This window comes from Cohnella mopanensis (assembly GCF_022352055.1).
Lineage (GTDB): Bacteria > Bacillota > Bacilli > Paenibacillales > Paenibacillaceae > Cohnella > Cohnella mopanensis.
In genome coordinates, this window is sequence record NZ_JAKRWM010000001.1 from 173014 (window position 1) to 230684 (window position 57671).

General features: G+C 48.5%; 43 protein-coding genes (2 of these 43 only partly in view). 34 read left to right on the top strand and 9 right to left on the bottom strand.

The window, feature by feature from the left end:
- The 12 genes from L3D05_RS00710 to L3D05_RS00760 all read left to right on the top strand — a co-directional run.
- Position 1: a 1-nt sliver of a GNAT family N-acetyltransferase gene (locus L3D05_RS00710; RefSeq protein ID WP_239613698.1), read on the top strand. 566 nt of this gene lie to the left of the window's left edge; only 1 of the gene's 567 nt is visible here; its start codon lies off the left edge, out of view; only part of the stop codon is in view: it crosses the left edge, with 1 base visible at position 1.
- 336 nt (positions 2-337) lie between these two features.
- Positions 338-937, top strand: coding sequence for a TetR/AcrR family transcriptional regulator (locus tag L3D05_RS00715; RefSeq protein ID WP_239613700.1), 600 nt, complete (start codon positions 338-340; stop codon positions 935-937).
- Between the two features lie 85 nt (positions 938-1022).
- Positions 1023-2246, top strand: a complete 1224-nt coding sequence (locus tag L3D05_RS00720) for an MFS transporter (protein ID WP_239613701.1) — start codon at positions 1023-1025, stop codon at positions 2244-2246.
- A gap of 97 nt (positions 2247-2343) precedes the next feature.
- Positions 2344-2424, top strand: coding sequence for an S-layer homology domain-containing protein (locus L3D05_RS26630; protein WP_369417936.1), 81 nt, complete (start codon positions 2344-2346; stop codon positions 2422-2424).
- Positions 2425-2682: 258 nt separating this feature from the next.
- Positions 2683-3138 (top strand): DUF2269 family protein, encoded by a 456-nt coding sequence (locus L3D05_RS00725; RefSeq protein ID WP_239613703.1) that lies wholly within the window; start codon positions 2683-2685, stop codon positions 3136-3138.
- Between the two features lie 24 nt (positions 3139-3162).
- Positions 3163-4449 (top strand): plastocyanin/azurin family copper-binding protein, encoded by a 1287-nt coding sequence (locus tag L3D05_RS00730; RefSeq protein WP_239613705.1) that lies wholly within the window; start codon positions 3163-3165, stop codon positions 4447-4449.
- A gap of 88 nt (positions 4450-4537) precedes the next feature.
- Positions 4538-6295 (top strand): multicopper oxidase domain-containing protein, encoded by a 1758-nt coding sequence (locus L3D05_RS00735; protein ID WP_239613706.1) that lies wholly within the window; start codon positions 4538-4540, stop codon positions 6293-6295.
- Between the two features lie 259 nt (positions 6296-6554).
- Positions 6555-8603: a helix-turn-helix transcriptional regulator gene (locus L3D05_RS00740; RefSeq protein ID WP_239613708.1), complete on the top strand. Its 2049-nt coding sequence runs from the start codon at positions 6555-6557 to the stop codon at positions 8601-8603.
- Between the two features lie 260 nt (positions 8604-8863).
- On the top strand, positions 8864-9718 hold the full coding sequence (locus tag L3D05_RS00745) for an ABC transporter ATP-binding protein (RefSeq protein ID WP_239613710.1): 855 nt from the start codon (positions 8864-8866) through the stop codon (positions 9716-9718).
- A complete protein-coding gene (locus tag L3D05_RS00750) occupies positions 9711-10367 on the top strand; it encodes an ABC-2 transporter permease (protein ID WP_239613713.1) in 657 nt (218 codons plus the stop codon). The genes L3D05_RS00745 and L3D05_RS00750 overlap by 8 nt, the downstream gene beginning before the upstream one ends.
- The gene (locus L3D05_RS00755; RefSeq protein WP_239613715.1) at positions 10364-10729 is read left to right on the top strand and encodes a GntR family transcriptional regulator; all 366 of its coding nucleotides are present in this window, start codon (positions 10364-10366) and stop codon (positions 10727-10729) included. Before L3D05_RS00750 ends, L3D05_RS00755 begins: the two co-directional genes overlap by 4 nt.
- 323 nt (positions 10730-11052) lie before the next feature.
- On the top strand, positions 11053-11421 hold the full coding sequence (locus tag L3D05_RS00760; protein ID WP_239613716.1) for a DUF4180 domain-containing protein: 369 nt from the start codon (positions 11053-11055) through the stop codon (positions 11419-11421).
- 246 nt (positions 11422-11667) lie between these two features.
- Here L3D05_RS00760 and L3D05_RS00765 read toward each other — a convergent pair whose 3' ends face one another.
- Positions 11668-12363, bottom strand: coding sequence for a 4'-phosphopantetheinyl transferase family protein (locus L3D05_RS00765; protein WP_239613718.1), 696 nt, complete (start codon positions 12361-12363; stop codon positions 11668-11670).
- A 423-nt stretch (positions 12364-12786) separates the two neighbouring features.
- Here L3D05_RS00765 and L3D05_RS00770 point away from each other — a divergent pair, with 423 nt between their 5' ends.
- Entirely contained in the window at positions 12787-22827 is a 10041-nt protein-coding gene (locus L3D05_RS00770; protein ID WP_239613720.1) for a non-ribosomal peptide synthetase, read from the top strand.
- A gap of 55 nt (positions 22828-22882) precedes the next feature.
- On the opposite strand, the gene L3D05_RS00775 is transcribed toward L3D05_RS00770, so the two are convergent.
- Positions 22883-23692, bottom strand: a complete 810-nt coding sequence (locus tag L3D05_RS00775; protein ID WP_239613722.1) for an ABC transporter permease subunit — start codon at positions 23690-23692, stop codon at positions 22883-22885.
- Positions 23689-24576 carry an ABC transporter ATP-binding protein gene (locus L3D05_RS00780; protein ID WP_239613723.1) on the bottom strand — a complete coding sequence of 296 codons (888 nt, stop codon included), beginning with the start codon at positions 24574-24576 and terminating at the stop codon, positions 23689-23691. The genes L3D05_RS00775 and L3D05_RS00780 overlap by 4 nt, the downstream gene beginning before the upstream one ends.
- Positions 24577-24736: 160 nt before the next feature.
- On the opposite strand from L3D05_RS00780, the gene L3D05_RS00785 reads away from it, so the two are divergent.
- Positions 24737-25330, top strand: coding sequence for a TetR/AcrR family transcriptional regulator (locus L3D05_RS00785; RefSeq protein WP_239613724.1), 594 nt, complete (start codon positions 24737-24739; stop codon positions 25328-25330).
- A 57-nt stretch (positions 25331-25387) separates the two neighbouring features.
- On the opposite strand, the gene pgoN is transcribed toward L3D05_RS00785, so the two are convergent.
- Both pgoN and L3D05_RS00795 read right to left on the bottom strand, forming a co-directional pair.
- Positions 25388-26233 carry a glyoxal/methylglyoxal reductase gene (pgoN, locus tag L3D05_RS00790; RefSeq protein WP_239613726.1) on the bottom strand — a complete coding sequence of 282 codons (846 nt, stop codon included), beginning with the start codon at positions 26231-26233 and terminating at the stop codon, positions 25388-25390.
- A 55-nt stretch (positions 26234-26288) separates the two neighbouring features.
- A complete protein-coding gene (locus L3D05_RS00795; protein WP_239613727.1) occupies positions 26289-27500 on the bottom strand; it encodes an MFS transporter in 1212 nt (403 codons plus the stop codon).
- 133 nt (positions 27501-27633) lie between these two features.
- Between L3D05_RS00795 and L3D05_RS00800 the strand changes: the two genes are divergently transcribed.
- The 11 genes from L3D05_RS00800 (at position 27634) to L3D05_RS00850 (ending at position 39596) form a co-directional block, all read left to right on the top strand.
- A complete protein-coding gene (locus L3D05_RS00800) occupies positions 27634-27999 on the top strand; it encodes a winged helix-turn-helix transcriptional regulator (RefSeq protein ID WP_369417925.1) in 366 nt (121 codons plus the stop codon).
- 16 nt (positions 28000-28015) lie between these two features.
- Complete coding sequence (locus tag L3D05_RS00805; RefSeq protein WP_239613731.1) at positions 28016-28372, top strand: nucleotide excision repair endonuclease; 357 nt, start codon at positions 28016-28018, stop codon at positions 28370-28372.
- 26 nt (positions 28373-28398) lie between these two features.
- On the top strand, positions 28399-29367 hold the full coding sequence (locus L3D05_RS00810) for a helix-turn-helix transcriptional regulator (RefSeq protein WP_239613733.1): 969 nt from the start codon (positions 28399-28401) through the stop codon (positions 29365-29367).
- A gap of 66 nt (positions 29368-29433) precedes the next feature.
- Positions 29434-30201 carry an effector binding domain-containing protein gene (locus L3D05_RS00815; protein WP_239613734.1) on the top strand — a complete coding sequence of 256 codons (768 nt, stop codon included), beginning with the start codon at positions 29434-29436 and terminating at the stop codon, positions 30199-30201.
- Positions 30202-30853: 652 nt separating this feature from the next.
- Positions 30854-32473, top strand: coding sequence for a response regulator transcription factor (locus tag L3D05_RS00820; protein ID WP_239613736.1), 1620 nt, complete (start codon positions 30854-30856; stop codon positions 32471-32473).
- Positions 32474-32479: 6 nt separating this feature from the next.
- Positions 32480-34288, top strand: coding sequence for a cache domain-containing sensor histidine kinase (locus L3D05_RS00825; protein WP_239613738.1), 1809 nt, complete (start codon positions 32480-32482; stop codon positions 34286-34288).
- Entirely contained in the window at positions 34261-35244 is a 984-nt protein-coding gene (locus L3D05_RS00830; protein ID WP_239613740.1) for a substrate-binding domain-containing protein, read from the top strand. The genes L3D05_RS00825 and L3D05_RS00830 overlap by 28 nt, the downstream gene beginning before the upstream one ends.
- Positions 35245-35421: 177 nt before the next feature.
- The gene (locus tag L3D05_RS00835) at positions 35422-36930 is read left to right on the top strand and encodes a sugar ABC transporter ATP-binding protein (RefSeq protein ID WP_239613742.1); all 1509 of its coding nucleotides are present in this window, start codon (positions 35422-35424) and stop codon (positions 36928-36930) included.
- A 30-nt stretch (positions 36931-36960) separates the two neighbouring features.
- Positions 36961-37956, top strand: a complete 996-nt coding sequence (locus L3D05_RS00840; protein WP_239613744.1) for an ABC transporter permease — start codon at positions 36961-36963, stop codon at positions 37954-37956.
- Positions 37957-38019: 63 nt separating this feature from the next.
- Positions 38020-39033 carry an ABC transporter substrate-binding protein gene (locus L3D05_RS00845; protein WP_239613746.1) on the top strand — a complete coding sequence of 338 codons (1014 nt, stop codon included), beginning with the start codon at positions 38020-38022 and terminating at the stop codon, positions 39031-39033.
- A 155-nt stretch (positions 39034-39188) separates the two neighbouring features.
- Entirely contained in the window at positions 39189-39596 is a 408-nt protein-coding gene (locus L3D05_RS00850) for a DUF6232 family protein (protein WP_239613748.1), read from the top strand.
- Between the two features lie 82 nt (positions 39597-39678).
- On the opposite strand, the gene L3D05_RS00855 is transcribed toward L3D05_RS00850, so the two are convergent.
- Complete coding sequence (locus tag L3D05_RS00855) at positions 39679-40977, bottom strand: hypothetical protein (RefSeq protein WP_239613750.1); 1299 nt, start codon at positions 40975-40977, stop codon at positions 39679-39681.
- A gap of 271 nt (positions 40978-41248) precedes the next feature.
- On the opposite strand from L3D05_RS00855, the gene L3D05_RS00860 reads away from it, so the two are divergent.
- Entirely contained in the window at positions 41249-42100 is an 852-nt protein-coding gene (locus L3D05_RS00860; RefSeq protein WP_239613752.1) for a hypothetical protein, read from the top strand.
- 375 nt (positions 42101-42475) lie between these two features.
- Here L3D05_RS00860 and L3D05_RS00865 read toward each other — a convergent pair whose 3' ends face one another.
- The 3 genes from L3D05_RS00865 to L3D05_RS00875 form a co-directional block, all read right to left on the bottom strand.
- Positions 42476-43492 carry an LLM class flavin-dependent oxidoreductase gene (locus tag L3D05_RS00865; RefSeq protein ID WP_239613755.1) on the bottom strand — a complete coding sequence of 339 codons (1017 nt, stop codon included), beginning with the start codon at positions 43490-43492 and terminating at the stop codon, positions 42476-42478.
- 28 nt (positions 43493-43520) lie between these two features.
- The gene (locus L3D05_RS00870; RefSeq protein WP_239613756.1) at positions 43521-43922 is read right to left on the bottom strand and encodes a MarR family winged helix-turn-helix transcriptional regulator; all 402 of its coding nucleotides are present in this window, start codon (positions 43920-43922) and stop codon (positions 43521-43523) included.
- A 119-nt stretch (positions 43923-44041) separates the two neighbouring features.
- Positions 44042-44866 carry a helix-turn-helix transcriptional regulator gene (locus tag L3D05_RS00875; protein ID WP_239613758.1) on the bottom strand — a complete coding sequence of 275 codons (825 nt, stop codon included), beginning with the start codon at positions 44864-44866 and terminating at the stop codon, positions 44042-44044.
- A gap of 112 nt (positions 44867-44978) precedes the next feature.
- Here L3D05_RS00875 and lacZ point away from each other — a divergent pair, with 112 nt between their 5' ends.
- The 8 genes from lacZ to glgA form a co-directional block, all read left to right on the top strand.
- The gene (gene lacZ / locus L3D05_RS00880) at positions 44979-48104 is read left to right on the top strand and encodes a beta-galactosidase, LacZ type (RefSeq protein WP_239613760.1); all 3126 of its coding nucleotides are present in this window, start codon (positions 44979-44981) and stop codon (positions 48102-48104) included.
- A 49-nt stretch (positions 48105-48153) separates the two neighbouring features.
- Entirely contained in the window at positions 48154-50343 is a 2190-nt protein-coding gene (locus L3D05_RS00885) for an alpha-galactosidase (RefSeq protein ID WP_239613761.1), read from the top strand.
- A gap of 82 nt (positions 50344-50425) precedes the next feature.
- Complete coding sequence (locus L3D05_RS00890) at positions 50426-50665, top strand: DUF3892 domain-containing protein (protein WP_239613763.1); 240 nt, start codon at positions 50426-50428, stop codon at positions 50663-50665.
- Positions 50666-50898: 233 nt separating this feature from the next.
- Positions 50899-52383 carry an L-arabinose isomerase gene (gene araA / locus L3D05_RS00895; protein ID WP_239613764.1) on the top strand — a complete coding sequence of 495 codons (1485 nt, stop codon included), beginning with the start codon at positions 50899-50901 and terminating at the stop codon, positions 52381-52383.
- A gap of 336 nt (positions 52384-52719) precedes the next feature.
- On the top strand, positions 52720-54627 hold the full coding sequence (gene glgB, locus L3D05_RS00900; RefSeq protein WP_239613767.1) for a 1,4-alpha-glucan branching protein GlgB: 1908 nt from the start codon (positions 52720-52722) through the stop codon (positions 54625-54627).
- 66 nt (positions 54628-54693) lie between these two features.
- On the top strand, positions 54694-55860 hold the full coding sequence (locus L3D05_RS00905; protein ID WP_239613768.1) for a glucose-1-phosphate adenylyltransferase: 1167 nt from the start codon (positions 54694-54696) through the stop codon (positions 55858-55860).
- Positions 55857-56969 (top strand): glucose-1-phosphate adenylyltransferase subunit GlgD, encoded by a 1113-nt coding sequence (gene glgD / locus L3D05_RS00910; protein WP_239613771.1) that lies wholly within the window; start codon positions 55857-55859, stop codon positions 56967-56969. The genes L3D05_RS00905 and glgD overlap by 4 nt, the downstream gene beginning before the upstream one ends.
- Before the next feature lie 15 nt (positions 56970-56984).
- Positions 56985-57671, top strand: the start of a protein-coding gene (gene glgA, locus L3D05_RS00915; RefSeq protein ID WP_239613773.1) for a glycogen synthase GlgA. Its footprint extends 741 nt past the window's final position; only the first 687 of its 1428 coding nucleotides appear in the window; the start codon lies at positions 56985-56987; its stop codon lies off the right edge, out of view.

Here is a 57671-nt window from a genome sequence, read left to right on the forward strand (position 1 = left end):
GGAGTTTAGTTGTATTTTGTACACTTATTTGAGCCCGAAAGTCTGATTTTGAACAACTAAATGCAAAACTTACAATTAGTTTAACTAATTTCCAACGAAATCGTGTTGACGCCATGAAATAGTTGTAGAAAATGCAATCCCTCTCTTTGTTCGAGTAATTGGGCAGATTTAAGTGTATATAATGCACTTAGATGTGGCTTCTAATAGGATTAGTAGCAGCTGCCGCTTGCCTAATCTCACCGTATCCGTTACAATACTGAATAAATGTTCAGTATTATTCGGGGCTCGAAATCTTGTTCGGGATAAGCATTTATCCTTCGAATCGGGAGTGGGGAAGTTGAATAAGAAGAAAATCCAAAGCGAACAAACCAAAAAACGAGTTGCCGATGCTGCTAAAGCCTTATTTGTCCAGAAAGGATATAAGGCGACGTCCATTGAAGATATCGTGAACGCGACAGGCAGCAGCGCGGGGAACATCTATTACCATTTTAAGAGCAAGGAAGGCTTGTTTCTCTATTTGATCAGCGAATGGGATCGGGATTGGGAAGAGAAATGGCAAGCCAAAGAGCCGCTCTTCAAGACGTCCAAAGAGAAACTGTACGGAATGGCGGAGCATCTTGTGCTTGAAAATCTTAACCATCCGCTCACTAAGTCGGCTGACGAATTTTTTAACACTGCGGACAAAGCGAACGACGTTGAAGAAAAAATTTCCGAAATGATGGCGGGGTATCTTAATTTTAATCAAAAGTTGCTGCAGCAAGGGATCGAAAACGGAGAATTCGCGGAAAATAACGTGGAAAGCCTAGCGATCATTCTGGATAGTCTAATTATCGGACTTAGTCAACACTCCCGCAAAGCGAGCCGGGAGGATGCGCTTGCGTTATACAAATCTGCGGTCGATGTGTTTCTTAATGGAATAGCCAAGGATCGTTCCTGATTCTTGACGTCATAATATAGAATGAATGTTCAGTATAAATATTCAACATCTTAGATGATCAGCTTAGAAGCTTGGAGGATTCATCATGTCACTACTGTTAAGAAATCGAGCAGCCCTATTGCTCCTCATGTTTAATCTCTTTCTAGTCTTTACGGGAATCGGCCTAGTCATTCCGGTTATGCCTAAGTTCATGGCGGAGCTTGAGATCAGCGGGAGCATCGTAGGACTACTCGTTGCCGCGTTTTCGCTTACCCAACTGCTATTCTCGCCATTAGCCGGCAGGCTTTCGGATTCGCTCGGCCGGAAACCGATTATCGTATTGGGCATGATAGCGTTCGCCCTTTCCGAATGGCTCTTCGGGGCAGCCCAATCGACGTTTGTTCTGTTTGCTTCAAGAATGCTTGGAGGGGTCGGCGCAGCTCTCATCATGCCCGCGGTCATGGCCTATACGGCTGACGTGACTTCCAGCGCAGAACGGGCCAAAGGCATGGGATTCATGAACGCGGCGATCACGACGGGGTTTATTATCGGTCCCGGAATCGGCGGATATCTTGCCGAGTTCGGCATACGCGTCCCTTTCTATGCAGCGGCGGTAGCCGGCGCCGTAGCCGCGACCATCACCGCGTTCATCTTGCCCGAATCCTTGTCGGCGGATCAACGGGCAAGCTCGAACGCGATGCCGCAACGGAAACGAGAAAAAAATCAAAATCTTCTCACGCAACTGATTCGTTCTTATAGCGAGCCCTATTTCCCAAGTTTGGTCATCGTGTTCGTCATGTCTTTCGGATTAGCGAACTACGAGACGATCTACAGCTTGTTCGTCGACCATAAATTCGGTTTTACGCCGAAGGATATCGCCTTTATTATTACGTTCGGCTCCATCGCGGGGGCCGTCGTTCAAGTGACCGTTTTCGGATGGCTCTTGAATCGGTTCGGCGAGAGAAGGGTAATCTCAACCTGTTTGCTCATGGCCAGCTTATTCGTCTTTTTGACACTTTTCGTGAGCAGCTTTTGGATGATTTTCGCCGTAACTTTTATCGTGTTCTTATCCATCGACATTTTACGTCCGGCCGTCAGCACGCAGATGTCCATCATGGCCGAAGATCAACAAGGTTATGTCGCAGGGCTGAACTCGGCTTTTACAAGCCTTGGGAATATCATTGGACCCGTGGTCGCGGGAGTGTTACTGGACGTTAATCTCAACTATCCTTATACTTTGGCGGCGCTCATCTTACTCATCAGCTTCGTATTGTCAAGTAGAAGCGGACGTCGGAAAACGAAGTTGTCCGGATCGGGACCTACCCGATGATTGCGCATCAACGCATAGATTCGAGTGATGTGACAGGGTTTGCGTTTTGCTTGTCATTTTTGCCTTGTACTTGCCGAGAATAAGAGTAGAGGTGAGCATGGGTTCAATTGGCGATAAACTGGGGATTATCAAGGGATATGGGGATGACTCATTTCGAGCTAATGCTACGATAACTTAATCGTTACTCATGATCTTACGCATGTTGAATGCCAGTCTTGATCATACGCTAGATATAGAATAGAAGAATAGAGTTGCTTGAATTCGGCAGGTACTGGTCAAACGGTATCTGCTTTTTTGTATGCGGTTTTTTTATCCGTGAGGAGAACGAAAGTATACCCGTATTCGACTATTTTGCTACGTTAGGATAATAGAATGTGCGAAGGTAAGAGGTTAACCTTAAGAAATCAAGGTAATCTAAAATGGAGGAAACTGGGTAATGAAGTGGTTGGTGTTGATTCATGTATTATCAGCGATTATTGGTGTGGGTCCTACTTTCTTCGGACACGTGTTGGTTAGGAACAACCAAACGTTGGAGCAGTTGAGACACTCCATGAAGCTGGCTGGTCGGCTGGACTTTTTTCCGAAAATCGGGGGCTCCATTGCGGTGATCTCAGGTATTCTGCTCATCTCGCTGAACGACTACGGTTCTTATACGCAGATGTGGTTAGTGGGATCGCTTATCCTCTATGTCCTGATCCAAATCGTTGTGATCGGCTTTGTAGCTCCGGCGCAAAAACGTGTCAAACAATGGGTGTTCGATGCTGCGAACGCAAGCAAAATCGAGCTTCCTCAGGAGCAGAGAGTCAACCTCTCAAGAGCAAATGCGATGCTTTATGCAGCTTCGGTAATGGGTCTGGCATTATTCGTATTTATGATTATTAAACCTAATTAATCGAGAAAATGGGAGTGGAATGTTATGAAGAAGAAAGCCCTTGCAATATTGCTTATTTTTTCCGCAGCCTGTATGTTAGTGAGTTCCGTATTTGCCGCCGATAACGCAACACCGGAGACTTGGCAAGTCTCCGTCGGCAAAGAAACCGCCGCATCTTCGCTAGACTCCATGTTCCCGAAAGTCATCTTTATTCATGAAGGAGACAAAGTCGTCTTTACGAACGGTGCAGTGGCAACCCCGCATACCGTAACGTTCCTAGCCGGCCAATCGCCTCTTACCTCTCAAGATCCTACCTACGCTATTCCTAGTGCACCAAGTGGTGGAAGCTGGGATGGCAAGTCACTACTGAATTCAGGTATTGTGGCTCCAAAGCAATCCTATGAAGTCACCTTTACCGCTAGCGGAGCTTATTCTTATTATTGCGTACTCCACCCTATGATGACGGGTACGGTAGTTGTGTTGCCAAAAGGCCAGACGATCCCAACGAAAGTCGAGCAAGCGGCAGCCGCAAAAGCACAAGAGAGTGATCTCCTCCTCCAAGAAAGCATGCTGAAAGGCTCTCATGAAGCTCAATATGCAGTGAACAAAGATGGCTCTTTAACCTATAAAGTAGATCTTGGTTCGCAGAACAGCACATTCTCGCATAACCGCATGAGTCCTGAGACGGTTATCGTAAGCGAAGGAGATTCGATTTCCTGGACCAATCTCAGCCCTTATGAACCCCACTGGGTTACCTTTAACAAACCTGCCGACCTGAACATGTTAACGGAAAAAGGCGAGTTCAACCCTAAGTTAATGCCTCCGGCGGGCGATAAAGAGTTTAATGGCACCGGCTTTACCAACTCCGGCATACTCATGAACACGCAATCGTATAATCTGAAGTTTACGAAGGCGGGAACCTATACTTACGAATGTTATCTGCATTCCGGTTCCATGATGAAGGCCACCGTAATCGTTGTTCCGAAGGGCGCAATCAAGCTGGTGGTGAATGGCAAAGCAGTAGACAATTCTGCAGGCGCACAATGGAAAAATGGAGACCTGAATGTCGGAGTTGTATCCTTCACTAAAGCTTTGGGCGGTAAGTTCGTATTTGATAAAAAAGCTAACAAGTATACCATCACTGTAAACGGAAAATCGGCTGCAACGGCCGGGTATACGCTCAAAGGCACGGCATATGTTTCTGCGGAAAATATCGTACGTGGTTTGGGCGGGACTTATACCTGGAATGGAGCAACCCAGTCCTTAACGGTTACGGTCGGAGCACCGACTACTGCACCGGCCCCTGCCGCTTCTATGGATCACATGCATTAAAGCAATTGCAGATTATAAATTTCATACGATGATAGAAAGGGAGTTTAACGACTCCCTTTTCTTTCATTTCTTCGAGAGGAAGAATACGATGATTACGAATACCTTTCTCCTATGCGGATTCAGGAAGCTTTTACTGGCAGCGCTGATCATGACGATTACTTGGGTTACCCCCTCGTCCTCCGCAGCAGCCGTACCCACAACCACAAAGCAATTTCAGCTCTATGCAACCGATGGCTATATGACGCTGCCCGATGGTGTCCAATTGTATATATGGGGGTACAGCTTAACCAACGAGCCTGGGAGCGCGACCGTTCCCGCACCTGCACTGGAAGTAAACGAAGGGGATCAGGTCGAGATCATCCTTACGAACATCGGCGCCAAGAAATCGGGAATTAAACGGCTTGCTCATACGATCCATTTTCACGGGTTGGATACCGACCAACAGAACGACGGAGTCCCGCACACTTCACCAGCCATTCAAGTCGGGGAAAGTTTCAAATACCAATTTACAGCGAAGCATGCGGGCACTTATTTCTATCATTGCCATGTAGATACGATTGAACATTTGCAAATGGGGATGTATGGAGCATTCATTGTGAAAGCCAAGAACGGCATCAATCAAGCTTGGACTGGTGGTCCGTCCTTTGATAAAGACTATGCGTTCCTGTTAAATGAAATCGATCCGGTATGGCACCAAGCGGTGGAGGAAGGGAAACCGTATGATAGAACGGACTTCCACCCTAAATACTGGACGATCAACGGCAAAGCTTATCCGGATACGGAAACGGACCCTACGAGCTTTATTGAAGGAGTCGTCGGAGAGACCGTCCTCATTCGGTTGATCAATTCGGGGTACGAGTCGCATAGCTTTCATATGCATGGCTATCACTTCCAGATCATTGCCTCCGATGGCAGGCCGCTACCTGAGCCATTAACGAAAGATACCGTACTGATTGGTCCCGGCGAGAGGTATGACCTTCTCGTTACCTTCGATCAATCGGGGATGTTCCCCTTCCACAGCCACAATATCGTGGACAATACGAATAACGGAACATATCCTGGTGGCTTACACACGATGATCGATGTCAAGGAAAATACGACTGATCCCTCGTCCATGTTAATGACCATCCGTTTGAAAGCGGATCGTAATTCGGTCTCGGTGAACGGCGAGTCCATTCAACTTCCGAATTCGCCGGTCGAGTTGAACGGAACAACCTATATTCCCGTTCGGTTCATCGGGGAGACGTTAGGTGCAGAGGTGAAATGGCTTCCAAAGGAGAAGTCCGTTTTCTATACAACGGATAAAACCACGATTCAGTTATGGCTGAACAGCAGGCAGGCGAAAGTGAACGGTCGGCTTGTTTCCTTGCCTGCTCCTCTCAAGGAAATTAAAGGATCGGTAATGGTGCCGCTGCGTTTTATTGCCGACCAAGTAGGAGCTAAGCTCAGTAAGGATAGCAAGACGGAAGAGATCATCGTGACGGGCTCAATGAGAGCTGCGTTAGCGCCGCCTCATCAATCTCATGACGAGGAAATCAACGGCGGTGAGGCCAACGGGAACAGTAGCACAGGCGATGTAGATAAGTCAACGAGCGCCGATCCGTTAATCGTCGACATCACCACATCTTTCATGCCTGCGAAGCTGACGATCAAGAAGGGGCAAACGGTCAAATGGGTGAATAAGGATACACAAATCCATACGGTATACGACCTTCAGGACAGATTCACTAGTCCCAACATCCTTCCTAATGCCGAGTTTTCTTATACCTTCAAGGAGACGGGAACTTACACGTACTATTGCTCTACCCATCCGAGCATGGTTGGAGAAATCATCGTGACCGATTAGTAATACCAACTTATGGATTCGTCTGCAATAAACGGGGTCAGCCTATTAAGTTAAAAGGCTGACCCCGTTTTGTCGTCTTTGACCAGTCTGACTCATTCAGTTAGGCTGTTTTTTTGTGATAATTAATGGAATAATTGTAATTCAAATAATGTATTAAGAATACATTAAGTAATCTTTTCCATATGTGATAAAATGATAAAAATAGTAATTGTATATTTATGTTAATATTGACGATGTAATTCGAAGGTAGGTATATCCTATGTACGATAGCAAGGTGAAGGTAGGCGGTTCCGAGGAACGCAGAGCTGTCCAGATTGACCAGCTGGAACGGCATTATTTGGTAGGGCGGGACTTTGAAATTCAGTATTTCCTGCACCAATTGATAGACGGCGGACAACAGGGACGGATCTTGAATCTCTATGGTACCGGCGGCGTAGGAAAAAGCTATTTGATCGACGAGTTCCGTCGGCTGACGGTGAATGTGAATGCCGCCTTTCTGTTGATGGACAGCCGCGGGTTCTCTCATACACCGCAGGGCTTCTGCACGCAATTGTTGCGTATGCTCGGTTATCCGATGGAGAAGCTGCAGCAGATGACCGAGCCGCAGGCGCTTCTAGGGCTATGCCATGACATCCTGAGGGAAAAGGCGGCGAGTCAGAAGCTTGTCCTCGCACTAGACACTTTCGAGGACATGGGTGATATGGAGCTCTGGCTGAGAGAGGTACTCCTCCCACAATTGCGCCCGGAAATCCTAATTATAATTGCGGGAAGATTCCCCTTGCAAGGCATATGGCTCAGTTCTCCGGCATGGCGCCATTGGATACACCGGATGCCCATTGGGGATCTGGATTATATGTCTGTTAAGCAATATCTGGAGCGCTCGGGCATTTCTCAGGAGCAGATGATCAAACAGATTTGGGTGAAAACGAGAGGACATCCGCTCACGTTGTCCTTGATCGTCTCGACGACGATGCTTCAGAACAGTCAGGGCTTAGAATTGGTGGATGAAATCAAAGTGTTCGAACATGTTGTGAGCATTTGGTTAGAAGAGGTTCCGGAGGACAATCTTAGGGAGCTCGTAGAGACCGTAGCTGTACTTCGGCATTTCAACCAGGAGCTGCTCTCCTATGTATTGGATCGGCAGGTAAAGACGGATTTATTCCAACGGCTGGTCGGACTTTCCTTTATACGGAGAGTGGATAAGGGTTGGATCCTTCATGATTTGATGCGGGATGCTATCAGCAATGAACTGCGTTTGCGCCAGCCTGAACATTACGACTGGTTATGGAAGCGCTGCATCATGTATTACTACAGCAGGATGACCAATCCGTCTAAGAAAAAGGCAATCGCATGGGAAGCCGTCGAATGGTACTATTATATCGGCGATCATGTTGTCCGCAATCTCTGTTTTCAGAAATTGGCTCCGCATCTCATGGAGCCGCTCAGTCCGTCCAATTGGGCGGAGGCAGAGCAGTATTTGGACAATCGTTACCTCAATCTGAAGGAAGTTTGCCTTGCTCTCCAGAACCCGGACACGGGGGAGAGGTTCGAGTATATGCTTTCTAAAGAAGCAGGTTTTTACCCGATTAAGCATATTCATCTTCAAGAGCTTTACGAGCTCGATCCTGGCATTGTTAAGCTGATGAGAGATCAGCAGGGGGCAATATGGGGTCTGACGGCAATCATTCCGATTCATACAGGAACGCTTGACTACTTGCTAACTCAGCCGCTGTCATCTGCTTATTTCCAAAGTCTGCCGGACCATAAGCTAAAGGAACTCCGAGTGCCGAATGAACATATTGCGGGTTATTTTGTGAAATCGATCGATGTGTCGGATTTTGAGGACGAGGCGACACGTACAACTGCAGGGCTAGCGTTCGTCTCACTGCTTATATCTTCCGGTTATGTCGTGACGACTGGTCCTTCGGAGCTCTCTTTCTTAAAGGAATTCCACCTTAGCTTGGGGTGCGAGCAGGTCAAAAACGTTGCACATTACGATTATGACGTTAACACGCCTACACCATATTACGTTCTCGATACGAGGGGCGGCAAGCTGCAGGATTATTTGAACAGAATGATAGCGTCCTTCGGCTTATCGGATCATTCCAAGCAGCAGGATGATGGGATGTCGATGCTATCCGAGCGGGAAAAAGATGTGGTGGGACTGCTAATGAAAGGTTATACGAATCAAGAGATTGCAACTGACTTGTATATTACTGAAGTAACGGTCAAGAAGCATTTGACAGCGATATTTCGGAAGTTGAATGTCAGGAATCGAACGCAGCTGATTAACAGCTACTTGAAATAATCATAATGATCGTAAGGAGACAAGTTTTCTCTTAGGAGAGAGAGCTTGTCTTCTTTTTTTGTACGTGAGGAGAACGAAAGTGGCTTTTTTCATGCTCGTTCGGACTTTTTCGAGCTGGGTTGCACAGCATACTTCGACTCCTCAGCCAGTACCGTCGAATAAAATTATCCAAAATTAGGTTATGAACCAGTTGACTTAATAAACCTCTTGATGATATATTGTGCATACACAACATACACAATTTAATGAGGAGGTTCGGTATGCTTGCATTAGATATTCGAAATTTAAATAAGAAATACCCGAATTTTCAGTTGAAAGACGTATCGTTTCAACTGGAAAAGGGCTATATTATGGGGTTTATCGGTGCCAATGGCGCAGGAAAAACAACCACGATAAAATCAATCTTGAAAATGATTCATATCGATAGCGGCGAGGTACGCATTCTTGGCAAGGACATCGCCGAACACGAAATCGAATTGAAGCAAGAAATCGGCTGCGCATTTGGCGGTCTCGATTTCTATACTCGCAACAAGATGAAAACGTTGACCGATGTCATTAAGAAGTTCTACAAGAATTGGGATGATGAAACCTATTACAACTATCTGAGAAGATTCAAATTGGATGAAAACAAAAAAATCGCCGAATTATCGACGGGAATGAAAGTAAAGTACAGCTTGGCCCTTGCTTTATCCCATGGCGCGAAGCTTCTCGTCCTTGATGAACCGACAAGCGGTCTTGATCCGGTTGCAAGAGACGATCTGTTGGATATTTTTCAAGAGCTCGTAGTCGATGGCGAAATCAGCATTCTTTTCTCTACGCACATTACATCCGACTTGGAAAAATGCGCTGATTTTATTACCTTCATCGACAACGGGCAAATCATAGACAGTTCTGAGAAAAATGAATTTATGGAGTCCTATCGTTTACTTAGTGGTAGCGAGAGCCAGTTACACCAAGTGAAGGAACAGTTGATTTCCTACAAAACCAATTCATTCGGCTTTACGGGATTGATCCATACCAGAGACTTCGACCCCTCTTCCGATGTTAGAGCAACCACGCCGAGTCTCGAAGAAATCATGATTTATTACGCGAAAAAGGAGGATATATATGTATAACTTGGTGATGAAGGATTTGAAATTAGGAGTAAATCCTATGTTTTTCGTCCTTCCTTTATTAATGGGCGCTTTAATGCTTGTTCCCGGTTGGCTCTATTTTCTTGTCCCTTTGTATTTTTGTTGGATAACGATTCCGAACACGTTTGCCGGATTTAGAACTCAGAACGATTTGATGTTTACCTCGATGATGCCCGTAACCAAAAAAGACATCGTGAAAGCAAGGATAACCGTTATTGTCATCTTAGAATTATTGCATATTGTAATTGCAATGATCTATGGCATGATCACGATTCGTTTATACCCGAATCTAACCTACTATTTCTTCGCGCCGCACATGGGTTTTTGGGGCCTCTGTTTTGTCATGCTCGCGATCTTCAACCTGATATTTATATCCATGTATTACAAGACAGCGTATAAATATGGCGGGGCGACGACCGCTTCCATTACGGGCGCTATGCTTTTTGCCGGAATTGCTCAATGGCTCGGAATCGAGAATTCTTATGTCACTGACATTTTCAATGGTACAGGGGCTGACAATACGGCGCTTCAAATCTCCATTTTGCTCGCAGGAATCGTAATATTTTTTGCAATCACCATGATTTCTTATCGGGTTGCGGTTAAACGGTTCCTAAAAGTTGAAATCTTATGAACGTATCTATTTCGAGCACATCTGAAAAACCGATTTATCAGCAGCTTATCGAACAAATCAGCGCCCAAATTCTGAAAGGCGAGTTAGAAAGCGGCTATTGTTTACCGCCCATTCGACAAGCAGCCCTGGAGCTTCGTGTTAGTGTCATCACCGTAAAGAAAGCTTGGGAAGAACTCGAACGAAGCGGTTTGATCAATACCGTAACAGGTAAAGGGTGTTTTGTAGCCGACTTCTCGTCGGATGAGATGCTGCGAATACGTAACGAAATGGTCCTGAAGCAGATGGAAAGCGACACATCCTACTACAAATCCTTTGGCCTCACCCTGGATGAAGTTATTGAGCTGCTGAAAAAGATTTATTAATAGGTGAAAACGGCGTCTGATTGTAGGCGCCCTTTAAACGTTATCTTTCGATGAACGGCGCATGAATACAAAACAAAAACCCAGCAAATTTTGCTGGGTTCAATTAAAATTTAAATTGCGCAAAAAGGAGTACTGGCTGGAGCGGGAGGGCATGCGATTCAACATCCTCCTAAATGTTATTGATGAGAATGTGTTAGTTTGACTGCGATTTGATTATACAGCTTAGAGTTTGCTCTAAGTCAAATATTATTTATAATGAGTGAAAGCTGAAAATTGATATATTTGACCTATTAAGCTTAATGAATAGAAATGGAGTGGAAGCAATGAAGATTAGGGTCGACCGGAGAGGGAATTCCAGCATCGCTATAATCGAAAGCGATGAGTTGCTCATTGAGGATGTCCAGGGTGCGCTGGATTTAATGGCCACGGTCAATTATAACGAAGGATGCAGCAAGCTGATCATCCGCCATGAGAACATAACGGAGATCTTCTTCGATCTAAGCACTCGCCTCGCGGGCGATATTCTCCAGAAGTACACGAATTATCAGGTGAAACTTGCGATCATCGGGAATTACGAGGGGTATTCGAGTAAGAGTTTAAAGGACTTCATTTACGAGTGCAATAAAGGGAATCAAGTGTTTTTCTTGCCCAATGAGGAATCTGCGCTTGATGCGCTGCATCGTGTCGACTGAAATAAGGAATTGAACAAAAAAAGTTGCACGATCACGCGCAATACTCGAATTATTTTTTTTCGACATAATCAGACCTTTAACGAGGTTGTTCTATCATTAGCGATTAGTCGATTATAAGGTTTAAAATGGAAAACGAATTGTTCTTGGACGTCCTTTTTTGATATAAACTCCATTAATTTAATGGATAATTATGTAAAAAGTGATTAACTCGTTAAGGGTTAACCACTTTTTTTTGCGTTTATTTCGCTATTCGATATGGTGAGTATAGCGCTTAGCGATTTGTTCAAGCGTTATGGTATTGACAATGAGCTCGTCCATTGGGGCTGATCTACATACGGATAGCATATAGTCAGGTTCGAACGAAATCGATCGAACATTCCAAGTCCGGTCTGCCGTTTGCACATGCGTTGTCACGTCCTCAAGGTTTCGTATTTCAAACGAATCAAGAGCAGTGAACAAGCCTGAGCCGATCGCTTTCAGATAACTTTCTTTGTGGGTCCAAACTTTATAGAAGGCATTAAGCTTCGTATCATCACTATGATTAGCAATAAAGGTATTTTCGTATCGTGTGAAAAATCGGTTCGCGATATCGGAATATCGAAATTCCCGCATATATTCGATATCGACCCCGACTTCATCGCGATCGAAAACACATGCTACGAAATCTTGAGCATGAGAGACATTGAAATAGAGATCAGGCCAAGAGCGTAAATAAGGTTTTCCCGACGAATGAGTAGCCCATTCCAAACTTTGCCCTGGAAGTTGGTATTGAGTTAGGAGAATGTAATTCACTAGCAATTCACTAATGACCGAACGGTTGAAGTCATCGGCGACCTTGTATCGTTTTGCTTTATTCAGCCGGGTTTTGGAAACATATTCCGATAACCATTCAATGATTTCCGCATGTCTGAGGTGATCGATTCGAAGGACGAAGATGTCCAAGCGTAACGCTCCTGTTCCTAATCGCTTAATATGGGCGATGATAAATAAATAACATTATATTACATATGAATTGCAGTTAATAATCTTCGAAAGATGATAAACCATAATCAACTTCATAGTAATGCTTACGAGTGATATCGGAGCTTTTGGCAGAAATGCTTAGGTCGAATTGACTATATGTCAAATTATGGATCAAATGATACAATACAGATCTCACAAAAGCTATACCCATCACTTAACATTATATCTCATTTGTATAAGGGGCGAGGTCAAATCCTTTTTTTTGTTAATTTGTGCAAACGTTTGTACAGATCATTGAACAGAGGAGGGCTACAGTGACGAAACGGTTCATGGCGACAATTTACGTATCAAACGCTTGTGGTCGAAGGCGCGGATTTCAATTTTAAATAGGGAGGAATAACGGTGATCGACAAGTTTAAGCTTAACGACGCGGAAGTCCATACCGATTTTGAAATCGACAAGCAGTACTGGCAGAACCAATTGCAAGGGAATCCTGCGCATTCCGTCTTCCCGTCCGATTTTACGATATCCGATCGGAGCAACCGAAGGATGGAAGAAAGGAGTATATCGTTTCCAGATCCACTTGTTGCTAGGCTGGCTTCTGTGAGCAATGATTCGGACCTTGGGCTGTACATGATTCTGCTGTCCGGAATCCTATATCTGCTGCACAAATATACCCAGCATACGGATCTGCTCATTGGGTGTCCGGTTCTTCGCAGCGATGCTCCCAAGCTGAACCATATGCTACCGGTCCGGGTGGATAGCAGCGGTGAGATAACGTTCAAAGAATGGATGTCCACGATCAAACGCGCGGTTGCCGGAGCCCATCAGCATGACCGTTTTCCGTTGCAACAGCTCGGCACGGATGCTGTATTGTACCGTGTCGCGGCGATGCTGGACAGTATTCAAGAGCAGCCACGAGCTAGCAGTATAGATGCCGACATGTGGTTTATCTTCGCCAAAGATAAGAAGTCGCTTCGCTTGAAGCTGCAATACGATGGCGGCTTGTATGAGGAACAGACCGTGGACGCGATCCTGAAGCAATTGATCACCTACTATTCCTCAGTTATGGAGTTTCCCGGCTGCCGGCTATCCGAGATCGAATTGCTGTCTCCGGAAGAGAAGCTAAGGTTAATCCGATTTAACGGCGAGGCCGCGATGTATCCGCGGGAGAAAACGATCCATGGGCTTTTCGAGGAGCAAGCCGAGAAAGCGCCGAACGCCGTAGCCGTCAGTTACGAAGGTAACTTATGGACTTACATGGAGCTGAACGCAAGAGCCAACAGGCTCGCGCGCACCTTAAGGGCGCAAGGCATTCAGGCCGACCAGTTGGTCGGGATCATGGCCGAGCGTTCGCTGGAAATGATCGTCGCCATCCTCGCGGTAGTGAAGGCGGGCGGTGCTTACGTTCCGCTCGACCCGGACTACCCGCAAGAGCGAATTGCCTACATGCTGAACGATTCCGGCGTGAAGCTGCTGCTTATGCAGCGGCACCTTCGCGAACGAGTGTCGTTCGAAGATAGCGTACTCTACGTTGACGAGGCTTCCGCTTACGATGCGGACGGATCGAACTTGGAGCCGGTATCGGGCCCGGATCATCTAGCCTATGTGATCTACACATCGGGCTCAACGGGCAAACCGAAAGGCGCCTTAATCGAGCATAAGAACGTAGTCCGGCTCCTGTTTAACAGCGACAATTTGTTCGACTTCGGCGCGGAAGACACGTGGACGTTGTTCCATTCTTACTGCTTCGATTTCTCCGTGTGGGAGATGTACGGGGCGCTGTTGTACGGGGGGAAACTGGTCATCGTCCCAAGCATGACAGCGAAGAGCCCTGAGCAATTGTTAAAGCTGCTGCAAGACGAGCAAGTAACGGTCTTGAACCAAACGCCGACTTACTTCTATCAGGTGATCCAGGCGGATCAGGCGCAAGAGAATAAAGCCCAATTGGGTCAAAGCCTGCGCTTAAAAAAAGTAATCTTCGGCGGAGAGGCGTTAAGCCCCTTTGCGCTGAAAGATTGGAAAAAGAAATATCCGAACACGCAGCTAATTAATATGTACGGCATCACCGAAACGACCGTCCATGTCACCTACAAGCAAATTACGACGTTGGAAATCGCGCAAACGAAAAGTAATATCGGCAAAGCTATCCCAACGCTGCAAGCCTACATTCTGGACGAGAATCGCCAGTTACTGCCGATCGGCATGCAAGGCGAGCTCTATGTCGCCGGCGACGGGCTGGCGCGAGGTTATTTGAACCGGCCGGACCTGACGAAGGAGAAGTTCGTTGACAATCCGTTCCATCCGGGTACGAAGATGTACCGGACGGGGGATTTGGCGAGATGGCTGCACGACGGAAACCTCGAATATTTGGGGCGGATCGACGACCAAGTGAAAATCCGCGGATACCGCATCGAGCTGGGCGAAATCGAGTCCCAGTTGCTCAGAACTGCAGCCGTTCGGGAAACGATCGTGATCGCGCGGGAAGACGGAGCCGGGCAGAAGGAGCTGTGCGCGTATTTCGTGGCGGACCGTCCAAGAAAAGCAAGCGAGCTGAGAGAAACGCTCGCACAAGTGCTACCGAGTTATATGATTCCCGCTTATTTCGTGCAATTGGATCAGATGCCTCTGACCTCCAACGGTAAAATTGACCGCAAAGCTCTGCCTGCGCCGCAGGATAGCGCGCAGTCCGGCGCGGCTTACGAAGCTCCCCGCAACGAGGTTGAAATGCGGTTCGCGCAAGTGTGGCAAGAGGTACTGGGGGTGGCGCAAGTCGGCATTCGCGATCCGTTCTTCGCGATCGGCGGAGATTCGATCAAAGTGATCCGCATTATCAGCAAGATCAACGCGCAGCTTCGAACCTCGATATCGGTGGCGGATTTCTACACCTCTCCGACAATCGCCTCTTTGGCGGCGTTGGTTCAAAGCCGTCCGGCAACTAGCGATGAGCGGGAGAAGGGCTTACGCATCGTTGCCGACATTACGGACCGGATCGCCGCCGAAGCAATAGAATGCCCGTTGCCGGAACATACGGAAGATTACTATCCGCTCAGCAACATTCAGATGAGCATGGTGTTTTACTCGAAGATGATGCCTCAGGAGCCGATCTATCACGATCAGTTCTATTTCCTGCTCGAGATGCCCGGCTTCGATAGGGCAACGTTCCAACGAGCGGTTGCCATCTTGGCCCAGCGCCATCCCATCCTGAGAACATCCATGGAGCTGCAGCGTTATGGAACGCCGCTGCAAATTGTCCATCAACATCGCTTGCCGCATGTGGAGTTGGTCGCTTTGACGGATAGGCGGGAGGACGAACAGGAACAGTCGATCCGCGCGTATATGGCGGAGGATCTGCAGGACAAATTCAAGTTCGACGGTGATTTGTTATGGCGCTTGCGCGTATTCCAACTGAGCTTCGAAGAAGTGTGCGTCGTGCTATCGTTCCATCACGCGATATTAGACGGCTGGAGCGTAGCTACCTTTAACAAAGAGCTGATCGAAACGTACAGCGCGCTAGTCGCGGATAAGCCATATACGCTACCCGTGTTGAAAGCAACTTACAAAGATTACGTCGCCATTCAGCAGTCCCGACAAGCCTCGGACGAAACGCGGCGATACTGGAAGCGTTATTTGGATGGTTATACCCGGAGCAAGCTGCCGTTCAACTTGGCAGGCAAGCGGATCAGCGAGAACCCCGTGAACGCCATATGCCGGAAACAAGTGGATTCGCGCATGTGGGATTCGATCGCTAAGTTCTCGCAGCGGTATCGGTATTCGATGAGGGAAATATGCTTTTCCGCTTATTTGTACCTGATGCACATTCTCACCACGGAGCGCGACCTCGTAACTGGTATCGTGACCCATGACCGCCCGCAACTCGAGGATGGGGACGCGATACTCGGTTGTTTCCTGAACACGTTGCCGTTTCGGATCGAAGTCGATCGCGGGATGACGCGCTTGCAATTTCTCGAACAAGTAAAAACACGCATGCACGACATGTTCGCACACGAGTTATTCTTGGTCGATATCGCGCAAGAGGTCGGGGACACGAAAGGCGATGTAAGCAACCCTTTGTTCGATTCCTTGTTTAATTTTACGGATTTCCATGTGATGGATGGGCTGGAGAACAACGCGTTCATTCGCACTTCGGATCGCCGAATGGAGCTGGCGTCCAGCGAAATGACGAACACGCTGTTCGATTTGGAAGTGTCCAGCACGATGAACCAGGCGTACATCCAGATCAAATATGCGCAAGCTTATTTCCACACAACGGAGATCGATACCGCATTCGACCTGTATATACGGATTTTGCGCGCGTTCGCCGAACATCCGGCGAGCACGCTGCAAGAGCTTCCGGTGCTGTCGGATGAGGAGCGCAGACGGATACTGTACGATTTCAACGCGACTCAAAGCGCTTACGCCAAAGAGAAAACGTTGCACGCCTTACTGGAAGAACAAGCTGACAGAACGCCGCACAATGTCGCCTTGAAGCTGGATCTAGCAGAAATGACGTACGGGGAGCTTAACGGCCAAGCGAACCAGGTAGCCCGGATGCTTCTGGATAACGGCGTCCAATCGGGTGATCGCGTAGGTCTCGTGGCGGATCGCGGGTTCGGCATGATCGTCGGCATGTATGGCATCTTGAAAGCCGGTGCCGCTTACGTCCCGATCGACCCCGAGTACCCGGATGACCGCAAAGCTTACATTAGCCGGAACGCAGAAGTGACGGCGCTACTGGCGGACCGAGACTACGGGGTTGCGATCGAGAACATGCTGCTGCTCAATGACGACAAATTCAGCCATTACGCTACTGATAATCTGAATCTCTACCAAGACTCTCAGCATCTGGCGTACATCATCTACACGTCAGGCTCCACGGGTACGCCCAAAGGCGTTATGATCGAGCACCATTCGGCCGTAAATCTGGTCCAATGGGTGAACAAGCGATTCGAAGTGGGTAAGAGGGATACGCTGCTGTTCGTAACGTCGATGTGCTTCGATCTCTCGGTCTACGATGTGTTCGGGATGTTGGCGTGCGGAGGTAAGGTCGTCATCGCTCGCAAGGAGCAAGTGCAAAACCATACTCAGCTCATTCGCCTAATGAAAGAAGAGAAGATTACGTTCTGGGATTCCGTGCCTTCGACGATGAACCATCTGGTCAACATGATCGGACAGGAAGAACCCGATTTCTCCCAAACGAGCTTAAGGCTCGTTTTCTTGAGCGGGGATTGGATTCCCGTGCCTCTGCCGGATACGATCCGTTCCATCTTCCCGAACGCGGAAGTGATTGCGCTCGGAGGCGCTACGGAAGCGACGGTCTGGTCGAATTATTATCCGATCCGTGCCGTGGAGAAGACGCAAACGAGCATTCCGTACGGCAATCCGATGGACAATAATACGTTTTACATTTTGGACGATCAATTAAATCCCGTACCTTATGGAGTAGCCGGAGAGCTGTATATCGGCGGCATTGGGGTCGCGCGCGGCTACATGAACGACAGCGAGAAGACGGCGAATGCCTTCGTACACAACCCGTTCGTAACTGAACCGGAAGCAAAAATGTACAAAACCGGGGATTTAGGTCGGTTGCTGCCTAACGGGACGATGGAGTTTTTGGGCCGGAAAGACTACCAGGTCAAAATCCGGGGGTACCGCGTGGAGCTTGGCGAGATCGAAAGCCATCTCTTCAAGCATGAGCGGATTAGGGAAGCGGTCGTACTAAGCAAACAGGATACGGACGGCGTCGCTTATTTGTGTGCCTATATCGTTTTCCACGAACCGATGACCTCGCAGCAATTAAGAGAGTATTTGTCCGGGAAGCTGCCTGGTTATATGGTACCTTCGGCATTCGTAGCGATGGAGCGATTACCATTAACCTCGAACGGCAAGATCGACCGGAAGGCGTTGCCTGAGCCCGAGCGCCACACAAGAAGCGAATCCACGGACGCGAAACCAAGAACGGCGCTAGAAAAGCAGCTTGCGCAAATATGGAAAAGCGTGCTTGGACTGAACGAGATCAACCGGGACGATAACTTCTTTGAAATCGGAGGACACTCCTTACGCGCAACGAGCTTGGTAACAAAGCTTCACAAAGAGATGAATATTTCTTTGCCGTTGCGGGAAGTTTTCGAATTTCCAACAATCGAGCAGATGGCGCAAGCGATTGAAGGCAGGCAACAAAACGCTTATTTAACGATACCTGTCGTTGAAGCTAGGCCAACGTATCCCGTTTCCTCCGCGCAGAAACGATTGTTTATATTGAGTCAGATCGAGGGCGGAGAAACAAGCTATAACGTTCCGGCAGTGTTGACAGTTGAAGGCGCGATAGATCGGACGCGACTCGAGGAAACGATTCGGCGATTAATCGATCGTCACGAGACTTTGCGAACGAGCTTCGAGTTGGTCAATGGTGAACCTGTGCAACGAGTCCACGACAAAGTCGATTTCATCGTGGCGCATAGCCGTCTTGGCGATAAAGCTTTGGAGTCGAGAGCGCGCCGATTTGTGCGTGCGTTCGATCTGGGGCAAGCACCACTTTTCCGCATTGAGCTGATCGAACTTGAGGTCGATCGTCACGTTTTGTTATTCGATATGCACCATATCATAACGGACGGAACATCGATGGGCATTCTCGTGCAGGAGTTTTCCAGCTTATATGCAGGAGTAGATCTGCCGGACTTACTCATTCAATACAAGGATTATTCGGATTGGCAAAGCAAGCAAATGGACAGCGAGCGTTATCGGCAGCAAGAGAACTTCTGGCTCGACGCCTATGCCGGGGAATTGCCTGTTCTGGATTTATTTACCGATTTCCCAAGACCTGCCGTGCGTAGCTTCGATGGGGCGCAGATCGACTTTGCCGTGCCGCCTGAACTAACGCAGCGTCTGCGAAGCTTGGCGACAAATAACGGCAGCACGTTATATATGGTTCTATTAGCTGCTTATACGACGTTGCTGCACCATTATTCGGGGCAAGAGGATATCATCGTGGGAACCCCGATCGCGGGGAGGTTATCCGCAGACTTGGAGCCGCTGATCGGAATGTTTATTAATACGCTGCCGATGAGGAATTATCCGACGAAGGATAAAGCGTTCCTTGACTATTTAGCGGATGTGAAGGAAAACGCCCTTCGAGCTTACGAAAATCAAGAGTATCCGTTCGAGGAATTGGTCTCTAAAGTAAAAGTGGCAAGGGATCTCAGCCGCAATCCGTTGTTCGATGCGATGTTCGTGTTGCAGAATACCGTGAACGGGAAGCTCGAGGTTGAATCGCTAACCTTTCAGCCTTACGTTCAAGATCAAACCATCGCTAAGTTCGATCTGACGCTCACGGTCGTAGAGCAGGGAGATGAATTGAACTGCAGCATGGAATACAGCAGCATTCTATTCAGCGAATCTACGATCCGCCGAATGGCCAGTCACTTCGTTCAACTTGCTCGATCCATCGTGGAACGACCGGGCGGAACGATAGGATCGCTGAAGATGATGACTCCGCAAGAAACCGAGCAGATTCTGCTGTCGTTCAATAACACGAAAGCGGACTATCCGCGCGAGAAGACGATACACAGGATGTTCGAGGACCAGGCGGCGAAGACGCCGAACGACGTGGCGGTCGTATTCGCAGATCGGCAGCTCACCTACCGGGAGCTGAATGAAAGCGCGAATCGGTTGGCTCGTGCATTGCGTGAGCAAGGCGTGCAGAGAGAAAGCGTCGTCGGCATTTTAGTCGAACGTTCGCTTGAGATGATGATTGGCATTTTAGCGGTTTTGAAGGCGGGAGGCGCCTATTTACCGATTGATCCCGATTATCCGCAACAACGAATTCAATACATGTTGGAGGATAGTCGCGCGAAGCATTTACTCACTCGGACATCAAGCGCAGCGCCATCCTTTGTAGGAACCCGATTGGACATAGCGGACCCTCTCAACGATCTCCAAGCCGGATCGAATTTGGAGTTCCCGCAATCTTCGAATCAGCTCGCTTATGTCATCTACACGTCGGGATCAACTGGGAAACCGAAAGGGGTCATGCTCGAGCATCGGAGCGTGCTTAACTTCATTAAAGGAATGACGGATCGGATCGATTTCTCCGCGAAGAAGACGATTTTGTCGCTGACCACGATCTCCTTCGATATTTTCGTGCTGGAAACGATCGTGCCCTTGACGCAAGGAGGCAAAATCATTATCGGAAGCGCGGAAGATCAGCATGATCCGCAACGCATAAGCGATCTGGTAATAGACCACCGCGTAAACATCGTGCAGATGACGCCTTCGAGGATGCGGCTATGGATGAGCGATGCCGCTTACTCTACCGGAATTCGCCAATTGACGGAAATCCTGATCGGAGGAGAGGCTTTGCCCGCAAAATTGCTGAACGATTTGCGGCAAGACACCTCGGCCCGGATCTATAACCTGTACGGTCCGACGGAGGCGACGGTATGGTCGGCTATGGCGGAGATTAGCACCGATGGCGGGATCACGATCGGTTCGCCGATCGCTAACACTCAAATCTATATCGTGAATGGCGGCGGTCATTTGCAGCCAATAGGGGCCGTCGGTGAACTGTGTATTGCCGGTGACGGGCTGGCAAGAGGTTATTGGAATAGGGATGATCTTACGGCGGAGAAGTTCGTGGACAATCCGTTCCTTCCCGGAACGAAACTGTACCGTACGGGAGATTTGGCTCGATGGCTGCCGGGAGGACGCTTGGAATTCGTGGGCCGTACCGACCATCAAGTCAAAATTCGCGGATACCGTATCGAACTGGGCGAAGTGGAGGATCAGTTACGGCAACTCCCGTCCGTTCAAGAGGCGGTCGTTGTCGCAAAGGATGACGATAACGGGCACAAAAGCTTGTGCGCTTATTATGTGTCGGATACCGAGTTGAGCATCGGCGAGCTTAGAGGCTTACTCTCCCATAAGCTGCCTAGCTATATGATTCCCTCGTATTTCGTGCGATTGAATCGGATGCCGCTCACGCCGAACGGGAAAATAGACCGCAAACAGCTGCCGGAGCCGGAACAAGATAGGGCGTTAATGCACGAGTACGAAGGCCCTGCCGACTCCATTGAGGAGCAGCTCGTCGACATTTGGCAGGAAGTGCTTCGGGTTCCCCGCGTCGGCGTGCATGACAACTTCTTTGAAGCGGGCGGAAATTCCTTGAACTCGATCCAAGTCATCGCCAGTACGAATACGCTCCAGATGAACCTATCAGTTAAGGACATTTGGGATTATCAGACGATTCGCAGGATTACGGAAAACAAGAAACTCGTTCAATCGGTTGCGGTAAAAGGAACTAGGAAGTTTAATCAGGGGTTTGAGGTCACTCATCGCTATCCCTACTATTATCCGTGCTTTAATGCCGTGATGTTCGAAAAAATAAAGTATCAATACGGTTTTTCAAGCTTGCCGAGAAGCTTTCTTCCTGCTGCCGACGGTTTGGCTTTGCCGACGATCGAGTACGGGAAGTCCAATCGGGGCGTCGATAATAAGAAGTTTTGCAAACTCCCGTTCGTTAGATCGATGGTACTTGCCGAGTTAATGGAGGATTTGGGGATATCATTCGAGCTCATTTCCTATCCTTCCTTGGCGGAAGGAATCGAAGCAATCGACCGTCGCTTAAGCAACGACGAGATCGTCCCGATTGTCGCCAACACCTATTACCTGAACTATACGCCTGAGTATATGATGCCCAAAGAGGAGTATAGAAGGAGGATGGACAGTTTATTCCGTCAGGATGCGGAGCAATCCGACCACTCGTTAATGGTCATCGATCGAACGGAAACGCATTATGTCGTCTATGATACGAGCTTTAACTTCTATGGGGAAATTTCAAGGGAGGATTTGCAAAACGCATTTTCCGGTCACCGCGGCATCGATTTTATCGACAAGGACTCGCCTCTGCTGAACAATGCGTATCAAGCTTTCAAGATTAGCAAGCGGGAGCCGAAAGCGCGCGAAGAAAAGGAGTGGAAGTTGCGTATTTTTATCGATATCCTGAACGATTTTCTAAGCATGGATGCAAGGGATTGCGAGGCGCATGGAATGACCTATTCCAGATATGTCGGACTAGGAGCGCTTAGCCAATTGCCACGCATCGTCAAACGGAAGCCATTTTTAACCCGCGAGAAAGAAGATCGGACGTTCTTGTCCGTTACATTGAACGATTGGAAATACAATTTCATTTTTTTGCGGGACATGTTGAATGAATTATCTCTTGATTATGAAGAGTATAGAGGGGCATCCGCGCCGCTCGACGAGGTGATTGAGGCATTGCTGAACGCGTTCAAAGAAAGCGTGACCCTTGAGGCCGGTCAACTGAATTCTTACGCTATTCGCCTAGAACAAACGATGGCAGGGATTCATTCCAATCTTAGCATTCACTTACCTCGATGGAGAGAGTTAGCCATCTTGTATAGAAGAGAATCGCGGACAGAAGCCTAATATTAAACAACCCCGCCACACGGAATGGCGGGGTTGTCTTTAGCTTGGCTAGATGTTATAGAGGCAAATCGCGTTTGCGAAACAAAACGATGGCCAGCCCGAAAGAAACGACTCCGATGACGGAGAGAAGGAGGATGGATAAGGTGAAATCGGCAGTTCCGTTTACAATTTCACTCGGCTGATAGAGGGAGAAGAGAGACAGTTTTCTCATCCAAACGATCTTGTCGCTGAATTTACCCATGAGATCCAAGCTGAAGAACGCGAATGTAATCAATCCGGAAACCCGGAGCGCCTTCTTCTCGTCATTGGAAAGAGAGGACACCAGGAAGGAGATTCCCCCAACGGCAATGAAGAGCAATAACGCGGTCACATTCATTTGAATGAACTTGGTTGTATCGAATGGATAGTGATCTCGCAGAAACCATGCGCTCCCAGCCAAACCGGCTATGGTCGTCACTGCCATGATCAAGAACAGTCCGGTCGCCATAACGCTTGCCTGAGTGAATGCGACTTTCCCGCGTGTTGACGGGGTTGATAGCAAATAGGCCATTGAGCCATGATCTACTAGTCTGGCCATTAATTGCGTGGATAACTGGACGCATACGATGGAGAGGATGAGAACTAATATTAATCCGTAGTATTCCCCGGAGATGAAAGCCTCGGCGCTACCGAACCCGTTAAGGGAAAAAGCTTGGCTGACGCCCTCTGGCATCGATTGAACGAGTTCATCGATTGCTTTGGCGTTATTGGCGATGCTTGGATATAACCAAAACATGAGAAGGATATAGAACGCCGAACCGAATGCGTAGTTGATGAAGCTCTTCATGTTCACTTTCATCATCTGCTTATATAAGGTGACATTCATTGTATTTTCTCCTTCCGATCATAGTAATTCATGAATAGATCTTCAAGGTTTTGGGTGAAAATATCGATGTTGCGCACTTTGTATTTAGCCGTCTCTTCGACGAACTGATTATAATCTCCCTGAACGGAAACTCTTACTCTATTCCCATCGCGAGATTCGATAGTCAAACCGGATTCCAGGAACGATTGGGCTTCGGTTTGATGCTCGAAGCTAACTTCGAATAGCTTCCGTTGCATGGACTGCAATTCATGGATATTTTTGATGGCGATGATAGCACCGTCCTTAATGATTGCGGCGCGATCGCATGTTCTTTCGATTTCCGGAAAGCTATGCGAGGACATCAGAAACGTTCTCCCACGCGCTTTCTCTTCTAACACGATTTCAATAAACACTTTCTGCATAAGAGGATCGAGACCGGAAGTCGGTTCATCCAGAATAATCACTTCCGGATCATGCATGAATGCGGCTACGATCCCGACTTTTTGCTTCATGCCTTTGGACATTTTGCGGATGGGGGTGTCGACGTCGAATTGTAGACGATCGATCAAACGGTTGCGCTTGGACAAATCTTGAATGCCCTGCATCGCCGCCATGAAATTCAAGAACGTCTTGCCCGTCATCCCTTCGATAAATGAGATTTCGCCCGGCAGGTAGCCGATGTACTCTTGCACTTTCCCCTGCTCCTTCCAAGTATCCAGCCCATTCACTTTCACATATCCTTTGTCCGGTTTCATGAAGCCCATAATATGTCGGATCGTCGTTGACTTCCCAGCTCCGTTCGGGCCTAGAAAGCCGAATACCTCCCCTTTATTCACCTCGAACGAGACATCGAAAATCCCTTTCCCATTCGAGAATGTCTTCGTCAACTGATTAACGGTTAACATACCTTTACCTCCTAAAGAGAAGATATGAAATAATAAAGTAAATACATTTCATATCTGCTATACTATGCTCGAACGACTGTATCGTCAACAATTTAATGAAATATTTACATATTTTTGTTTCATTATTTTCAACCTATTTTATGGAGTTAGGGTGAACGGTATGAATGGTTTTGAGAAAAGGGCAAACCAGATTAAAGCGAAAATCATGAAAACAACGTTGGAAATGCTCCGGGCATCAGATCCGAAGAAGGTTCGGATCGCCGATATTTCCAAGTTGGCTAAAGTTTCGCAAGTTACGATCTATAACTATTTCGGAAGCAAAGAGGAGCTTATCCGCGAGGTGTTCAAAAACTACTTCGATAAGACGATCCGCGATTTCGAGGAATATATGAACGAAGGGCATTCGTTAAAGGAAAAGATCGAGCACATCATTTTGCTGGAAAAAGAATCGTATAAGGATTTTACGCCAGGCCTTATTAAACAACTCATAACCGAAGATAACGAGCTGTCCCAGTATATCGAAAGGCAATATAGGGAGACGACGATTCCTTTGACCGTTCGGATAATTAATGAGGGGAAAGAAAGCGGGGAAATCTCGGAGAACGTTACCGTCGAGAACGTATTGGCTTTTATTCAACTCTATATGAATCAGTATGAATCGATATTGGAAATGGCTCAGAAAAGCGGGGATACGGATAACTTTCTCGAGGGAATGGTTCATATGTTTTTTTACGGGGTATGCGGCAAAAGATAAAAACAATCCCGAGTTCCCGTCGATGCAGCCTGGGAAACACGGGATTGTTATGTTGTTTTAGAAGTCGAAGTTATCCGGATCTGGACCTACCCGGGTATTCCGGTTCAAGGCATCGATTCGGGCAACCTCGTCGCTCGTGAGCTCGAAATCAAACACTTCCGAGTTCTCGATGATTCGATGTTCTTTCGTAGATTTCGGAATCGTAATTACCCCATGCTGCAAATCCCAGCGCAGAATCACTTGGGCGATCGATTTGCCGTGTTTGTTCGCGATTTCTTGCAGGACCGGTTGATCGAGCAATTTGCCTTGCATTAACGGAGACCAAGCTTCCATTTGAATGCCATGATCTTGGCAATAACGGAGCAGCTCTTGCTGCGTTAAATAGGGATGGAATTCGACCTGGTTAACCATCGGCTTGATTTCGGCATCCTGCATAAGGTCCTCGAGATGATGAACGTGGAAGTTACTAACGCCGATTGCTTTGATCCGGCCCTCTTGATAGAGCTTCTCCAAAGCGCGCCAAGCTTCTTTGTATTTCGTTTGGACAGGCCAATGAATGAGATATAAATCAAGGTAATCTAAACCTAACTTGTTAAGGCTAGTCTCGAAGGCAGTCAGCGTGGATTCATAGCCAAGATCGGCGTTCCATACTTTCGAGGTGACGAATAGGTCTTTCCTGTCGAGTCCCGTTTCTAGAAGCGCTTCTCGAATTCCTTGGCCGACGCTTTGTTCATTCTGGTAAATAGCCGCCGTATCGATGCTTCGGTATCCGTTCTTAATAGCTGCTTTCACGGAATCTACCGCGTCGGAACCTTCTTCAACCTTGAACACCCCTAGACCGAACCAAGGCATAGCGACTCCATTGCTTAAAGTTGTCGTTGCTTGTAAACTGTTGGCTGTCATGATTATCCACTCCAATGATGTTTGATATAAAATCCTGATTTCAGCATTTACTCTACTATGCGGATATACGTAATTTAGTCGACTTTGTCAAGTCTCGGGCATCCAAAGCACGAACCCAAGCCGTCAAGACAACGGCTCCTGCAACCATTATTGAACCGATCCAAGCGGTATGAATAAGTCCGATCGTGTCCGCGATTATCCCTCCCAAGTATGCCCCGATTGCGATGCCCGCATTAAATGCGGCAATATTGAAGGCCGAAGCTACGTCCACGGAATTCGGCGTATATCGTTCGGCAAGAGTAACTACGTAAACTTGCAGCCCTGGCACGTTCATGAAGGCTAACAGACCCATCAATAGGATGGTAAACAATCCAGCAATCTTGAACGGTGCGGCGAACGTTAGTAGGAACAGCACGATAGCTTGTATCGCGAACATATAGAACAACGCGGTTACCGGTTTGCGGTTTGCGGCTTTGCCCCCGATCACATTCCCGATGGCGATAGCGATTCCGTAGAGGATAAGGATTAAGACGACCGCTTTTTCGCTAAATCCGGTTATGTCGTGAAGTAACGGGGATAAATAAGTAAAGACGACGAACGTCCCCCCGTAACCTAACGCCGTAATGGTAAACGCAAGCAACAAGCGGCCGTTCTTCACGACTTTGAGCTGATCACGAAACGGTGTTGCCTTACCTTTGCGCAATCTGTCAGGTACAAGCACAAGATTAGCGATTAACGCTAAGACGCCGATCACAACGATGGCGATAAAAGCAACTCGCCAGCCTAATTGTTGTCCGATCCAAGTGCCTAACGGAACTCCCGTAACGGTAGCAATCGTGAGCCCGGAGAACATGATGGCAATGGCACTCGCTCTGCGGTTCTCGGGAACTAAATCGGCCGCTATCGTAGAACCGATAGACATGAATATTCCATGCGCGAACGCGGACAAGATACGTGCGACGAGCAGGAGAGCGATGCCGTTCGCGACGGATGCAAGAGCGTTACCTATAATAAAGACGATCATAATCCCGATCAGCAAAGTTTTACGCGATACCTTGGAAGTTAACCAAGTTAAGATTGGGGCCCCGAATGTGACTCCTAACGCATATAGAGAGATCGTTAATCCTGCAGTTGTGATCGATATTTGCAAGTCTTCAGAAATAAGGGGCAGCAACCCCACGCTAATGAACTCCGTTGTCCCTATGGCAAATGCGCTTATCGCTAAAGCAAGTAGCGCAAAAGTATTTTTTTCTCTGTTCAATTCCATGCGCCCCACTTCCCAAGTATGGTCATAACCGGCCGGTAAGTGGTATTATGAGTTACTCCAAACGAATTGAATAGTACGCACTTATAAGTACTATAGGCACTAAAAAGTAATATAGCGATCAGGAGGGATGTCCGTGACCCAAAAAAAATATAACATTTCCGTAGAGGCGACCTTAGACGTCATCGGGGGCAAATGGAAATGCGTGATCCTCTGTCATCTAACCCATGGTAAAAAAAGAACATGCGATTTAAAAAACGTTATGCCGGCGATTACGCAAAAAATGTTGACGCAGCAGTTGAGAGAATTAGAAAATGACGGTATCGTGAATCGTATCATTTACAATCAAGTTCCTCCGAAGGTGGAGTACGAACTCACCGAATACGGAGCGAGCTTGAAACCGATTCTGGACTCCCTATGCGCGTGGGGCGAAACGCATATTATTAAAGAGTACGGCGATAAAAGCATTATGCTGGAAGATAATATTTTAAATAACCTATAGAAGAGGATGTTGCCCAGTGATACATATAACCATTCCGACTCCGGACGTTACCATTACCAAGCAAGCCGCACCGACAATGAGCCATATTTACGGGTTTACCGACTTCCATCTCATTACAAGGGAATTGGGCGGCATATTCATGTTTTATAATGATAAAGACGAATTGTTGTTCGTAGGCAAGGCAAGAAAGCTGAGGCCAAGAATCAAGAAACATTTCGAAGATTCTGTATCCCCGATCAAAGAGCATCGAGATGAAGTAACCAAAATCGAAGTATGCTTAGTCGAAGACCCTGTTCACCGGGAAATCTATGAAACTTATATCATTAATGAACTCAAAGCGAAATACAACGTGGAAAAAGTGATGTTCCGGTAAAAGACGACATAGGACGGATGGGGATCATGAAGCTTGACCGTTTGCTCGGAATCGTTATCCTACTGATCAATCGCAGAATGATCCAAGCGAAAGAACTGGCCGATCATTTTGAAGTGTCCATTCGTACGATCTATCGCGATATCGAAGTCATCAATCAAGCGGGTATCCCCGTCGTCTCTTATCCGGGAGCGGGCGGAGGGATCGGGTTAACCGAGGGGTACCGCCTCGACCGTCATGTTCTGACCAACAATGAACTCGTTGCGATCGTAACCGCGTTGCAAAGCGTCTCGACAACGTACGATACCCCGAACCATAAGCTACTGCTTGAGAAAATGCATAGCATCGTTCCTGCCGCGGAGACGGAACAATTTCAGTTCCAAACGCAACAGTTTATCGTCGATTTGTCCCCGTGGGGGCGCAAGGGGCATTTAGAAGAGAAGCTGGCTAAGCTTAGGGTAGCGGTAGAGGAGACGCGTGAGGTATCTTTTGTCTACTGCAGCGCGCAAGGGGAAGAAACCGAACGCAGGGTTGAGCCCTACACGCTCGTGTTGAAGAAGCAAACTTGGTACTTATACGCTCTTTGCCTTGATCGCCAGCAATTTCGATTATTTAAGCTGTTCAGAATGAAGGAATTAGCACTCCAGGAACATCGCTTTACGCGGCATCCGATCTCGATTGATCAAATTCCTTGGAATCAGGGGTGGGTAACTCCCGAAACGTCGACCCGAGTGGTATTGCGATTTCATCGGAGAGCCAAACATCTGGCGGAGGAATGGTTCGACGTCGAGGCGCTTGTTGCGGAAACAGTCCATGAAGCGGGCAAAGAACCGGAAGAACGTTATGTCGTCTCGGTCGATTATCCGGAGGATCGCTGGTTATACGGGTTCATCTTAAGCTTCGGTCAAGACGTGGAAGTGTTGGAGCCTGAGCATATCCGCGGCAAGATCAAAGAGATCGCCATGAATATCGGAAATATTTATAATCCACATTCTTAAACCTGACAAACAGCTGTCAAGTTACTCCTTGTATAGTTAGGATACTAACGATAAGGAGTGAATGTAATGTCGCAACAACAAGTTGAACTGCAATGCCAAAGCTGCGGAATGCCGCTAACAAGCCCCGAGGTGTACGGTTCGAATTCGTCGGGAGCACCCGTCCAGGATTACTGTAGTTATTGCTATACGAACGGGGAATTTACCCAGCCGAACTTTAAAGTGGATGATATGGTCGGCTACTGCATCCCTTTTCTAGTGGAACAAGGGATGGACGAGAACACCGCAAGGGCAATGTTGGCAGGGTCGCTTCCAAGCTTGAAGCGATGGTCTGCGGACCCAATCGAGCCTTCCTATTCGTTGGTGCAATTGGATGAACTGAAGCTTGTCGGGATTTCGACGATAACGTCCAATGAACAAGAGTTCGGAACGCAAGGTAAAATCGGCGGATTGTGGGACAAGTTCTGGAAAGATGGCGTACAGCAATCGATTCCGCATTCGTCGGTGGCACCGTCGCAGCCCATCTATGGATGCTATACCGATTACGTAATCGGTGCGGCGGGCGAGTATAAAGTTCTGATAGGCTGCAAAGTTGCCGAGATCGGTTCTCTACCGGCGGGATTGGAGGCCAAAATTCTACCCGCTACACGATATGCCGTCTTTACGACCAGGAAAGGACTAATGCCAGCTGTCGTTATTGAGGCTTGGCAAGCGATCTGGAAATGGTCCACCTCTTCGAAGCTGAAGAGAACGTTTACGGGCGATTTCGAGCTCTATGATGAGCGTTGCTCGGACCCTGAGCAAGCTCAGGTCGATATTTATATTGCGGTCGAATAAACCGACGATAAGGTAGGGACCGACTCAAATGGCGGTAAGCTCACTTAAGAGATAGCTCGCTTGCCCAAAAAACTGCGTGAAAATGAAGAAATGGCGATATCGGAGAAGTCATCCCGGTGTCGCCATTTCGCGATTCCACTGTAACTTTTTTGAGTAGATTATGGGCAAGCGAAAGCCACCCGACCTCTCGCAATTCGCGCTACGATAGTGGCGGTGGCAAATCTCATACCCGCATTCCGTGATTTCTTTGCTCTCATGCACGAAGAAGAGTTTCCCTACGCATTTAATCCGATATCGATGAGAAAAAGAGGACATGTATCTCCTGGAGGAGCGGAGCGTTGGCCTTTGCAGTCGTGAAATTTCCTCGTTATGAGTTTACAAATTCAAATTTTCACGAATGCAACAGCCACCGGAAGGAGATACATGTCCGGCCAAAACTAAAATCGATAACGAAATAAGACAAGGGACTTCCCATCAGTCAGTGAAATGGCTTTTGAGACAGACTCTTTTTGCCGGACAGAAAAAATTTCGACTACTTCCGTACATTTTTACATTCCATTATGGATTGGTATCCCTTACGATAGAAGTATTTAGTTATCGATTTACTCTTTCGCGTCCGTAGCCCACTAGATCAACAAGAGGCAGGGATATCATGTACAAGCTACTTATCGTAGACGATGAAGCATTGGTACGGGAAGCGATCAAGGAACAGATGAATTGGGAACAACTCGGCTTCGTGTGCATCGGCGATTGCGAAGACGGGAAGGAAGCTCTTAAGTTCATCGAGCGGGAGACTCCGGACGTCGTGCTAACCGATATCGGAATGCCGTTCATGAACGGCATTGAGCTGACCGGCGAGTTATCCCTTCATTACCCGAACGTGAAGGTTATTATTCTTACGGGATACGACGATTTCGAGTTCGCTCAGCAGGCTTTGAAGCTGCAAGCCGTGGACTATATTTTGAAACCGGTTACAGCCGCCGAACTCGAAGCGATTGTTTGCAAGTTAGCTCAAGAGATGGATCTCGAGAGAAGACAAATTCAAGATTATGAGCTTCTAAAGCGCCAAATGACGGAAAACATGCCATTGTTGAAGGAGCGATTTCTAGAACGTCTCGTCACCGCTCCGATGACCGGAAAACAAATTAAAGAAAGCTTAAGCTACTTCGAAATCGAATGGAACGGGCCATATCTCATCGAGCTGGCCATCGATGTCGACGAGTTTGAATGGAGCGTGTCTTCGACGCTATCCGATCAGGAGCTTATTCGTTTCGCCGTCTACAATATCGCGCAAGAAATCTCGGCTAAATATACCGGAACGGCTATATTTCGGGATGGGGGGAATCGCGTGCTCGTGCTCCTATCGGGCGAAGATTCCGACGAGCTTCACGATAACGCAATGCTCGTAGCGGAAGAAATCCGCAACGCGGTTACGGCCTATCTCCCTATCAAAATATCGATAGGAATAGGGCATACTAGCCAGTTAACGGAAAATGTTTCGATTGTCCACCAATCCGCTTTGTCCGCTCTAGACTACCGTTACGTTATCGGCATGAACGAGATCATCCGTCTATCCGATATGGAGCAGAGAGAACGTCCTGAATTGTTGTCCGTCGTCACTTGGGAGAGCGAACTCATTACGAAGCTTAAAACAGGGACAACGCAAGAGATGGAAGACTGGCTGAAGAAGTTATTCGCCACGTTCAGGGAGCATGTTTTTCCGATTGATATTTGTTATATCTATTTACAACGCATGCTATTGACCATGATGCACACTTTATATGAGGTTAACAGCCATTATTCGCATGCCTTCGGTGAAGGCGTTAATCCCGTGACCGACATTATTCGTTTGACGAATTTGGATGAAATGGAACAGCAAATGAAAGAATTGTGCGGCAAAGCGGTTACCGTGATCAGAAGCTCGCGCGAGGATCAAAGCGCCTATCAGATCGCTAAGGCTATCGAGTTTGTTAAGATAAGGTATACAGACCCGGAATTATCGCTTAAGTCGGTTAGCCGGCACGTCTCGCTCAGTTCCACCTATTTCAGTAGCCTTTTCAAAAACCATAATGGCAAATCGTTCGTGGAATTCGTAACGCATGTGCGAATGGAGAAGGCTAAGGAATTGCTGAACTTAACGGCGATGAAGAGCTACGAGATCGCTTATGCGGTAGGATATGGCGATCCGCATTACTTCAGCGGCGCATTCAAGAAGCATACGGGAGATACGCCGACGGATTACCGTAACAAAATGATGACAGGGAAAGCGTGATGACAGGTGGGAATCTTCTCTCGGCTTCGAAGCATCCAGACGAATATGGTGCTTGCGTTCGTTATTCTGATCTTAATGACCATTCTCATTATGAGCATCACGTCATACTACTTGACTAAAGAAGCTGTTCACTCGAAGGCGCAAGCTTACACGACGGAGCTTGTGAAACAAGTGAACAACAACATTAAATCTTACGTGAGCGGCATGAAGAGCATGTCCGACCTCGTAGTCGGGAACCATGCGGTTCAGCAATATTTATCAACGGAGAAATTCAATAGCCTCGCCGAGGAGAAGAAAGCCAAAGAAGCCGTCTCCGACATGCTGGAGTCGATGCTTGTATCCAGAACGGATATTTCGTCCGTTAACGTCTTCGGCTACGGTGGGCAGTTCGTAACCGGACGGAAAGATCTGGAGCTTAATCCGTACATCGACATCGCGAGCTTGAGCTGGTACACGAAAGCCAAGGAGGCGGGCGGGGAAAGCGTGATTTCTCCTTCTCACGTTCAGCCGGTTTTCAAGGATCATTATCCATGGGTTGTCTCGCTTAGCAGGGAACTGATCAGCAGGGACGGGGAGACGAAGCTGGGCGTTTTTCTGGTCGATTTGAACTTTAGCGTTATGAACGACATGGTCAAAGAAATAAGGTTGGGCCAAAGGGGTTATTTGTTTATCGTAGACTCCACCGGTAAAATCGTATATCATCCGCAGCAACAGCTGATCTATAGCACTTTGAAGTCCGAGATGATTGATCAGGTACTCGAGATTAAGAACGGGACTTTTACGAGCGATGAAGGCAGCGATAGCCGGATGTATACGGTGCAGGACTCCGATTTCGGCTGGAAGATCGTCGGAGTATCGTATGTGAACGAGCTAGTCGACAACCAGAACGAAGTTCGATTATCCTTTATCATTCTTGGTCTCATCTGTATCGTCATCGCGATCATCATCTCCTTCTTCCTGTCGCAACGGGTTAGCCAACCGATTAAGCAGCTACAGGATTCGATGAAGGAAGTGGAAAAAGGGAATTTCAACATCCACGTAAGCGTTCCGACGACGATCGAAATCGGCAGGCTCGCGCGCGCGTTTAATATTATGGTCGGGAAAATCAAGGAGCTTATGTCGCAGACGGTGCTCGATCAGGAGCAGAAGCGCAAAAGCGAGATCAATGCGCTTCAGGCTCAGATCAATCCGCATTTTCTGTATAATACGCTGGATTCCATCGTCTGGATGGCCGAAAGCAACAAATCCCGCGAAGTCGTATTGATGACCTCCGCGCTGGCTAAGCTGTTCAGGGCGTCCATCAGTAAAGGAGAAGAGCTAGTATCGATCGGCACGGAAATCGAGCATATTACGAACTATTTAATGATTCAGAAGATGCGGTATAAGAACAAGCTTGATTATCAGATCGAAATCGGCGACTCTGTCCAGCATTATTTGACGATTAAAGTGATTCTGCAACCGATCGTCGAGAACGCGATATACCATGGCATCAAGATGAAGCACGGTCCCGGCTTGATTACGATTACCGCCGAGGAAACGGATACGGATATTTATTTGATTATAGAAGATAACGGCAAGGGTATGGACGAAGAAAAGCAACGAACGATTCTTCTGCCGGCACCGCAACTCGGAGAAGGCAGAGGCGTAGGCGTGAGAAACGTTCATGAACGGCTTAAGCTTTATTTCGGAGCGCAATACGGACTGACTTACAAGAGCGCTTTAGATCAAGGGACGACTGTCTACATTCGGATTCCGAAGTCGATTCCGTCGGTGAAGGAGGAACTAGGATGCCTTGGAGACACAAGTGGTCGATAGGGGCGATCGCATTCATTCTCATCGTCATCGCGGGGCTTGTTTATTGGTTCAACGGACTATCCGACAAAAAACCATTGGACATCACGGTGATTATCAAGTCTACCGATAAATCTATCGAGTTCTGGGAAGTGTTGGTCGATGGCATTCACGAAGCCTCCCAGGAGTTCGATACGAACGTTCAAGTGTGGGGCTCCAAGGCCGAGACGGACGTGGATGAGCAGATCGCGCTGGTAGAGAAAGCGATACGAGGTCGGCCGGACGCGATCGTACTAGCCGCGAACGACTATGATCGGTTGGTTCCCGTCGCCGAGAAGGTGAAGAAAAGCGGGATAAAACTTATCATCGTCGATTCGGGGATCGATTCTGATGTAGCGCAAAGCATCGTAGCGACGGATAACGTAAACGCGGGAAAAGAAGCGGGGCAAGCGATGAAACAGCATCTCGAAGGTCCTGCCAAAGTCGCCATCATAAGCTATGTGAAGAATGCCGCCTCTCACATCGATAGGGAAAAAGGGGTCCGCGAAATTCTGTCCGGCAATCCGAATATCGAGCTTTTGGATACCTTCTACGTCGAAGGGTCTGAGCAGAATGCTTACTTAATGGCCAAAGAGATATTGAACGAGTATCCCGATATGCTAGGAATCGTCGGTTTGAATGAGCCGACTACCGTAGGAGCGGGAAGGGCGATCCGGGAGCTTGAGGTGAAAGAGAGGGTCAAGCTGATCGGGTTCGATAGCTCCTTCAATGAAATCAAGTTGCTGGATGAAGGGATTATTAAAGCTACCGTCATTCAGCGGCCTTTCCAGATGGGGTATTTAAGCATCAAGACGGCCGTAGAAGCCGTAAGGGGCAAGAAAATTCCGGGAATCATCGATACGGGCTCCTTGCTCATAACGAAACGAAATATGTACGAAGAAGAAAACCAGAAGCTATTGTTCCCGTTTGTCGGAAACTGAGAGGCTGTTTCAGAAGGTCGAATATCGACTTTCTGAAGCAGTCTTTTTTTGTTTTGCGGGCTTGCAAACCTCATAAATTATTCGACTCATACAGGAAAAAATCACATGTAAGCGCTTCGACTGAACGTGTAAAGTGAATATCAACACCTAGAACAAAGAGATGGGAGGGAAACAGCGATGAGTCAAGTTATCGTGAAGATGGAAGGAATCGAGAAGCATTTCGCCGGAGTTCACGCCTTAAAGGATTGCCAATTCGAACTGCGTTCCGGGGAAGTGCACGCGCTCGTCGGAGAGAACGGGGCAGGCAAATCGACGATGATGAAAGTACTGACCGGCGTCTATGGGAAGGATGAAGGGCGAATTGTGTATCAAGGGAAAGAGGTTCAAGTCCCCGATACGCGAACGGCTCAGAAGCTGGGTATCAGCATGATCCATCAAGAGTTGAATTTGGCTCCTGATTTAACGGTCGCCCAAAATATTTTTATAGGCAAGGAGCCGCGCAAAGCGATTCCGTTGTTCCTTAATGATAAAGAAATGAATCGACAGACGGCAATCTTGCTTAAGCAAATGAATTTGGACATTGAGCCGACGACTCCCGTATCCGAGCTTACCGTGGCCAAGCAGCAAATGGTAGAAATCATTAAAGCGATCTCTTACGATTCGCAGGTCATGATCATGGACGAACCGACGGCTGCGCTCAGCGAAGCAGAGATCGAGGAATTGTTTAAGATGATCGACCGGCTGCGGGCTAAAGGGGTAGGTATTGTCTATATTTCCCATCGTATGGCGGAGTTAAAAAGAATTACGGATCGAATCACGGTCATGCGGGACGGAAGTTATATCGATACCGTGGATACCGCCGGCGTAAGCATCGACCGAATTATATCCATGATGGTAGGCAGAGAGATCTATCAACCGACCAAGCCGGATCGCAGGATGGCCAACGATAACGACGTTGTGCTTGAAGTACGGAATTTGAATCGCGGGAAAGTGCTGCGGGATGTTAGTTTCTCGCTTCGCAAGGGAGAAATTCTCGGCGTAGCCGGGCTTGTCGGAGCGGGCAGAACGGAAACCGCCCGCGCGATCTTCGGAGCTGACCCGGTTGAATCCGGCGACATCTATATTCGCGGAAGCAAGGTAAGGATCTCGGGACCGGATCAGGCTGTAAAATACGGAATCGGGTACTTGTCAGAAGATAGGAAGCATTATGGTTGTCTGCTCGAGATGGACGTGAAAACGAATGTCGGAATCGCCGCATTGGAACGATTCACGAAAGGTTTCGGTTGGATGAGCGACAAACGGATGGCGGATGCGGCGGACAATGTTGTCGGAGAGTTGAAGGTGAAGACGCCGGGCATTGGGCAGAAACTGAAAAATTTGTCCGGCGGCAATCAGCAGAAGGTCATCATCGGTAAATGGCTAACGCGCGATTGCGATATTCTCATCTTCGACGAGCCGACACGCGGAATCGATGTCGGAGCCAAAAGCGAGATTTATAAATTGCTTGAAAGTCTAGCGGCCTCGGGCAAGTCGATTATTATGATCAGCTCCGAGCTGCCTGAGATCTTAAGATTAAGCCATCGCATTATCGTCATGTGCGAAGGCAGAATTACGGGAGAACTGATCAACGATGATCATGCAACCCAAGAACAAATCATGACCTATGCGACGGACAGGATTAGCTAGTAACGGCAATCAGAAAGAGAGGGAGTCTTTATGAAAGCGGCAACGGCAGAAATTCAGAAAAAGCGTTTTGCGGTAAATCCGAGACTGCAGCAGTTTTTAGCGTTCGGAAGCCTGATCTTACTCGTTATTTTTTTCTCATTTGCTTCCGGGAATTTTTTTAACTTCTCTAACATCGTAGGCATTCTGCTCTCAACGGCAGTGATCGGCGTACTGGCGCTAGGAGTTACTTTCGTAATCGTAACCGGAGGCATCGACCTTTCGGTCGGAACGGTCATGACGCTGAGCGCCGTGATGACGGGCGTATTCATCACGATATGGGGCTTGCCGGTATGGGTCGGAATTATCGGGGGCCTGTTGACGGGAGCGCTGTGCGGATTCGTGTCCGGGTTTACGATCGCGCGTCTTGGCATTCCGCCGTTCATCGCCACGTTGGCTATGATGATGATAGCCAAAGGGCTTGCGCTCGTCATTTCCGGTACGAAGCCGATCTACTTCACGGACGACGAAGTGTTCATGGAAATCTCGTTAGGCTCGGTACTGGGCGATCTCATACCCGGATTCAATATTCCGAACGCCGTTCTCGTTTTTTTCTTGGCAGCGGTGATCGGTAGCCTCTTGCTTGCCCGAACGATCGTCGGCCGGTATAACTTCGCAATCGGCAGCAACGAGGAAGCGACACGTCTTTCCGGCGTCAACGTTCGGAAATGGAAAATCATCATCTATATGATTACGGGAGTGTTCACGGGGCTTGCCGGCGTGCTTATGGCATCTCGCCTCAACTCGGCTCAACCCTCGCTTGGGATGGGTTACGAACTGGAGGCCATCGCAGCCGTCGTCATAGGCGGTACCTCGCTTAATGGAGGTAAAGGAACGATAGTCGGTACGGTAATCGGGGCTCTGATCATGAGCGTGTTGACGAACGGGCTTCGTATCATGTCCGTTCCGCAAGAATGGCAAACGGTCGTTGTCGGTTTTGTTATCCTACTCGCCGTATACGCAGATATTTTGCGCCGCCGCAAGGCCTAACGCTGGTATGGTCTCCATCGGAGATTATATAAATCATGCAATGATCATTCATTCAAAGGGGATATGAAGATGAGAAAAGGCTGGCTAATGATGGTATTGGCGCTCGTATTGGTAATCAGCGCTTGCGGTTCGAACAACAACGGCAACAAGGGAAGCTCATCATCACCGTCTGCTTCGCCGAGCGCGGAAGCAAAGGTTGACGGGAAAAAAATGTACATTCCGATCATTTCCAAAGGGTTCCAGCATCAATTCTGGCAAGCGGTTAAAGCCGGCGCGGAGAAAGCGGCTGCCGAGTTGAACGTCGAGATTACTTTTGAAGGTCCCGAAACGGAATCTCAAGTCGACAAGCAGCTTGAGATGCTACAAGTGGGCTTGGACAAGAAACCTAGCGCAATCGGCTTCGCGGCTCTCGATAGCCAAGCATCGATTCCGCTACTGAAGAAAGCGCAAGACGCTGGAATTCCGATCATAGCTTTCGATTCGGGCGTTGAAAGCAATATCCCGGTTACGACGGTAGCAACGAACAATGCCGTAGCAGCAGCTATGGCAGCGGATAAAATGGGAACTCTCATCGGCGGGGAAGGCGAAATCGCAGTCATTGCCCACGATCAAACTAGCCGCACCGGCATTGATCGCCGCGACGGATTCGTGAACCGCATAAAAGAAAAGTATCCTAACGTCAAAATCGTCGACATTCAATACGCCGGTGGAGATCACTTGAAATCGACCGATGCCGCAAAAGCGATCATGCAAGCTTATCCGAATCTGAAAGGGATCTTCGGTACGAATGAAGGCTCCGCGATCGGCGTTATCAACGCGGTAGCCGAAACGAAAAAAGAAGGTAAAATTATCGTTATCGGGTTCGACTCCGGTAAAGCGCAAATCGATGCGGTCAAGAACGGCCTGATGGCGGGAGCCGTCTCCCAGAATCCGGTAGGGATCGGATACGAAACGGTAAGAGCAGCCGTAGCGGCGGCCAAAGGCCAAGATGTCGATCCGGTAATCGACAGCGGCTTCGTATGGTACGACAAAACGAATATCGATAACGAAGATGTCAAAGCGGTTCTATATGAGTAAACGAGATTAGAAAACGAACGATAGAGCAACAGCCAGTCCGAACTCCGAGGGAGTGCGGGCTGGCTGTTTCTAGTTTTTTTTGACTATCATAGGTAGGTATTTCCATTCGGGTGTCGAAATCAATTCATTGAGCCCATCCTTGAGGAGGAATTATAGTGGAAAACCAACCGATCTTTAAAGATAATAATTTCACCATTACTAGGGAACTGTTTATTAGCGGGAATACCCGATTTGCTATCCAACATCTGTGCTCTATTAAACTTACCAAAACGAGAAGACAAATTCCCTATACTTTGTTAGTAATTGAACTTCTCCTCATCGCAACCGGATTCATATGGGACTTCCGTTTTCATTCCATCGTAACGCTATTAGGATTTCTCGGGTTCGTTGCTAACGTGCTGATTTATATTTTCGTGAAACCGGTTCATAAGCTTACGCTTGTATTTTCTTCCGGAGAAAGGGAGATCATCGGAGTTACGGATTATGTTTACTTGGAAGGGCTTGCGACTGCGTTCAGCCGTTCTATCGTAGAGGCGAAGCAGCGTAATTTGATGATCAGCTAGGCGAGGCAGAATGAAAGTGATCCCAAAAATAGGGGCTGATCTGTATGGTCATTTACTAGACCTAACAGATCAGCCCCTTATTTTACTTCGATTCGCCGTTCAGGTAATTGAAGAATGGTCCATCGACCCAGAAATCATACTGGATCAATTTCGCTTTCGGATCAAGCTTCTTGAATCCGGCGGTCACTTCCGCGGATTTTTCTTTTAAGGAGAAGGATTGAGCGTAGTAGTGCCCTTTCTCGATTTTGTTGTTCGTAATTTTTTTATAGTTTTTGAGCTCTGTTAAAGAGAAATACAACGGTTGCCACCAAGAGCCGTAAATAAGGCCGGGTTGGTTATCTTTGTTCTTCTTAGCGAACTTAAGCACGATTTGATCGAAGCGGGCTTTATCCGCAATTGTCGCGAATTCAAACGCCAGATCGTATTCTTTGGCGTATTCGATATAGTTTCCGTTCTCGATCTGCACGACTTCGTACAAGTCCGATACGCCGGGATCTCCCCATTCCTTCAAATAAATGAAGGCCGAAGTTTTGGGCTCGAATTGCACTTTGGCATCGATCTTCTCGCTGCGAAGCAAGCCGATGAGCTGTAGGGCATGTTTAAAGTCGGAGTGTCCGTATACGAGCGACAGCGAATCTATGAAATTAGCATCGTAACGGCTGTCTTTCAGATTGTAGCCCGTCACGAGATTTTCTTTTAACGCTTCGTCTACGACATTCCGCAATTCAGGAGCTTGAATAATGTCCGAAGTCCGATAGGCATCGAATAATTTGGCGTAAATGTCCGAATCCGACGATTTTCCGATATAGTGCTTGTATTGTCCTTTAGTTTCGAGAACTTTGCCTAGCAGGATGGTGGAGAGCGCAGAGGAGGCCGCGCCGTCATTCTTGATTTCTCCATAATAATCGGACGGGAGCAAGCCGGTATCGACTGCGGCTGCCAACGCTTGAGCTTTCTTAGAGCCGTACGCGTCGGACTTCCAGTTCAATTTCAGCTTGGCTAGCGACTTCTTCGTTTTGTCGGCAGGGTATGTATAGGCAAGCTCTTCGAGGTCGGCGGCTTTCAAGGCAAGCTGTACGGCCTCAACCGATTTCAGGCGAACGTTAGATTTGCCGGTCGTGGACACTTCGACCGCGGAAGAAGCAAGGATTGTATTGACGGCAGCAGCGTACTGTCCCTTCGTTACACTATTTCCGATCGTGATATTGTATTTTTCCTTGAGGAATACGGCGTATTCTTTAGCTAGGGGAGACAATGCAAGGACGTTAGATGAAGTGCTGGATGCTGCCGATGACCAGGATGGTGCACCTACGGCGGATGCCGATAAGAGGATGGCGGATGCTAGAAGTAGTTTGGAACCTAATCTGAGTTGTTTTTTCATCATAAAACCTCCAATTATAATGGGATTACTCGGAAATATTAGTGTTGATCATATCACCTCGCTTTGAAAGCTGTCAATCTATTGTTAGTAATCATGCTTTAATAAACTAAGTCGGGGATGGTATACGGTGAGTGAAATAAAGTACCCAATGCGCTTTATGAAGGATTTCCCATAACTTTGTCGTATTTTATATTTTAAATAAATTTGTCAAATTTTTCATAAGTAACTAAGATCAACATAGTTAGATAATGGGAAAGATGAGGTCCTTGAATTGAAAAAAATCCTGATTCTTATACTATCTTCGCTAATCCTCATGGTACTGCCAGCATGTGGTGGCTATTCCAAAGCTGAGAAACGAACGGCTAGAAATAATATGCAAAAGCATCTTGAGGAAAAATATAATCAGGAGTTCAACGTGGCGATCAGTGGAAATGTGCATTACATAACGATTGGCAACCCGTTTGGCGGTGGTATTGCGGGTTTAAAAGCGGAGGCTTATCCCGTTAACGAACCCGAAAGAAAGTTTAGAGTGGAATATTGGGAAAAAAGCAATGTAATTGAAGATGGTTATATGGATTTGATTATGACAGATAGACTGATTGAACAAGTGCGAAAACAAGCGGCTCCTTTGTTGGGGGAATCGATAAAATTGGATGTCGTTTTTGATAATGGCCCATTCGAGAAACTGCCGGATAATAAATTTACATTGGCATCAACATTAGTCGACTATAATGCTGATTATTGGACTGGAATAGATTTTTTTGTCCCCCGCGACGAACCCATCGATAAGCGGAGAGAAGCCGTGATTATAGATGAGCTACAAGATATACTAATAGAAAGTGGTTTGGAAGACTTTCACATCAGTGTTTATTATATGGAGAAAAAAGATTACGATAACTTAGAATCTACTCTAGCCTTAATTGAGGAAAAGAACGGCACTAGTGATTCGATGTCGATGTATGACTATTGTCGACCCAAAGAGTCATGCTGGATCGGTTCTGGAAGTGTTGAAAAGGGAGTAAAGGAATATACGGTGGAGAAAATACAGGAAAGATTTGATTTTAGAAAAGATATTTTGACAGTCGCCCATTCAGGTGAAACTTTGGACGTATACCTTTGTTAGCATTATTGAAGATGTTTCAGTAATCCTTCTTTATCCAACCGATGCATCTTCAACGGCTGTGTATGATTATGTCATTCATAAGGCTGACGGCAAATTGGACGAATTTAAGGATCAACAAATTGAGATTGGAAGAAACGATGTAATAAGGATGAAAAAGGGGGAATATTTGGAGCTTACGACTAAGGGGAGTAATTCTATTCAGACCAATGTTGATAAGAGTCAAATAACCGTTGTGAGAAATTGACAAAGCGGAGCTGTCCCATAAGTGACTTATGGGACAGCTCCTTTCTTCAATATTCGAGTTGGTAAAGTCGTAATAAATAAATGCAATAAGGTAACCGTTTCTTAAGATAAACGGAGGTCCCCCCAAACCCTTCAGTCGAGCTCTTCTTTGACGTCGGCGATGATCTCGTATGATCTCAAGCGGGCTTTGAAATCGTAAATTTGCGATGCGATGATCAGTTCGTTGGCGCCTGTTTCGCGGATGACAGCCTGCATTCTGTCTCTTACTTGGTCTTTGTCTCCGATGACCGCATATCCGAATTGCCTCATAAGGGCCGCTTTTTCCTGGGGCGACCATAAGCCGTCCATGCTATCCACGGGAGGAGGTAATTGTCCGAATCTTCCGCGAATCATGTTAAGGAACGCCTGTTGTTGCGAAGTGGCAAGCCGTCTCGCCGTTTGCTCCGTGTCCGCGGCCGTAACGCTTAGTCCGACCATGACATGGGGCTTATCCAATGCGGCCGATGGCCGGAAATTACTGCGATAGATCTCCAATGCCGGCATTAAATAATCCGGCGCGAAATGGCTTGCGAACGCGAACGGAAGACCGAGCTGGCCTGCCAGTTGAGCGCTGAACCCGCTGGATCCGAGGAGCCAGATCGGGATGTTCAACCCTTCGCCGGGAATGGCGCGGACGATGTTGCTAGCGGATCCCGACGACGGATCGAAGTAAGCGCGAAGCTCGCTAAGGAGCGCCGGAAAATCCTCTCCGCCGGCTCCGAGCCCTCTGCGCAATACGCGCGAAGCGGCTTGGTCGGAGCCGGGCGCCCTGCCGAGACCCAGATCGATCCGGTTCGGGTATAGGGATTCTAAAGTGCCAAATTGTTCGGCGATTACTAGCGGCGCATGGTTCGGCAACATGATGCCGCCCGATCCTACGCGAATCGTCGACGTTCCGGCCGCGACATGTCCAATGACGACCGACGTAGCGGAGCTGGCGATGCCGGGCATGTTATGGTGTTCCGCTAACCAGAAGCGGTGATACCCCAATTTCTCCGCGTGCTGGGCAAGTTCGAGCGTATTGCGTAAAGAAACGGCAGGCGTGCTGCCTTCGATTATCGATGCGAGATCCAGAACCGACAATTTAACGGCTGGGGAAATCGTAGACATGATAGGTGTCCTCCTCGTTTGGCGGAAGTTATTCGTCGTTCATATTCTCGATTAATTTCAGAAGGCATCCGTTTAAGGACGCAAGCTCGTCAAACCGCATACATTCAAGGGACGCTAGATCCGTAAGAGTGCCCAATTGATCTAGCTCGGCAAGAGCTTGTTTGCCTTTGTCGGTTAATTGCACGAGAGTGATACGCCGGTCTTCCTGCGCTTCATACGTCGTAACATATTGGCTTTGCTTCAGGCGCTCGATCATACCGGTCATGTTTTGCTTGGTCACGTGTGTATTTTTTCCCAGTTGTTTAAGGGATAAGTCACCGTTAGACAAGGTGGAAAGGATGAACCATTGATGGACGCTAGTCAGTCCCACCTTAGCTACGTGTTTACGGCCGATGCGTTCAAGCAAGTTGGAGCATCGAAAAATATTCATGACAATATTCCCGTGTAAATGATCGTTTTTATCCAAATGAGCAGCTCCATTAGTCAATATATTGACTATATCCTATTCAATTGAACGGAGGATGTCAAATTGAATAAAATGGTTCGGCCTCATCCTCCGTGAGAACGCTTGAATTGCTCCGGGCTCATCCCCTCGGTTTTCTTAAACACGTAGCTGAAATAGCTAGGCGTTTCAAACCCTACCCGTACCGCGATCTCTTGCATTTTAAGGCTCGGTTCGCGGAACATCCATTCTTTGCTTTTGTTGATTCGCTCGCGATTGACATATTCCATGGGGCGCATTTTTAACGTGATTTTGAACAAGTGACAAAGATGCTGGGCGCTCACCCCGATACATAGCGCCATCTCGTCGATCGTGATCGGGCGATTATAGTTGGCTTCGATGTATTGGGTTACCGGATGAAGTTTCATATAGTTATGTGCGGTAGAAGATGAGCTCGTCCAGACGTTTTTCATAAGATCGAGGAGAAAAGCGTAAAGCAGCTTCGAACATTCCATTCCCACGAAAGGATGGCCGGAGAGCGACATTGCATATATCGTTTTCATGTGCAGGATCAAACTATCCGGTGAAGTAATCGTAAATACGCCCGAGCGCTCGATGCCGGCTTGCCGAAGCAGAGAGGGAATGAGGTTGCCGTTAAAAGAGATCCATTGAACATCCCAGGGCTCCGCTATAGGTTGATAGTGGTGAGCTTCGTTCGCGAATAGGAAAAAGCCTTGGCCTGGTTTGACGACATAACGTTGACCGCCAACGACAAGTTCGCCCATCCCGGAATGCGCCTGCAACCATTGGAAATCGGGGAATCCTTCCGGTCTTCTCGTTCTATCTTGGTTTTCCCAATGTCCGACGCTGGTGAGGTAAATCGGCAACTGAGAGTCGGTTTCCGTTACAATGGGAAAAGAAGGAATGGTCATGTCGCTAATTCCCTTCATATTTTGATAGTTTGACGAAAATCTTTAGATATTAATAGGCTCGAAGTGATCTTATAATACGAATATAGTTATATTATGAAGGGGAGTGGGCAACTTGTCCAAGATAAAATGGATTTACTCGCCGCCGGAGAACGGTTACCCGGAGTGGAACAATAATCCCGAGATTTATGAACTGAACCGGATGGAAGCCCACGCGACTCTCATCTCGCATGACTCTCTAGAAGAAGCCCTGAAGGGCGAACGGAAATTATCCAAGCATTACTTATCGCTGAATGGGATGTGGAAATTCTCGTTTGCGGAAAATCCGGACAAGCGGATTAAGAACTTTTACGAGCTAGAATTCGATAATAGCGGATGGTCCGAGATCAAGGTTCCCGCCCATTGGCAACTGCAAGGTTACGATTATCCGCAGTATACGAACGTCCGATATCCATGGATCGATTCCGAACCGCTTAAGCCTCCGTTCGCACCAACGAAATATAATCCTGTAGGTTCTTATATGACAATGTTCGAAGTGCCTCAAGGCTGGCAAGACAAACCGGTATTCATTAGTTTCCAAGGCGTCGAATCGGCTTTCTACGTCTGGTTAAACGGACAATTGGTCGGCTACAGCGAGGATACGTTTACGCCCGCCGAGTTCGACTTGACCCCGTATTTGGTTGAAGGCGAGAACAAGCTTGCGGTTGAAGTCTATCGCTGGTGTGATGCAAGCTGGCTAGAAGATCAGGATTTCTGGCGGATGAGCGGGATTTTCCGCGACGTGTATTTGTTTACGGCACCGGAAACGCACATTTACGATTTTTTCGTGAACACCGATTTGGACGAGCAATTCCGCAACGCGCGGCTTAGGATCGATGCAAAGATTCGCAATGAATTCGGTAGGGATTTCGGCGTAATGGCCGTAGAGGCGGAACTATACGATGGCCAGAACCGGCAGATCTTGAAGCAGCCATTAAGGATGGAGGCTGCGATCGGCTCGCGACAATCATTGAACATTCAAGGGTCGACCGAAGTGGAGGCTCCTTTGAAGTGGAGCGCGGAGCATCCGAATCTATACACGCTCGTTCTTCGACTAACGAATGAGCAAGATCAGGCGGTTCAATTCGTCAGCTGCAGGATCGGCTTCCGCGCGTTCGAGATCAAAGACGGACTCATGCGGATCAACGGGCAGCGAATCGAATTCAAAGGCGTTAACCGGCATGAGTTCTCAACCGATACGGGACGCGCGCTTGGTGAAGAGGACATGATCACCGACATCAAGCTGATGAAAGCGTACAATATCAATGCCGTTCGAACGTCGCATTATCCGAATAATCCGAGATGGTACGAGCTGTGCGATGAATACGGACTCTACGTGATCGATGAAACGAACATGGAAACTCATGGGTCTTGGGATTACGGGCAGCAGGAAGAACTCGACACCGTACCGGGGAGCAAGCCGGAATGGCGAAATAACGTCATCGACCGGTGCAATTCCATGTTGCAGCGCGATAAGAACCACCCTTCGATCGTCATCTGGTCGCTAGGCAACGAAGCTTGGGGCGGAGATAATTTCGTGCATATGCATGACTATTTGCGCGCTGCCGATCCTTCGCGGGTCGTTCACTATGAAGGAATATTCCATTGTCGGAAATCCGAGGCGGCTTCCGATATCGAGAGCCAGATGTACACGAAACCTCGGGACATCGTGGAATACGCGCTCAGAAAGCCGGCGCCAACCAAGCCGTTTATCCTCTGCGAATATAGCCATGCCATGGGAAATTCCTGCGGCGGTTTGTCCGAATACACGGAGCTGTTCGAGAAATATCCCATCCTGCAAGGCGGTTTCATCTGGGATTGGGTAGATCAGGCGATTCGTGTGACCGACGCGCAAGGAAATTCACACCTGGCATACGGCGGCGATTTCGGAGAATCTCCGCATGACGGCAATTTTTGCGGCAACGGCCTTATTTTCGCGGATCGTACGGTATCGCCCAAGCTGCATGAAGTGAAAAAATGCTACCAGAACGTCAAATTTACGGCGGAAAACTTGGCGGAAGGCCGATTCGTCGTCAACAATCGGTATTTGTTTACGGACTTGGAAACGTATGAACTGGTATGGGAAGTCGAAAATAACGGTATTCTTGTCAGCGAGGGCGAGTTGGACGTTCAAGCCGCTCCTGGCCAATCCGTTGTCGTGGATCTCTTTCACACCTATCCGGCGGAAGCGAGTATCGAAGATGAATACGTGCTCACCTTAAGCATGAGACTGAAGCAGCGTACGGCTTGGGCGGAAGCCGGTCACGAGCTTGCGTACGAGCAGTTCGTGTTGCCGATTGAGGTACAGGCTTTAATAGGGGAAGAAGCAATGATTAACGCTGCGGTACAGTCGATAAGAAATGGACAAACTTGGATTGTTAACGGCGAAGGTTTCTCGGTTAGCTTCGATTGTTCGACCGGGGATCTCGTTTCCTATCGGGTGAAGGGCACGGAGCTGCTTGCGCAAGGATTGGCGCCGAACTTCTGGCGCGCATACACGGATAACGACAGAGGCAACGGGCATCCTGATCGCTGCGCGATATGGAGGGAAGCGGGACTTAACCGCAAGCTGTTGAAGTTTACGTCCTCTTCCACTTCGACGGTAGCTGAAGTCATCGTGGAGTATGTGCTGCCTACGAGCCCCGTCTCCGCTTGTACGTTAACCTATTCGATTCGCGGAAACGGCGAGACCGGGGTTCGGCTTGAACTGAATCCGGGCAGCGGACTTCCGGAAATTCCGGAAATCGGAATGATTTTCGAGATGGACTCTTCGTTCGATACTATCTCGTGGTACGGCAGAGGTCCTCACGAAAATTACTGGGATCGTAGCGCCGGAGCGCGGTTGGGACTGTTTTCTGGTAAAGTAAACGAACAAGCGGCTCCTTATTTGAGACCGCAAGAAACAGGCAACAAGACGGAAGTTCGTTATGCTACGCTGACGAACGTTGACGGTCTTGGAATCAAGCTTGAAGGAGCGCCGGTATTCGAACTAAATGCGTTGCCGTACACGCCCCATGAACTGGAACGATACGATCATCAACATTTGTTGCCGCCTTCTGAGAAGACGGTCGTGCGCGTTAACTACAAACAAATGGGAGTCGGAGGCGACGACAGTTGGGGCGCTCTTACGCACCCCGAGTATACGTTATTCGCTAATCGGACATACGGATATGCTTTTGTGATCAAAGGAATCGTTGGTTAAAAAGACGGACCGGTTTGATCAAATAAGATGAACTTTGCAGGAGGAACATATGGGCATTTACTATAACGCGGAACATCGCGTATTTCATTTGCAAGGACCGAATACGAGTTACGTTATCCAATTGAATAAGAACGGTGTCCCAATGCACGCTTACTGGGGACGTAAAGTGTCGGATGCGCCATGGGACGGAATGCTCGATTTCATTGAGCGCTCTTCTTTCTCGCCGAATCCTTATCCGGAGGATAGAACCATCTCGTTCGATACGCTTCCTCAAGAATACCCGGCATACGGAACGAGCGATTTTCGGCATCCGGCGTATCAAGTCCAACTTGCGGATGGTTCTACGATTACGGAGCTTGCCTACGTTGAGCATCGGATCGTGAATGGTAAGCCGAAGTTAAGCGGATTGCCATCCACGTATACGGAAAAGGATGAAGAAGCTCAAACGTTGGAACTAGTCCTTCAGGATGAAAAATCGGGTATGTGTGTCGTGCTTTCATACTCTGTATTTACGGACCATGATGCGATCGTCAGATCGGTTAAGCTAATTAATCAGGGTGGAACGACGCTGCGATTGCTCCGGGCGCTTAGCGGAAGCGTAGATTTCCGTCATGATCAATTCCACTTTCTGCAATTGTCGGGAGCTTGGGCTCGCGAGAGGGACTTATACAGGCGGCAAGTCGTGCCGGGAATTCAATCCGTCGAGAGCCGCAGAGGTTCAAGCAGTCACCAACAAAATCCATTCATCGCATTAGTCTCGCCTAACGCGGATGAAGAAAATGGCGAAGCATACGGCTTTAGTCTTGTATATAGCGGAAGCTTCGTCGCTCAGGCAGAAGTTGACCAGTTCCGGACAACCCGGGTATCGGTTGGAATTAATCCTTTTGACTTCGAATGGCGGTTAGAGCCGGGCGAAGAGTTTCAAACCCCCGAGCTCGTCATGGTTTATTCGGACGAAGGATTAGGAGGAATGTCGCGCTCGTATCACCGGTTATACCGCAGCAGACTGTGTCGCGGAACTTATCGGGACCGGACAAGGCCGGTACTCGTGAATAATTGGGAAGCGACGTACTTCCAATTCAATGCCGACAAGATTGAGAATATCGCCAAAGTCGGGCAGGAGCTCGGGATCGAGCTGTTCGTGCTAGATGACGGCTGGTTCGGCCATCGAGACAGCGACGACTCTTCGCTCGGTGACTGGAAAGTCGATTATCGCAAGCTGCCAGGCGGCTTAGCCGATCTGGCGTCGCGGGTGAACCGACTCGACATGCAATTCGGTTTGTGGTTCGAGCCGGAGATGGTTTCGCCGGATAGCGAGCTGTATCGCGCCCATCCGGATTGGTGCTTGCATGTCGAGGGCCGTCGAAGAACGGAAGCGAGGCAACAGCTAATACTAGATCTATCGCGCGAAGACGTGTGCGATTACTTGATCGAATCGGTAAGTTCCGTGTTGCGCTCCGCTCCCATTACTTACGTCAAATGGGATATGAATCGAAACATGACGGAGATCGGCTCGGCATTGCTGCCATCGCAGCGCCAGCGCGAAACAGCGCATCGTTACATGTTGGGGCTCTATCGCGTGCTCGAGACGATCACTTCCGAGTTTCCGGACATCCTGTTCGAGAGCTGTTCCGGCGGAGGCGGCCGTTTCGATCCGGGGATGCTTTACTACATGCCTCAGACATGGACTAGTGATAACACGGATGCCGTCAGCCGTCTGCGAATTCAGTACGGAACGAGCATGGTATATCCGGTCAGCGCTATGGGTGCCCACGTATCCGCGGTGCCGAACCATCAAGTGCACCGGATGACTTCGCTGAAGACGCGCGGTGACGTCGCGATGTCGGGCAATTTCGGTTACGAGCTTGACCTGACTCAGATGACGGATGAAGAGAAGGCGCAAGTTAAAGATCAAGTGGAGCAGTATAAAGACATTCGCCACTTGGTGCAGTTCGGCGACTTCTATCGCCTTAGAAGTCCGTTCGAAGGCAACGATACCGCTTGGATCATGGTTGCCGCGGATCGTTCCGAGGCATTCGCGGTTTATATCCGCGTATTGGCCGAACCGAATGCTCCGCTGGATTGGCTGAAGTTCCGGGGGCTTGACGCCTCGGCCCGTTACCGGGTGGAGGGCAGCGGTGCCGTCTACGGCGGGGACCAATTAATGTACGCCGGTGTCCCGATCCCTCGCCTTCATGGCGACTATCAAAGCCATGTGTGGCGCCTTGTTCGTGTGTAGAGTGGCAATCGCTACCCTGTAGTCCTCCATTTGCATATTTCTCCAATAACTTGAAGAGACTATCCTCTTGGAGGTGGTCTCAATGGATCAACAAAGCGACAAGCAGCAGATCGTAGCCGTACGCAAGAACGGCGACGGAGATATCGTGGAGTTCCAGTTGTCTTCAGGCCAAGTCGTCGGCTACAAAGAAGCGCAGCAAATGGCGAAGAACGAGCAGATCGAGAACGTTAACGTATTCAAGGGACGCGACGGGGACGAGCATCTGCGTTCCGATCCGGACGGCCGAGAAGATAACAATCTCGATAATTTGCCGACATTCTAAATTAACGCAAGGAAACCGTTGCACTAGGGACGGTTTCTTTGTTTTTTTCAATAATAGGCCGCGCTCTATCAACTCGTATGTACAACATCATATTATTTGTTAATAAGACCATACAACCTAATCGAAATTATAAAATAATATGTTGTCATTAGCGCATTCGCGCTGTAGAATGAAACTGTAATCATGTACGTACAAGTTGATCATACCTATACGATACTTAGGAGGATTCCTTCATGTTGCAGTTGAAACCTTACGTGTTCTGGTTTGTTACGGGTAGCCAGCATCTATACGGTCCGGAAACGCTGGAAGAAGTCGCTTCCCATTCCGAGGAAATTGCCAAGAGCTTGACGAGTGACCCGGCTATTCCATTCCCGGTTGTCTTCAAGCCTGTTGTCAAAACTCCCGAGGAAATTCGCCAAATCTGCGTAGCGGCTAACTCTGACGATAGCTGCGCAGGGATCATCACGTGGATGCACACTTTCTCTCCTGCTAAGATGTGGATAGCCGGATTGTCCGAGCTTCGCAAGCCATTGCTTCATCTCCATACGCAATATAACCGCGACATCCCTTGGGATTCGATCGATATGGATTTCATGAATACGAATCAAGCCGCTCATGGCGATCGGGAATACGGCTTTATCGGAGCGCGCATGGGAATCGCCCGCAAAGTGGTTGTCGGCCACTGGCAAGACCCGCAAGTGCGTTCGCGTATCAGCGGCTGGGAACGCACGGCGGTTGCATTCGCGGAAAGCCGTCAATTGAAAGTTGCGCGATTCGGCGACAATATGCGTCAAGTTGCCGTTACCGAAGGGGATAAAGTAGAAGCGCAAATCAAGTTCGGCTGGGCTGTGAACGGATACGGCGTAGGCGATCTGGTTGAACGCGTCAATGCGGTGTCCGACGCTGCTGTTAACGAGTTGCTAGCGGAATATGCGGATAAGTATGTCATTGTAGAGGAAGGGCGTACGGAAGGCCCGATTCGTAATGCAATCGCCTATCAAGCGCGGTTGGAGATCGCGTTGAAGTCTTTCCTGGAAGAAGGCGGATTTACGGCGTTCACGACTACTTTCGAGGATTTGCACGGCTTGGAGCAATTGCCGGGCTTGGCGGTCCAGCGGCTGATGGAGCAAGGCTACGGCTTTGCGGGCGAAGGGGATTGGAAAACGGCAGCTCTTACGCGGTTAGTGAAGATTATCGCGGGAGGCGTGGACACTTCGTTCATGGAGGATTATACGTATCATTTCGAGCCGGGCAACGAACTCGTGTTAGGGGCTCACATGCTGGAGGTTTGCCCGACTTTGGCAGCTTCCAAGCCGCGCATTGAAGTGCATCCGCTTGGAATCGGAGGCAAAGCGGACCCTGCCCGGATCGTCTTCGACGGCAAAGGCGGCTCTGCGATAAACGTCTCGGTCGTCGACATGGGCAACCGTTTCCGCATGATCGTTAATGAAGTCGAGGGCGTACAAGTCGACAAGGCGATGCCGAAGCTTCCGGTAGCTCGCGTATTGTGGAAACCGCAGCCGTCGTTGCAGTTGGGAGCCGAAGCGTGGATATTGGCGGGCGGCGCGCATCATACCGTGTATTCTTTCGCCGTTACGACGGAGCAAATGCTCGATTTTGCGGAAATCGCCGGAATCGAATGCGTCGTCATCGATAAGAACACCACATCCGTGCAATTCCGTAACGAGCTGCGTTGGAGCCAGGTTGCTTGGAGATAATGATATTACGCAATTAAGTTAACGGAACACCTCGCGCAACATCGGCGGGGTGTTTTTGTCATTCCCGTAAGGGGCGCGAAACGAATTAAAATCGTAAGCAGGAGAATAGGGAATGGAATACGAATTAATGGATTGACATACAAATAATTCAATGTGGAGGAGGTTCCACAAACTTTCTTACGACTTTTTTGAAAATGAGGTGAATCTTTTCATGAAATTCGCTATAATGAATGTAAGTTTCATGTAAATTGTCAGGTAAGTTTACATTCATTTAACATTGAGCGAACAAAAATCAACAAACCCAGCTATGCCCTATTCGTCGGGAGGTGATTTTGCATGCAGGCTCCGCCGGCTTTAGTTTCATCCGACGACCTGTACTTGTTCAATACCGGGCAGCTTTTTCGCGCCTATCGCACATTCGGGGCACATTCCATGGAATTTGATGGCCGGCATGGCGTTCGTTTCGTTTTATGGGCTCCTCATGCTCGCCAAGTACGCATCGTTGGCGATTTTAACGGCTGGAACAGCGACGAACGGATTGCGGATATGACGCAAGTGGGTACGACGGGCGTGTGGATTGCATTCGTCCCGGGTATCGGCGAAGGTGCCCGCTACAAGTACGAGATCTTGAACGAAAGAGGAGAACGGCAACTGAAGTCCGATCCTTTCGGATTTCAATGCGAATTAAGACCGAATACCGCGTCTATCGTCACTTCCCTTCAACATCACGCATGGGAGGATCAGGAGTGGATCGATAACAAAAAGAAACATCCGCCCTACCACAAACCTATGCTCATCTACGAGGTTCATCTCGCTTCGTGGCGAATGGACGCCCCCGAGCAATTTCGCGATTATGAACAACTGGCGCATGAGCTCGTCGACTATGTCAGTTCCATGGGGTATACCCATATTGAAGTATTGCCACTCACCGAACATCCCTTTGATCGTTCTTGGGGTTATCAAGCAACGGGATATTTTGCGGCAACGAGTCGATACGGACCATCCGAAGGGTTAAAAAAGCTCGTCGATTGTTGCCACCGGCGCGGGATCGGAGTATTGCTGGATTGGGTGTGCGGACACTTCTGCAAGGATGATCACGGGCTCAGGCTGTTCGACGGCACGCCGACCTATGAGCCAGCGGATTTCCGCCGGGCGGAAAAGCCGCTATGGGGAACGTTGGCTTTCGATTTCGGAAAGCCGCAAGTGCAAAGCTTCCTACTCTCCAACGCCTTATTTTGGTTGGATGTCTATCATATCGACGGGTTGCGGGTTGATGCCGTTGCCAGCATGATCGAGCTTAACTTCGACAAGCCGGAGTCGATGCGTACGGTTAATCGTTACGGCGGAACTGAGGATCTCGAAGCTCTCCATTTTCTACGCAAGCTGAATGAAACCGTGTTTCAATATTATCCCGAGAGTCTCATGATGGCAGAAGATTCTTCCTCCTATCCTGCAGTCACATCGCCCACTTACCTTGGAGGCCTCGGATTCAACTACAAATGGAATATGGGCTGGATGAACGACATGCTCCGCTATATGGAGACGGATCCTTCCCACCGCTCAAGCCATCATTCTCTCATCACTTTTTCCCTTCACTACGCCTTTTCCGAAAATTACGTTTTACCTCTGTCACACGACGAAGTCGTTCACGGCAAGCGTTCGATGTTAAATAAAATGCCGGGCGATTATCGCGAAAAGTTCGCCAATCTTCGCTTGTTCTACGGGTATTGGATGACTCATCCCGGCAAGAAACTGCTCTTCATGGGCGGGGAGTTCGGACAATTCGACGAATGGAAGGATTACGCCGGATTAGACTGGAGCTTGCTACAGTACCCGATGCACGACAGCATGCATCAATACGTTCGGGAATTAAACCAACTATACGTGGATCAACCTGCACTCTGGGAGAATGATCACCAGCAAAGCGGATTTGAATGGATCGACGTCAACAACGCCGCGCAATGTATCCTCTCCTTTCAACGAAATGATAAACAGCTCGAAGCTCCTATCGTTACGGTTTGTAATTTTTCCAGGGAAACGCACCCTATCTATCGAATCGGAGTGTCTAAACCCGGTAAGTATCGGCTATTGCTTAATAGCGATAGATCGGATTACGGAGGGGGAGGACACGAGATGCCTTCCCAAGCGGTAGCGCAAAATATCCCTCAGCATGGCAAAGCTTACAGCATAGAAGTAACGGTGCCCGCTTTATCCGTCCAGCTTTGGAAGTCAGAGACAGCTTGATCAGACGCAAAGATCGTTCAGCTTAATGACATTGAAGCCGTTTTTACTCGGGAAGGAGTGAAGTTCATGCGCAAAAATGAATGTATTGCCATGCTGCTGGCTGGCGGAGAAGGACGCCGCTTGGGGGTATTGACTAAAGATTTGGCGAAGCCTGCGGTGCATTTCGGGGGCAAATATCGCATTATAGACTTCACCTTAAGCAATTGCGTGCATTCCGGAATCGAGACCGTCGGAGTGCTTACTCAATACCAGCCGCTAGAATTGACCCAGCATCTCGGAATTGGTACGCCTTGGGGATTAGATCGCCGAGAAGGCGGGATGCACGTTCTGCCTCCTTACGTCCGCCAGAAAGGCGGCACTTGGTACAAGGGGACGGCAAACGCCATCTATCAGAATTTAGGATTCATTGAACGTTACGATCCGGAGTACGTGCTCATTATTTCCGGCGATCATATTTATAAAATGAACTACGACCTTCTATTGAATGCCCATAAAAAGAACAACGCGGACGCGACGATCGCCGTCATCAGCGTGCCGTGGGCGGAAGCGAGCCGGTTCGGCATTCTTAGCGTGGACGATGACGGAAGAGTCGTGGAATTCGCGGAAAAACCGAAAAAGCCGACTAGTAATCTCGCGTCTATGGGCGTCTATATGTTTAATTGGTCGGTATTGAAAGAAGCTTTGATTCGGGACGAGGCGGATCGGCTTTCTTCTAACGATTTCGGCAAAGATATTATTCCGACTTTGCTCGAAGATGAAGCACGGCTGTATTCCTATCAATTCGACGGCTATTGGAAGGATGTCGGTACGATCGATAGTTTGTGGGAGGCGAATATGGACCTGCTCGAAGAGAAGCCTTCGCTACGGTTGAACGACCGTTCTTGGCGTATCTTTTCCGCAAGCCCGAACCAACCCGCCCAATACGTTGCGCCGACCGCTAAAGTGCAAGGTTCTCTAATCAATGAAGGCTGCGTCGTCGAAGGGAAAGTGAACCGTTCCGTACTATTCCATGGGGCTCGCGTTGGCGAAGGCAGCGTTGTCGAGGATTCGATTCTAATGCCCGGGGCGATCGTCGGTAACCATGCCCGCGTCATTCGCGCAATCGTTGGGGAAGGCGCGGTTGTCGGGGAAGGCTGTCAAGTAGGCAGCGTGGAAGCCGAGGAAATTGCCGTAGTGGGCAGTGGGGAAACGATCCGCCCGTTAGCGGAACTTAAGGAGGCGGAGCCGGTATGAAGTTATCCGTAATGGGAGTTATCAATTTAATCCATGAAGCGGACGAGATGGAAGCTTTGACGGCGAATCGCTGCTTGGCGACGGTACCGTTCGGCGGACGTTATCGCTTGATTGACTTTACGCTATCCTCGATGGTGAATTCCGGCATCCCGAAGGTTGCGGTATTCGCTCACCGGAAATTCCGCTCGCTGATGGACCATCTCGGCTCAGGGAGCAACTGGGATCTTCACCGCAAGCAAAGCGGACTGTTCGTGTTGCCCCCCTCCATGGAAGATCAAACGGATTTCGGCCGCGGCGACTTGTACCATTTCTACCGCAATCGCGATTATTTCGCCCGCAGCCCGCTTGAGTACGTTGTTATCTCGCGCAGCCATATGGTTTGCAACGTAGACTTCGGCAAGGTGCTGGAGCACCACAAGGAAACGGGCGCGGACATCACGGTCGTGTGCAAACAGAGTCCGGAAGGCATGCCGGGCTTAGCTCGCAAAGCGAAGGTGAATTCCGCAGGGCGAATAATCGAGATGCAAGACCATTTCGGTCGTTTGGACAGCGACATCGTATCTATGGAGATGTATGTGCTTAGCAAGGATTTGTTGCTGGATCTAGTAGAAACGTCCTTGGCGCAAGGCCGCGATCATTTCGTCCGGCATTCCATCCTGTCGCGCTTGAATCAATTGCAAGTAAACGCCTATATGCATGAAGGGGTACTCGGCGTTGTTAATAATATTGCTGCGTATTATCAGCATAGCATGGAGTTGTTGCGTCCCGAGGTTTGGCACGAGTTGTTTTTCAAGCCGGGCTCGATTTATACGAAAGTTAAGGATGAACCGCCGACGCATTACCGGAACGGAGCCGACGTTACGCATTCCCTTATCGCCAACGGCTGCGATATCGAAGGGACGGTAACCAATAGCATTTTGTTCCGCGGGGTTAAGGTGGCTAAAGGCGCGGTCGTGCGCAATAGCATCGTGATGCAGAATGGAATAGTCGGAGAGAACGGGTCGCTTGAAAATTGCATCCTGGACAAAGAAGTGGAAATCAGAGCGCAGCAGCAGCTTAAAGGGTCGTCCGAAATGCCGTTTATCGCTTTGAAGCGGAAAGTCATATAAATAGGAGTTGACCGCATGCGGGTTATGTTCGCGGCGTCGGAAGCGATGCCGCTCGTGAAAACAGGGGGACTGGCCGATGTCGTCGGCGCGCTTCCAAAGGCGCTCGCCAAGCGAGGCGTTGATGTAACCGTCGTTCTTCCGAAATACGGTGAAATTCCGCAGGCCATCGCCGATGCTGCCGTCACTCTCACCGTGATGGAGGTTCAGTTGGGGTGGCGCAGACAGTATTGCGGAGTTCAGGAAGTGACGCTGGACGGGGTTCGTTTTCTGCTCATCGATAATGAATTTTATTTCAAGCGGGGTTATTTGTACGGATACGGAGACGAGGCGGAGAGGTTTGCCTTCTTTAGCTTCGCGGTAATAGAAATGCTGGGCAAGCTCGATCGGATGCCGGATATCCTTCATTGCCACGATTGGCAAACCGGGTTGATACCGTTTCTACTGCGGACGCGATACGCTAATCGTCCGGGATATCGGGATATCCGCACGGTGTTCACGATTCATAATCTCCAATATCAGGGCGTTTTCTCGCGCGAGCTGTTGCAGGATTTGCTGGCGACGGGGGACGATTCCTTCACGGGAGACAGCCTCGAATTTTACGGAGCGGCAAGCTGCATGAAGGCGGGTCTTCGTTTCGCGGACAAGCTGTCTACCGTAAGCAATACTTATTCATACGAGATTCAGACGGAGGAGTACGGCGAG

What these genes read in the sequence shown, in the direction of transcription:
- L3D05_RS00780 (WP_239613723.1), bottom strand. Translation starts at nt 24,576, where the DNA reads ATGTTAACCGTTAATCAGTTGACGAAGACATTCTCGAATGGGAAAGGG.
- L3D05_RS00820 (WP_239613736.1), top strand. Translation starts at nt 30,854, where the DNA reads ATGTACAAGCTACTTATCGTAGACGATGAAGCATTGGTACGGGAAGCG.
- L3D05_RS00810 (WP_239613733.1), top strand. Translation starts at nt 28,399, where the DNA reads ATGAAGCTTGACCGTTTGCTCGGAATCGTTATCCTACTGATCAATCGC.
- L3D05_RS00750 (WP_239613713.1), top strand. Translation starts at nt 9,711, where the DNA reads ATGTATAACTTGGTGATGAAGGATTTGAAATTAGGAGTAAATCCTATG.
- glgB (WP_239613767.1), top strand. Translation starts at nt 52,720, where the DNA reads ATGCAGGCTCCGCCGGCTTTAGTTTCATCCGACGACCTGTACTTGTTC.
- L3D05_RS00855 (WP_239613750.1), bottom strand. Translation starts at nt 40,977, where the DNA reads ATGAAAAAACAACTCAGATTAGGTTCCAAACTACTTCTAGCATCCGCC.
- glgD (WP_239613771.1), top strand. Translation starts at nt 55,857, where the DNA reads ATGAAGTTATCCGTAATGGGAGTTATCAATTTAATCCATGAAGCGGAC.
- L3D05_RS00725 (WP_239613703.1), top strand. Translation starts at nt 2,683, where the DNA reads ATGAAGTGGTTGGTGTTGATTCATGTATTATCAGCGATTATTGGTGTG.
- L3D05_RS00840 (WP_239613744.1), top strand. Translation starts at nt 36,961, where the DNA reads ATGAAAGCGGCAACGGCAGAAATTCAGAAAAAGCGTTTTGCGGTAAAT.
- L3D05_RS00785 (WP_239613724.1), top strand. Translation starts at nt 24,737, where the DNA reads ATGAATGGTTTTGAGAAAAGGGCAAACCAGATTAAAGCGAAAATCATG.
- L3D05_RS00845 (WP_239613746.1), top strand. Translation starts at nt 38,020, where the DNA reads ATGAAGATGAGAAAAGGCTGGCTAATGATGGTATTGGCGCTCGTATTG.
- L3D05_RS00745 (WP_239613710.1), top strand. Translation starts at nt 8,864, where the DNA reads ATGCTTGCATTAGATATTCGAAATTTAAATAAGAAATACCCGAATTTT.
- L3D05_RS00740 (WP_239613708.1), top strand. Translation starts at nt 6,555, where the DNA reads ATGTACGATAGCAAGGTGAAGGTAGGCGGTTCCGAGGAACGCAGAGCT.
- L3D05_RS00720 (WP_239613701.1), top strand. Translation starts at nt 1,023, where the DNA reads ATGTCACTACTGTTAAGAAATCGAGCAGCCCTATTGCTCCTCATGTTT.
- L3D05_RS26630 (WP_369417936.1), top strand. Translation starts at nt 2,344, where the DNA reads ATGGGTTCAATTGGCGATAAACTGGGGATTATCAAGGGATATGGGGAT.
- L3D05_RS00735 (WP_239613706.1), top strand. Translation starts at nt 4,538, where the DNA reads ATGATTACGAATACCTTTCTCCTATGCGGATTCAGGAAGCTTTTACTG.
- L3D05_RS00835 (WP_239613742.1), top strand. Translation starts at nt 35,422, where the DNA reads ATGAGTCAAGTTATCGTGAAGATGGAAGGAATCGAGAAGCATTTCGCC.
- araA (WP_239613764.1), top strand. Translation starts at nt 50,899, where the DNA reads ATGTTGCAGTTGAAACCTTACGTGTTCTGGTTTGTTACGGGTAGCCAG.
- pgoN (WP_239613726.1), bottom strand. Translation starts at nt 26,233, where the DNA reads ATGACAGCCAACAGTTTACAAGCAACGACAACTTTAAGCAATGGAGTC.
- L3D05_RS00775 (WP_239613722.1), bottom strand. Translation starts at nt 23,692, where the DNA reads ATGAATGTCACCTTATATAAGCAGATGATGAAAGTGAACATGAAGAGC.
- L3D05_RS00875 (WP_239613758.1), bottom strand. Translation starts at nt 44,866, where the DNA reads ATGACCATTCCTTCTTTTCCCATTGTAACGGAAACCGACTCTCAGTTG.
- L3D05_RS00815 (WP_239613734.1), top strand. Translation starts at nt 29,434, where the DNA reads ATGTCGCAACAACAAGTTGAACTGCAATGCCAAAGCTGCGGAATGCCG.
- L3D05_RS00730 (WP_239613705.1), top strand. Translation starts at nt 3,163, where the DNA reads ATGAAGAAGAAAGCCCTTGCAATATTGCTTATTTTTTCCGCAGCCTGT.
- L3D05_RS00830 (WP_239613740.1), top strand. Translation starts at nt 34,261, where the DNA reads ATGCCTTGGAGACACAAGTGGTCGATAGGGGCGATCGCATTCATTCTC.
- L3D05_RS00890 (WP_239613763.1), top strand. Translation starts at nt 50,426, where the DNA reads ATGGATCAACAAAGCGACAAGCAGCAGATCGTAGCCGTACGCAAGAAC.
- L3D05_RS00795 (WP_239613727.1), bottom strand. Translation starts at nt 27,500, where the DNA reads ATGGAATTGAACAGAGAAAAAAATACTTTTGCGCTACTTGCTTTAGCG.
- L3D05_RS00905 (WP_239613768.1), top strand. Translation starts at nt 54,694, where the DNA reads ATGCGCAAAAATGAATGTATTGCCATGCTGCTGGCTGGCGGAGAAGGA.
- L3D05_RS00885 (WP_239613761.1), top strand. Translation starts at nt 48,154, where the DNA reads ATGGGCATTTACTATAACGCGGAACATCGCGTATTTCATTTGCAAGGA.
- L3D05_RS00755 (WP_239613715.1), top strand. Translation starts at nt 10,364, where the DNA reads ATGAACGTATCTATTTCGAGCACATCTGAAAAACCGATTTATCAGCAG.
- L3D05_RS00760 (WP_239613716.1), top strand. Translation starts at nt 11,053, where the DNA reads ATGAAGATTAGGGTCGACCGGAGAGGGAATTCCAGCATCGCTATAATC.
- L3D05_RS00870 (WP_239613756.1), bottom strand. Translation starts at nt 43,922, where the DNA reads ATGAATATTTTTCGATGCTCCAACTTGCTTGAACGCATCGGCCGTAAA.
- L3D05_RS00865 (WP_239613755.1), bottom strand. Translation starts at nt 43,492, where the DNA reads ATGTCTACGATTTCCCCAGCCGTTAAATTGTCGGTTCTGGATCTCGCA.